Genomic DNA, 57,671 nt, shown 5'->3' with positions numbered 1-57,671 from the left:
GGAATAAACAGCGGGATGGAAAGCGGGCGGAAGAGTATCTGGAGCGGGCATTTAGCCTTGCACCACAAGATGCCCGACTGCTGTTTGAACGGGATCTGTTGGACAAGCTACGGGCGATGGATCCGCAAATGCGACTCAATCGGTTAGAACAGCATTTTACCGTTGCGTTACAACGGGACGATCTGACAGCAGAAATGTTGGGCTTGTATAACCAGCTTGGAAAATATTCACAGGCGGCGAAGATCCTCCAACAGCGTAAGTTCCATCCATGGGAAGGCGGAGAAGGTAAAGTCACCGGACAGTATATTTCTAATCTGCTACTGAACGCTTTCCAACATCTGGTACAGCAACAACCCGCTCAGGCCGTTGAGCTGCTGCAACAGGCGCTGCACTATCCAGAAAATCTCAGTGAAGGGCGACTCTCAGGACAAACGGATAACGATATCTGGTTCTGGATGGGGGTTGGTGCTCAACAACAGGGACAAAGCGCATTAGCCCGGAACTGCTTTATCAAGGCCAGCGCTGGCGACAGGGTGATTAATGTTCATCGTTACTACAACGATCAGCCGGTTGATTATCTGTTCTATCAGGGTGTTGCACTGCACTGCCTTGGCGATAATCAGGGTGCTTCAACCATGTTCAGCAGTATGGCGGACTGGGCTGATGAGATGGCGAAGCAAACCGTTGGTCGTGACTTCTTTGCGGTTTCACAACCGGACCTGCTGGCTCTGGATAGTGACCTACAGCAACAGCATCAGGAAAACTGTTTGTTTATTCGGGCGCTGGCCTATCTGGGACAGTCAGACCTACCGGCCTTTGAACAACAAATAGAACGTCTGCTGTCGTTAAATCCTGCTCATAGCCGCGCCCACCAATTCAGCGTGCTGTCCGGGATGCTGGCGGAGTTTGCCGGTTGTGTACCACAGGCGACGCATCCTGAGGAAAGCCAGCTAATCAGAACGTAACTCCGGCAATAAAACGGTTGGGCAATCGGTTATGACAACCCGATTACCCAACCGGAAATAGCGATAGCAGGCAATTAATCACGGCGAGGCAGAGAATGGATATGACGCTTTTTACACTGGCAAATGAGGCGCTGATAGTGAAGGTTTCTTCGATGGGAGGAGCGATTGAGGCGCTGTATGGCTGTCACTACGGGCGTCAGATCCCTTTACTGCGGCCGGGAGCGGCAACAGGTAACGCCGGGCAATCCAGCTGTTTTCCTCTGGTACCGTTCGGCAATCGGGTCACAGGCAATAGTTTTTCTTTTGAAGGTGAAACTTACACTCTGACACCGAATACCGAGTGGGATCCGCATTATCTGCACGGCGACGGTTGGTTAAACCCGTGGATATGTCGGGAACAAAGTGAAGAACGACTGGTGCTGGCGTATCAACACCGTTCAGAAATCTACAGCTATACGGTCTGTCAGTGTTTTGAACTACAGGGATCGTCACTGGTGGTTAGCCTGAGTGTTACCAATCAGGGGGAAGTGGCATTGCCTTTTGGATTGGGTTGGCATCCCTATTTTCCATTAACCGGGCAAACCACGCTACAGGCTAAGGCCGGGGGATACTGGCTGGAAGACCCGCAATGGCTTGCGGGTAAACATCAGACCCTATTGCCAGCAGAACTTGATTTTAATCAGCCAGCATTACTTCCACGTCGCTGGATAAATAACGGATTTTCCCAATGGGATGGGCGGGCACAGATTCATTGGCCGGAACATCGCTGGTCACTCACCATGACGACCGATCCTGCGACACCCTGTTATTTCGTTTTTGTATCCGCCCCCTGTTTTGATGAGGGATATCAGTTTGATTACTTCTGTGTTGAACCCATGAGTCATGCCGCGAATGCCCATAATCTGACACAGGGCGGAGGGCTTAAACGTCTGGCTCCGGGAGAGACATTACATCAAACCATGCGCTTAATCAGCCAGCCGGAGGTGTAACCCAACAGGCGTTGAACTTATGAAAACAGTTTTATCAATTAGCTGGTAGTGCACTGATTTTAAATATTTTATCGACAGCAATCGTAGGTGATATTTATTGCGGTACTGATAGCGTTTTGAAGCTTTATTAGTTTCCCCAGTCTGCTGTCCGATTTCCAATAATGAGAGGAAGAATATGGCAAGCGCAACAAATCAGTTGAATATGGGATATATATGGATGATGTGCCTGGTGGCAGCCTGTGGCGGTTTGCTGTTTGGCTATGACTGGGTAGTTATTGGCGGTGCGAAACCGTTCTATGAAGCTTACTTTTCTATTACCGATCCGGCTCAATCTGGCTGGGTGATGAGTTCCGCTCTGGTAGGCTGTGTGTTTGGCGCACTGATTTCCGGCTGGTGTGCCGATCGCTTAGGGCGCAAGCGTCCTTTGATTCTGGCGGCAATACTGTTTGCTGTTTCATCATGGGGAACCGCCATTGCAGGCAGCTTTGATGAGTTTGTTCTTTATCGCATTATGGGGGGCGTGGGAATTGGTCTGGCTTCTGCTTTGAGCCCGATGTATATCGCAGAAGTGAGCCCGGCAGATAAACGCGGGAAGTTCGTGGCGGTTAACCAGCTTACTATTGTGATTGGCGTACTGGCGGCTCAATTGGTTAATCTGATGATCGCTGAGCCGGTAGAGTCTTCCGCCACGGCTGCTGATTTATTACAAAGCTGGAATGGTCAAACCGGCTGGCGCTGGATGTTTGGCGCGGAATTGGTACCAGTGTTGGCTTTTCTGGTGCTGATGTTTTTTGTTCCTGAATCACCGCGCTGGCTGGCAAAAGCAGGTAAAGTTGAGAAGGCCAGAGGCGTGTTACAGCGCATTGGCAATCAACATTACGCGCAAACCACACTGGATGATATTCTTCGTACTCTGGGAAGTGATTCGCAGAAAGTACCGGTAAGTGAACTACTCAATCCTAAAGTTCGTCCCATCATTGTTATTGGTATTGTGCTGGCAATGTTCCAGCAATGGTGCGGCATCAACGTTATCTTTAACTATGCGCAGGAGATTTTTGCCTCCGCCGGATTTGATATTAACGATACCCTGAAATCTATCGTAGCAACCGGATTGATTAATCTGATCTTTACTATTCTGGCGCTGCCGCTGGTGGATAAATTAGGACGTCGTAAACTGATGCTGATTGGTTCGCTCGGGTTAACCATTATTTATGTACTGATTGCCGGTGCTTATGCCTTTGGCGTTCTGGGATTACCAGTTCTGCTGCTGGTGCTGGCAGCCATTGCAATTTATGCCCTGACGTTGGCCCCTGTGACCTGGGTATTACTGTCAGAGATTTTCCCTAACAGCATCCGCGGTATGGCTATGGCGGTAGGAACCTTTTCACTGTGGATTGCCTGCTTCTTACTTACCTATACTTTCCCGCTACTCAACGCCGGTCTGGGTGCTTCAGGCAGCTTCCTGCTGTACGGCGTCATCTGTATGGCTGGATTTGTGTTTATCCGCGCCCGCGTGCCGGAAACTAAAGGTGTAACCCTGGAAGCATTAGAAGATGTATTGAGTGGCGCTGGGCAAAGTACGAGTGGAAATACCGAGGATATGGTTGAGGTTAAGTAGCGTTTTGTTTGTTTTTATTCCCGTGGATATTCCGGCCGGAATATCCACGAAAGCTGATAATTTCATACACCGATATCTACCCGATGTATTTATGCCACAAACCCCAAAAACGCTTAAGAAGCCCCTGGCTTGCTACACCAGTTATTTGCCTGCTTAATCCCGCCATTCGGCGAGCTATAGCCCAAACAACCAAGCATAGAGTCAAAGATCTCTTTGTGGTTTAGCGTCACGCCTGTCCGATGTTTGGCTTTTAGCCTCTCGAACGCATCATGACGTTCCGGCTGTTTTAAAAAACTGTCTGAGGCCCAAACCATAATGGGCACGCGGAACTGTTCTGGCGGAGCCATTTCCCTTGGCGTGGCGTGGAAGTGCGCATTATTACTGATGGATTCACCGTGATCGGCGGCATAGAACACCAGCGCATTTTTATCCCGCATTTGATCAATCACATTATCAATAAAGGTATCAACATACAGCACGCTGTTATCAAAGGAGTTAATCAACTGCGCCTTGGTACATGAGCGGTCAATGCCCATACATTCAGGTGTATAGCGCGCAAAACTGGCTGGATAACGTTGAGAGTAGAGATAGTGAGAACCTTTAGTATGCAGTATCACTAAGTGTTTACCGTCAGGGTAGCGCTGTAGTGATTTCTGTAACTCATTGACCAACAGCATATCATCGACAGGTTTGCCATCGTTACGCTTCTCTGAGGCAATCGTTTCACGAAACTGGTAGTCGTTAACGTTGGTATCGTTATAGAACCACAGTTCGCTTTGCATGGCGAAAAGCTCAGAGGTAAATCCTAAAGACTTCATTACTGAAAAGACATTTTTCTCTTGTAATGTACGCTGGGCATTATCTTTAGTACCCCCTTCACGTACAAACATACAAAGCAGGGAGAGTTTAGTCGCAGTATCGCAAGACTTGCCTTTGAACATCAGGAGATTCTCTTCTTTCTCCATTTTTGGCGTAGTTTGTCGATAATAGCCCAGCATACCCATATGATCCCAGCGGGTGGTTTCCCCAATGATGAACACCACATAGGTGTTATCGATATCCGCGGGAGCTACATAGGTAAATTGTTTAGCAGGATCAAACAGGTCCTGAGTATTCTGACTGCCTTCTACTTTGGTATAGGCAAACAAACCAAGTGCCGCCAGCCAGTTAGAAGGAAGATAGGAGTGAGCGACTACGCCACCATAGCTTGGCAGGTCCGTATTAGACTGTATTTCTTCACTTTTCTGCTCATAACCTTGAAGGTGAAGCGGTAACCATACTAATACCGCAGCTATCAGCAGTATGGCTAATGGTTTTCTGCGCTGGCCTGGGGTTTTAAGCTGCTCCATCAGAGTATGACGTAAATTATTTTTCCAGATGAGCAACAACGGCAGAGCGCTAACCAATACCATCCATAAAATCAAATGCCAGCCGATAGACTCTTTATTCATATCCATATCGGTAGTGAGCACGGATATGACAACACCGTAGCCAATAACCACGTTGAAAAAGATCATGTAGTAGCTGGCCGCGACGGATATTAAGACAAACAGGGTGGCAGTTATGCGATAAAACAGTTTCCCCCCAAGGGATAGCAGACGCATAAGGAAAAAAGTAAAAAGAACAATAACCAGAATTTCGGTAGCGGCTTCGATGACTTTATCAAAACTTAAGCTGTGGCTAAAGCGGCGGTAAAATACGGAAAGGTTAAGAAAGATACCAATATAAATAGCTAATATTAAAGATATTTTTTGTTGTGATAACGCTTTGAGTCTGTTCATAAAGTTGATGTATCGGGTTGGCTCATCCGGTTTAGCTTTGTGATGGTCAGACAGTGTATATAAAAAATAGTGCAATTAATTTTTATTATTATTAATAACAATGTGTTGTAAGTTCACTAACAGGTCAATTTTTAGTAAATCAATCGAATTTATATAATTATTTCAGTCTGTTAACGTTAGGAAAATAACCAAATAAACCAATGGTCAATAATCGTTATTTTCCTGATTATCGTGCTTTTGAGGCGTGGAAGTGTTGTATTGTGGCAGCACAGGTGTTGTTACTAAATCAATTTATAACCAACAATAATTACTTTGGCGTATCCCAGGCCGAAAGATCAATGTCAGTCACTCTGTCCTGCACACGATAAATCTTCCATGCGCCATGCTCTAACCGCAGAGAAATATATAACGTCTGCTCCATGTCATTGGTCTTCCCTAAATGGATGTCCACTTCTGCGCTATTGCCATCAATGGATTCACGTAATACCTCGATCTCAGAGGCCCAATTATCACCATAATCCTGAGCACTGAGATAATAATCAGCATCTAATGGGTCTTCACTGTTATTAATTTTATTCAACAGGTTAAGGGTTTCCTGACTGATATATTGCTCGAAGGTCTTTTTATCTTCAGGTTCTGCTGATGGCAGGCGTTCAATATTGGTCATGTACCAGTGATAAAACGCAATAACTTGCTGTTGTGGTGTAGCCTGTTTTTCCATCGCTGATCCAACATCTTGCTCCGTTGCCAGTGTGTTTTGCCATAAGACAGGGGTTGTCAGCAGCAAGGCCAATAACAAAATTTTTCTTAGCATAATCATTTCAGCGTTGTACCTGATTGAATAGAGATAGTGGGGAATTTTAAGGGACGAAACGGTAGGAGAAAAGGGGCAATAAACAATATAAAAGCCGCCAATAAAAAAGGGGTGCTGGAGCACCCCAAAATCCTACAGAGAGGAGGTGGAACTTAGCGCGCTAACCAGCCGCCATCAACGGCGATGGTGTAGCCATTAATATAGTCAGAAGCAGGAGATGACAGGAATACCGCCGGGCCCATCAGGTCGTCAGGTAAGCCCCAACGGCCAGCCGGAATACGGTCCAGAATTTCTGCACTACGGCTTTCATCGGCACGTAACTGCTGAGTATTGTTGGTTGCCATATAGCCTGGAGCGATAGCATTAACGTTAATACCGTGTTTTGCCCACTCGTTAGCTAACAGACGGGTCACTCCCATCACTGCGCTTTTCGATGCAGTGTAAGAAGGAACGCGAATCCCTCCCTGATAAGAGAGCATCGATGCGATATTGATGATTTTACCGCCGTGGCCTTGCTTGATAAATTGACGAGCAACCGCCTGAGACATAAAGAATACGGTTTTGATGTTGAGGTTCATTACATCGTCCCAGTTCTTTTCGGTGAAATCGATAGCATCTTCACGGCGGATAATACCGGCGTTGTTGACCAGAATATCGATTTTACCGTACTCAGCCAGCGCTTTTTCCAGCAGGCTAGGGATACATTCAATGCTGCTCAGGTCTGCGGTCAGGCTTAAGAAACGACGGCCCAGCGCTTTCACTTTCTCGATAGTTTCGGTCGGTTCAGTGATGTTTACACCAACAATGTCACAGCCGGCTTGCGCCAGACCTAATGCCATACCCTGACCCAAACCGGTATCACAACCGGTCACCATCGCTACTTTACCTTTCAAATTGAAAGAATCTAAAATCATGACAAAATCTCCCTAGTGGGCCGCCCTTGGGTTGCCCATTTTGATATAAAAGCGGCCGGTATCACCGGCCGATAACAGATGAATGAATTAACGGATATCTTTGATCTTCACATGGTCCATATCATCGTAGGTTTGGTTTTCACCAATCATGCCCCAGATGAAGGTATAGTTTTTAGTACCCACGCCGGAGTGAATTGACCAGCTTGGTGAAAGGACGGCCTGTTCGTTGTGTACCAGAATATGACGGGTTTCTTGTGGTTGACCCATCATGTGGAAGACGGCATTTTCTTCGTCAATATTGAAGTAGAAATAGGCTTCCATACGGCGCTCATGAGTGTGAGTTGGCATGGTGTTCCATAAGCTACCTTCAGCCAGTTTGGTTAAGCCCATGCTTAACTGACAGGTTTCTACCACTTCAGGGATCAGGTATTTGTTAATGGTGCGCAGGTTGCTGGTTTCCGGGCTGCCTACAGTCATTGGAGTCACATCGGCACGGGTAATTAGCTTGGTTGGATAAGCCATATGGGCCGGTGCGCAGTTATAGTAGAACTTAGCTGGTTTAGCGGCATCAACGCTGTTGAAAATGACTTCTTTTGCGCCTTTACCAATATAGATAGCTTCTTCATTACCGACTTCATAACGGGTACCGTCAACGGTAATAACGCCTGCACCACCGATATTAATCGCACCAAACTCACGACGCTCAAGGAAGTAACTAACCCCTAATTGTTTACCCACTTCAGTACCGATAGTGACGCTCTTGCTGACCGGCATGATGCCACCGACGATGATGCGATCGATGTGGCTGTAAGTCATGGTGTATTGGTCCGCTTCAAAGATTTTTTCAATCAGGAATTCGCGGCGTAGTTCAGTGGTATCCAGTTTTTTAGCGTGATCGCTGTGAATACTTTGACGAACTTGCATATCAGAACCTCTTTAACAAAATGAATAACAAGGATTATTTATCTTATCTCCGCCATGCGGTAGGCTAATCCACTGTCTTTATCAGGAATCAATCCTGTTAGTGTAGCCGCCATTTAAAACCAATGGCGGCACCTGTCATGCTTATTGTGGTTGTGGAAGCTTATAAGCCTGGCGAGCCAGCAGTTTCCAGTCACCGGCTTTATCTTTTTTCCATACCTGCATGACGCCAATTTTCACTTCACCGGGCTTACCGCTGTCGTTGGTTTTGGCTTCAAAAATGTGTCGGACAATAGCCACATCACCCTCTACGTCGACCGTTTGGTCATTCAGGTTTAGCGTCACGAAGCTGGATTTGCCGGTAACAATCGCATCAACAAACTCGGCGTTGTTCTCAACCCGACCGCTGGAGTGACCGTAACTGAGGTTTGGTGCTCCCACTTTTTCCAGCTCGGCCTTTTTGGCACTTAACATCGCCTGACGCATAGTTTCGACTGCATTATTTACCGCTGTGACATCCGCATTTTGAGCAAAGCATGTACTGCTGATTAACAATGAGAACAGTGCTGCACCTAATATTTTTTTCATGTTTCTTATCCCGTATCCTTGATTAAATAACCCAGAGTTCAAAACAACGTAGATAGTGTGTAAACCTTAAGCTTTGTCGGTGACGCCAGCAGTTTCAGGTTCTTTCACTGCCGTTTTATGGCCCATACGTTTTGCCCACATGGCGGTAATAATTGGCACCAGAACTGAAGTGACGATAACCGAAGTCGCAACCAGTGCTGTTGCAGCAGGAGCAACTGGCTTGAATTGAGGCAGCATTTCTGCAATCAGTACCGGTGTGGCAACCGCAGCCCCTGCGGTACTTGAGGCCGCAACCCCCGCAGTTCCGTTACCTCCACCAATAAATTTATCGGCAATGATTAATGGGATACCGGTGACAATAATAACGCCTACACCTAACAGAATACCTAACAGACCGGTTTCCAGAATAACGCCCAGGTTGATGGTGTTACCCAGTGCGAAGGCGAAGAATGGAATCAGGGTATGTACCGCTTTGCTGAAGAACTCACGCAGTTCAGGGTCCAGGTTACCCAGTGCAAAACCGATCAGGAATGGCAGAACGGCACCAACGAAAGCCTGAGGTTCGAATGAGGCAATACCGGCAGTACCCAGAATGATCATGGTCATTAACGGACCGGATTCAACAGACATCAGTACGAATGCACCGGCTTCTTCTTTTGAACCGTATTGCTGCATGATAGAGGCATACAGGCCACCGTTAGTCATGTCCATCGCTGCAACTAATGCCAGAGTCGACATACCCGCGAAGAACCCAACTTCAACGCCGTGTTCAGGAATGATTTGTGATGCGATGGCGGCAACCACCCAGGCGGTAGCAATTTTAGTAATAACCAGCGTACCCGATTTACGTAATACCGTACCCGTTGCGCTCAACTGAATGGATGCACCCATACAGAAGAACCAAACCGCCAGAATTGGTACGGTACCGGTGATTAAACCGTTAGTGAATGAACCAAAATATTTACCCGCGCCAGGAGACAGAGTATGGCAAATAGCGCCTAAGAACAGAGGAACCAGCATCAATCCGCCAGGGATTTTGTCAATTGCCTGTTTGATTTTCATATTATTTCCACCTAGTCAGTAAGTTATTTTCAATAACGATAAGCGTGTGATTGATATCGTTGCTGAATAAACCAAAAAGTATCCTGTGACCACGCAATAACGACAGTATCAATTATTGTGTAGCTTGATGTTATTAATTTAAGTAGTTGCGACTGCTCTTTTAAGACAAGTTCAGAAAAATATCCCTGTTTTAGTCAGGGTTTATATCTGCCTGATTTATCTTTGCTATTAGTTAATAGATTCTGGTTAAGAGTAGTTGGCTCCTTATGGCGTTGTTGGTTCCAATAATTAAAAGTTAATGAAATTCTTTAACGGTTTCTGCGATATTTAATTTTCAAAATAAATCATATTATTGATAATTAATGATTTATTGTTTTTTTATTTGTTCTGGTTCCGTTTCGCAGCTCTGTTTTAGTTGGTGCAATCCTAGCTAATTATGATGGTGGTTAGCTGTGATCTGAGTCATACAAATTATATTTTGTTTGTAAATATGAAACATCGTTTCAAAATTATGATTACGCTATTTCAGTAAAATCAGCCTGCTGTGCCGGTGCTGTCTGTAATGTGGCTGTTTTGTTGTTTTATTTAGTGATTGATAAAAAATGGAAATTTATAAGTAGGATTTTTTTGAATTTAATTGACTTTAAAGCGTGGTGGTTATTGGAGATTTGGTGAATTTAATCAATCAGCGTCCGCGTATATTCCGACCGTAAATACGGTATTGCACATATCACCTATGTACTCGGCCGGAAGACCGTTACACCTGGCTGTGGAGTGCGCTAGGCCTGGCCGGGTTAGGGGCAGTTATGAAACACCTTGCGGTGTTTCACCCTTCGGGCCAGCGCTGATATTGGTCCGGCGAGCTCTGTAGCTGAGTACAGATTGTTTACCGACCGTTCCCGGTGCAGATATAAGCACCGTGTTATTACGGTCGGAATATACATTGTCACTAATTTATTCGGTTTGTCAGTACTACGAGCAGCATGGATGTTGCTCGTAGTACTTTCAGATTTTGTGGTTACAGCATTTTCCTAATGACATAATGCAAAATCCCGCCGTTTTGGTAATAGGTCAGTTCATTACCGGTATCAATACGGCAGCGGGTATTGATGATGTCATGGTGACCATCGGCATGTGTGATAACCACAGTGACGGTTTGCCCCGGTTGCAGGGTAGCTAAACCGGTAACGGTAATGGTTTCATCACCGGTTAAACCAAGCGATTTGCGAGTGACTCCCGGTGCGAACTCCAGCGGTAAAATACCCATACCAATCAGATTAGAACGGTGGATACGTTCAAACGATTCGGCAATCACTACGCGGACGCCCAGCAGCATCGGTCCTTTTGCTGCCCAGTCGCGACTGGAGCCAGAGCCATACTCTTTACCGACGATAACCGCCAGCGGTACCTTGTCTTGCTGGTAACGCATTGCGGCATCATAAATGGGCAGGGTCTCTTTAGTTGGAACATAACGGGTAAAGCCACCTTCAACACCAGGCACCATTTCGTTACGAATACGGATATTGGCAAAGGTACCGCGCATCATCACTTCGTGATTACCCCTGCGCGAGCCATAAGAGTTAAAATCTTTAGCTTCGATACCATGATTGTTGAGATAGATTCCCGCCGGACTATTGGCCTTAATATTGCCGGCCGGAGAAATATGGTCTGTGGTGACGGAATCCCCCAGCAGTGCCAGAATACGGGCATCATGAATATCCTGTACCGCTTCTGGTTGAGCCTGCATGGTAGTAAAGAAAGGAGGATGGCGGATATAGGTGGAATCTTCCTGCCAGTGATAGGTTTGTGATGCTTCAATTTTGATGGATTGCCACTCTTCGTCACCATCAAATACTTCCGCATACTCTTTGCGGTACATGGCTGCGGTAACGCCTTCAACCGCCTGAGCGATTTCATGAGAAGAAGGCCAAATATCTTTCAGATAAACGGGATTTCCCTGCTTATCATGCCCCAGCGGATCCTGAGATAAATCAATGTTCATATTCCCCGCCAGCGCATAAGCGACGACCAGCGGAGGTGAGGCCAGCCAGTTCGTTTTTACCAGTGGATGAATCCGGCCTTCAAAGTTACGGTTACCGGAGAGTACGGCTCCAACGGTTAAGTCCCCTTGTTTGATAGCCTCTTCAATTGGTGCCAGCAACGGACCGGAGTTACCAATGCAGGTGGTACAACCATAGCCAACCAGGTTGAATCCCAGAGTTTCCAGGTAGGGGGTTAACCCGGCGGCATTCAAATAGTCAGTAACCACTTTAGAACCAGGTGCCAGTGAAGATTTAACACATGGCTGACGCTGTAAGCCTTTCTCCACGGCTTTTTTAGCCAGAAGCCCGGCTGCCAGCATCACACCGGGGTTGGATGTGTTAGTACAGGATGTGATAGCGGCGATAGCTACCGCTCCCTGTTTCAGAGCAAAGTGCTTATTCTCTTCCAGAGTGACAGGCACCTGCTCGACACGGGGTGTCCGCGCGGTAGTGTCCAGTTGAGTGTAGGCTTCAAAAGCCTGTTTAACATTGCCCAATGTGACACGGTCCTGAGGGCGTTTAGGACCCGCCAGACTGGCTTCTACCGTGGATAAATCCAGCGACAGGGTGCTGGTAAATATGGGTTCATCACCGGGATAACGCCATAGTCCCTGCGCTTTACAGTAGGCTTCAACCAGTGCAATTTGCTGTTCCGCGCGGCCAGACAAGCGCATATAACGCAGCGTCTCTTCATCAACCGGGAAGAAACCGCAGGTCGCACCAAATTCCGGTGACATATTCCCGATGGTGGCACGATCCGCCAGCGTCAGACGAGCCAGACCATCGCCGTAGAACTCAACAAATTTGCCCACTACACCATGCTGGCGCAGCATTTGGGTTACGGTCAATACCAGGTCGGTAGCGGTAATGCCCTCCCGTAGTTGTCCGGTCATTTTGAAACCAACCACATCGGGGATTAGCATTGAAACTGGCTGGCCCAGCATGGCGGCTTCAGCTTCAATACCGCCAACGCCCCAGCCCAGAATGCCCAGTCCGTTAATCATGGTGGTATGGGAGTCAGTACCTACCAACGTATCCGGATAGACCATCAGTTTGTCATCCTGCTGTTCCTGCCAGACGGTTTGCCCTAAATACTCGAGGTTGACCTGATGACAAATTCCGGTTCCCGGTGGTACCACACGGAATCGACTGAAGGCTTTTTGTCCCCAACGCAGGAAGGCATATCGCTCGTGGTTGCGCTGCATTTCCAGCATCACGTTGGTGGTAAAAGCTTGTGCATTAGCGTAATCATCCACGGTGACCGAGTGGTCAATGACCAGGTCGGCGGGCGAGAGAGGATTGACTTTACTGGCATCTCCTCCAAGCCGGTGAACGGCTTCCCGCATGGCGGCCAGATCGACAATGGCCGGAACGCCGGTAAAATCCTGCATTAATACTCGCGCCGGACGATAGGCGATTTCACGATCCGCATGACCGCTTTCCAGCCACTTAACCAGTTCAGCCAGATCGGCTTCCTGTACCGTGTCGCCGTCGATAAAGCGCAGCAGATTTTCTAATAAAACTTTAAGAGATTTAGGCAGGCGTTCGATATTGCCTAGCTGAGTGGCGGCTTTTGACAGGCTGTAATAGTGATATTTCTGTTGGCCGACCGTTAGGGTGTCAAGGCTCTGTTGACGTAGATCAGATGACATAGCTCCTCCATTAATGACCGATATTGCTGGCATCTGCCAGTCGTTATTTTTGAAGTGCTGCTTGGTTGTATTAAAGATAACACAAATATTTCACAACATTTGGTTAACATTTGTAAAGATCGGTGGGGCTATTAATGGGATAGGCGAAGAGAGTGAGCCACGGTAATCAGGAACAATATTGAGTGCCGGTGGTAATGAAAGGTGAGGCGCCGGGTTGGGCCCGACGCATGTTTAATGGGGCAATGACAGGTGAGTGTTTACTTACCATCTCCCAGCATAATCGCCAGCCGTTGTCCTGACGGGGTGGCTTCCAGCATGATTTTTGCCACTATGGTTAGGGGAACGGAAAGTAGCATTCCCACAGGCCCTAATAGCCAGCCCCAAAATATTAACGAGAGGAAAACCACTAAGGTAGATAAGCCCAGTCCTCGCCCCATAACGCGTGGCTCAATGACATTACCAATCAGAATATTCACTACGATAAAACAGGCGGTCACTACCAGCGCATCGGATAGCCCACTAAACAGCAGGGTTTGTAACACCGGTGGAACGGCTGCAATCACGGAACCAATATTAGGAATATAGTTCAGCAAAAAGCCCAGCACGCCCCAAAGCATGGCGTATTTAACATTAAGCACGGAGAGGAATAACCAAATGACCAGCCCGGTTGCAAGGCTGATGGCGGTCTTGATGGTCATATAACGGCTGATGCTATCCAGAGCGGCCTGAATTCCCAACATTCCCTGCTGTGGATTATTCAGCGCTTTCCCCAGTTTGCCGGGAAGGGTTTGAACTTCCAGCAGCATAAAGACCACGGTCATTAACAGTAAAAAGATATTGGTCATCATGCCGGAAAAACCGGACAGCATACGGGTAATAAAACCTACCAGCGCACTGGGATCGAAATACTGCATCAGCTCTTCATTAGATATATGAATGTTTACCTGCGCGGTGTAGGCCTGAAAAGTACGTAAGTGTTCGCTAATTGGCGCACGATATTGAGGCAAGGTACGGGTAAATTCATTCAGCGAAGAGCCCAACAGGCTGGCGGTCATAAACATGCCTATCACAATGGCAACAATAATGATTAATACCGAAAGTACGGACGGTATACGCCAGCGAGCCATTATTCGTACCAGAGGGTAGAGAACAATGGACAGGAAAAGTGCCAGCAAAAAGGGAACCACGATCTGGGAGGCTGCCTTGATACCGGATAGAATAATTACCACTGAGGCCAGCATTAGCAGGGTACGTAAACCCATCGCGGATAAATCAGTTTTCAATCCAGTTTCTCTTCTGTAATAGGCAAATCGAAGGGCATTATGACATAAACCAGACAATCACGCCTGTTTGATACTTTTGCTGCTTTATTGATGGTTATCGCCGGTTTTTATCGTAAATTGTTAGCATGATAAGTTATTTAGTTTCCTGGTATCAGGTTTGCCTACTGCTGTTAGTGGGATTTCCTCAATCAACTCAATACTGACCGGCATTTGGTAGCGGGCAACGCGTGGTTTTAGCCACTGAATTAACGCCTGAGTATCAATCTCTCCGTCAGATTGGCTAACGACAAATGCTTTTAACCGCTGACCAAACTCCTTATCTTCAATACCCATTACTACGCACTCCCTGACCAACGGGTTTTCAGCCAGAACTTTTTCCAGCTCAATGGGATAGATATTCTCACCTCCAGAAACAATCATGTCATCGCTCCGGCCGCTGAGGAAGTAGTAGCCATTGGTGTCGCGAAAGGCTAAATCACCGGTTGTGACCAAATCATCCGTTTGTTGAGCTGCCCAGCTACATTGAACCTGCAATAAGCCAACGGTGTTATCACCGGTGATCAACTGACCCGTGGAGACATCGCGCAGACAGAGCGTTAAGCCATCAATAGGTAATCCAATGGTGTCCGTTGCACTGGCCAGATCGTCTGGCGTAGCGATGGTACAGACCCCCGCTTCTGACGTGCCGTACAGGTTAAAGAGCCGTTTACCCAGTAGCGTTTGCGTTTCGCTCACCAGCGTTGGCGGCAGAGCCGCTCCGCCAGAAATAATACAGTGCAACGATGTTAAGCGTGTTGGATAGCGATGTAGCATACGGCTTAGCATCAACGGAACCAGCGTGACCACTTCTATCTGTTGCTGATTTATCAGCTCTGCCGCTTGTTGTGCTTCAAAACGGCGAGTCAGATAGATAGTGGAACCGAGTAGGGTGGCAATACAGAGTGTTGCCAGACCAAAGCCATGGTAAATCGGCGTAGCGATATATAAAGAGCGGTACTGATGTAGTTTTAACTTATCCAATAGCGCCATCAATGGATTAATAAAGGCAAACAGTGAGGGCTTGCGCACCGCTGATTTAAATTCACCGCTGGTGCCGCCGGTCAGTACCACAATTTTTCCCGGACCATAAGTGATTTTGCCCATCGGTCTGACGGACATTTGGCTATAGGACTCAATGGATGGCGCTGAATGATGGCTGACGGGTAAGCATTGCCCATGATAGCCCGCCTGTTGAATGACAGGAAACAGTTCAGGGTCGTGAATAATTAAATGAAACTGACGCCGATGAATCAATGCGGCTAACTGCTGAGAGCTGATTTCGCTGTTAATTAAACAAATATCTGCACCGGTAGCGGAGCTGGCAAACAGTGTTTTAAGCAGAGAAGCATGATTACGACAAATAATCGCCACCTGCCGACCCGACGCAACCTGATGTTGTGTCATCAGTAAACCGGCTACCGCCCGGGACTGTTGGTACAGCTGTTGATAGCTTAACGATTGATTTTCATCCTGAACCGCTCTGCGTTCGGGGTAACGTTGGGCGCTATAGCCTGATAGCGCCATCAAACTAATACCGTTAGTTCTGATTGAGGCTATCAGCGCGGATATACCTTTAAACGATAATAAACCGGTATTACGCAGTAATTTAAACTTATTCATCAGATTTACGCTTTAAATAGTAACGACAGCAGCCAGCCCATAGCTGATGGAAGGTCACTGAGGCCAGTTGAGCCAACAGACTCCACCAGGGGCGAATACAGGATTTGCGAGTGAGCAGAGTCCGGCAGATAATTTCTACCGCTTGCTCAACTGACAGTGCAGGCACCGGTTTATCAGCATAAACCGGTGCGATCATGCGGGTGTTAACCAGCGGAAAATAAATGGAAGAGACCGCTATCTTTGCCAGTTTCAATTCCGGTTCCGCACAGCGTAGCCACTGATCAAATGCGGTTTTTGAGGCCTGATAAGCGGCCCAGTAAGGGGTTGGTGCCAGTAGCACATTCAGGGCTGATACATTGACAATTTGCCCCCGAGTTTTCTTCAGCAGAGGGATCAAACCGAGGCAAAGCTGAACCGGAGCAAGATAATTCAGGCGGATAGTGCGTTGAAAATCATGTAGCCTGTCCAGTGAATCCATCAGTGGACGGCAGATAGATTTCCCCGCATTGTTAATAAAAATATCGATATCGCCCAACTGTTGTAATTGATTGAGCAGTTCGGAGCATTGTTCTTCATTGGTCAGATCGCAGGCAAAAATATGACAGTCAACGGATTTGGATGCCAACCGTTGCTGAATTTGCTGTAGCTTTTCTGCGGTGCGGGCAACCAGAATTAACCGAATCTGACAGTCCGCCAGCATCTCTGCCACTGCTTCACCGATGCCATAGCTGGCACCGGTAATCAAAATAGTTTTGTTTTGCAGATAGCGATTTAACGCGGCTTTATCCGGTTGACGGTAAGGGAAGAGCAGGTATTTGGTAAGTGTTGCGGTAAGCGTATTCATGCATCCAGTTCCATAGCGTTCCCTGACAATCATCCAATAGGCTGACAGAAATAACACGATGAAACGATTTTCTCAATCCGGGTGAGGCGATGAATAAAAGCATGCCGATAAAGCCAGAGTGGGTATAATGGGGTTACTTCAACTGAAAAAATAGTAATTTATGATTTTTCAATTGCTTACTGTGGGCTGACTGAGATGAATGACACACACTCGACGCTGATTAAACAACTCTGTGAGCGTATTGCAGAGCCAGATAATACACCGCTATACCTGAAGTTTGCAGAAACGGTCAAAATGGCTGTGCGTACTGGCGTATTACCGCCGGGCAATATTTTACCGGGAGAACGTGACTTAAGCCAGTTAACCGGGGTGTCGCGAATTACCGTACGCAAAGCCATGGAGATGCTGGATGAGCAGGGGGTGGTTATCCGTTCCCGCGGATTCGGTACCCAAATCAACGATAAGTTTGAATACTCATTAAAAGAAGCCAAAGGTTTCTCTCAGCAGGTAGAACTGCGGGGAAAAAAACCAAATACTCTGTGGGTTAACAAGAGCATTGTGAATTGTTCTGATGAAGTAGCCGAACAGCTGAAAATTCCGGTTAACAGTCAGGTATTTATGCTTAAGCGAATTCGTTATGTGGATGATGACCCGGTTTCTATTGAAGAGTCCTATGTTCCGGTCGAGTTGATAAAAAATGCCGATGATATCGGTATGTCGCTGTATGACTACTTCCGCAGTCAGAACATTATTCCTCAGCGAACCAAAAGCAAAGTCAGTGCCCGTATGCCGGACGTTGAGTTTCAGTCACATATTAAGCTGGATGGTGCGGTACCGGTGTTGGTGATTAAGCAGGTGGTGTTTGATCATTTGAATCGACTGATTGAGTATAGTGTTAATTTGTGTCGTAGTGATATGTATGTTTTTGTTTCGGAAGAGTAATTCTTAGTACTGAGAAGGTTTCGTCCACCAATAGTGTTGTGTTTGAATTGGCGGCGGTGCATGTGGCCGAGTCAAGGGGGCTGGCGAGCCTCCTTAACAATCCCGCGCTTTCGCACACGAATTCAGGTCGCTTAGGCGACTTCCCTCCGCCTTCGTTCGGGCTTACGCACCGGCATGGATTCGTTCCAGACGAAGCCATGCCTCGCCCAACATCCCTGTTGGGCGTTCTCCCTCTCTCAGTTGTCGGCTGAATTCCAGTGCTCTTTGGGAAGGGCAAGGTCCAATAACCAAAGAACGAGGGCTGAAGGTCAAAGATTTAAGTGTATTGTCTAAGATATTCCGATAACTCAGCTACCGATGGCGCGCAGTCGCCGCCGCGGTGGCTGACGACGTAGGAGGCGACGGCGTTTCCCAGGGTTACCGCATCAGCCAGTGGCCAGCCGGAGGAGAGGGCGGCGAGGACGCCGCCGGCGTGGCTGTCACCGGCGCCGATGGTGTCGACCACCTGAGCAGGGAACGGTTTGACCCAGCCTTTTTGTTTACCGTCGTGATAACAGGCGCCTTCTTTATCTACCCGAATAATCAGTGGGCAGCCGTAGCGGCTGTACCAATCATCTGCCAGCGTTTCGGCACTCAGAGCAGAGGTATGACCGGATATTCTGGCGTCCATTAGCTCGGCTTCCTGACGGTTGAGAGAGACCATTGGCTTGAGGGCCATCAAACGAGCTAATTGCTGTTCTGATATATCTTCAATACGTGGGCCAAAATCGATAAACAGCTGAGTGCTGCTTTCTAATGACTCCAGCCAGTCAATCAGGACTTCACCGGTGGCAGAGGCTAACTGGTAGCCAGAGAGATAGATCAGGGTATCCGGTTGCAGTTTAAGACTTCTCAGGGTCTCGCTGTCCCATTGGTTTTCCACACCGCTGACAGAAAGGAAGGTACGTTCACCGTCGGGTTCGACTAATGCCAGGCACCAGCCGTTATCGCCTTTGTCGGTTTCCAGTGCGGAAACGATACCTTTTTCCTTCAGGGTTTTACGGATAATATCGGCCCAGATGCCTTGCCCCATCGGCAATGCATTAAGGGAAGATAGCCCTAATCGATGCAATGTGATGGCAATATTCAGCGCACAACCACCTACATTAACTCCCTGCTGGTGCAGCTCAATATCACTGCCTCGATGGGGCAGTGAATAAGCATCGGCAATCACATCAATCACCGCGGCACCAATCACGCAAATGGGGCGTTGATTAATTAACGATGGAAGTTGTTTTTTTAGCTCAGCGGCGTTCATAAGCGGCCTCTCTTTGATGACGAAGCTGGACAAAAGTCTGGCTGTAGCGGGTGAAATCCAGCTGATTGACCCGATCCAACTGCTGTTTTAACTGCGGGTCAATGCGTTCAATTCCGTGTAAAGCACCGCAAATGGCGGTTGCCATCGCGCCAATAGTATCGGTATCACCACCGAGGTTGGCGCACAGAATAGCACAGCGGTTAGGGTCGGTTTGTGCCAGTTCGACCATAGCGATGGCCGCAGGTACGGATTCAATGGTGCTGGTGCCGGCACCCACCAAATGGTAAATCTGCTCCATGCCTTGTTCAACGCCTTCGGCCCGTCTGGCGGTGTGCAGCGCCAGCTCGATTCTGGCTGCCATCGAAGCGCTAAAGGTGGTGATATGCTTTTCCTGTGCCGCTTTGGCGACCGCAGGAAGCTGATCGCAAATTTGTGACCAACAGACACCATCGATAGCTTTAGAAATTGCCCAGGCAACCGCTACTGCACCGGCAATTGCGACGTCAGATTTATGGGTTGGGCTGGAGGCTTTTGCCACATCGGCAATAAAATCATCCAGCGAGTGGGTTGGCAGCAGGCAGCCAAGTGGAGAAACTCGCATGGCAGCACCGTTAGTGACGCCATTATTTTCTAACTGCTCAATGGGGGTGCCTTGCTTAATAGCATTAAGGGCAATTTTGGAGGTTGGTCCTAATACGTTCTTATTAAAGGCATCGAACGCTTCTGCCCAGCTCATAATATTACGGCCAATAATCGCAGGTTCAATTTCCCCTTTGCACTCAATAATGGCATCTGCCAGCGCCAGTGCCATAGACGTATCATCGGTGAATTCGGCGGTATTGAAATAGCAGGCGGCGTTATTTTCAGCCGGTCCCGGTAAAAAGCGATCTATCCAGCCAAAATAGGATTTGACCCGAGAACGAGGCCACAACTCCGAGGGCATCCCCATCGCGTCGCCCAAAGCCTGGCCATAGAAGGCTCCTAAAATGCGGTTCTCTTTATTCATCATAAACCCTTAATATTGACTTTATTGCTGTACCGCGGAATTCACTGGTTGAACACCGCGGCGGATTACATGTAATTATTATGCTTCGGCTGATTTAGCGTCTTGTGGCGTGACGTCAATGGTTTTGATTTCGCCGTCAGACTCTCTGAAGAACAGCATAAACAGGATGGTAATCACCACGATCATGATGGCGCCAAAGCCCCACATGCCTGCCCAGTTGAATGTTTGACCGTTAACCGGCTCGGAATAGGCAAACATTTTTTCCATCATTTGACCGCCTAAACGGTAACCTAACAGGCTACCAAAGCCCTGACAGCAGAGAGTAATCAGCCCTTGTGCTGCGGTGCGCATATGTACCGGTGCTTTTTTATCAACATAGATATAAGCGGTAACATAATAGAAGTCGTAGCTAACGCCGTGCAGCAGAATGCCGAGGAAGAGCAGGCCATAAGTAAAGATATGGTCGGCACCACCATAAACGAAGAAGCCATAACGAATAGCCGCTGTCACTAAGCCAAGCAACAACACCTTTTTGATGCCGAAACGCTTGGTAAAGAATGGCAGCGCCAGCATAAAGAAGATTTCAGAAAACTGACCCAGCGTCATCCAACCGGTCGCATTTTTCATGCCCACTTCTGTCAGGTAGCCATTGGCAAAGATATAGTAGAAGGCCAGCGGCATAGCGAACAGGAATGAACAGAAGAAGAACACCAGGAAGTTGCGATCTTTTAACAGAACGATGGCATCCAGCCCCAGCATCACTTTCACACTCATCTTACCGGTACTCTTCGGCGGCGTGTTTGGCAACATCAGGGCAAACACCCCCAGCAGTGCGGAGCTGGCGGCGGTAATCAATAAAGGAATATTACTGGCGGAGATATCACCATAGCCCAGCATTCCCGGTAAGAAACCACACACCAGACCAGAGGCGATCCAGCCGATAGTTCCCATGACCCGAATGCGCGGGAACTGACGTTCCACATCATCTACGTTAGAGAATGCAATACTGTTGGTCAGTGCAATGGTTGGCATATAGGTTAATGAATAGGCCAACAGCAGCGGGAAGAAGGTATTGAACTGAGTTTGCTGTGCTGCCAGCCACATCAGGATGGCGCCAGCAAACATTAGTACTGCCAGTACTTTTTGAGCGGCAAAGAAGCGGTCCGTAATGGAGCCCACCAAAATAGGGGAGAGAATGGCGGCAATTGCCGTACAGGCGTAAGACCAGCCAATTTCTGTTGGGGTAAAGCCGCTTGAATTCAGGAAAAGCCACAAAGGTACAAACCAGGCTCCCCATATAAACCATTCAATGAACATCATGAATGAGAGTTTTGCTATTGTTTTATTCATGTTTCAGTCCTTTCATGATACTGCGTAGGGTAGGTAATGCTTACCATGACAATACCACTTGATAATGCCTTTACAATACCTTTGTGCGAAAACCTTGAAGCAGTTAACATTGTTGGCGGCCGCATCGCGGCCACTACTCCTTTATTCGTAATAAATTCTTTTGATATCAATAGCAACAGTACGACGGGCTATTATCACGAAAGAGCTGTTTTAATTTTTGTTAAATAACAATATGTATTTTAAAGATTTTTTTAGATTAAAAGGTATGAATAGAGACGAAGACACAGGATCGCCCATAGGTTAATCACAGAATTGTGCAACCGCTGCCAGTACTGAATCGATTATTTAAAATGCATCGGTAACATCTCATGCTGAAAAAGTGCTTTTATATCCAAATATTACGCGTCGAATTGATATTTTGGTGAGATAATCGTTTTTTGTTACAACTTGCTACTTTCAATTTATTCCTGCATCATCGACCATCTTAAATCGAAATCTGATTATTTTGTGAACTAGTTTTGGAGTTTTTATGCCTTCACTTGCTTTAAAAATAATAGGTTCGGCGTTTTTCTTTTTGAGTGTGAGTTCATCGGTCGGTTGGGCATCAACAGGGACAATGAAACATCAAGAGTATTCTCTCAATGATAAGCTTGACAGCCTACCTGACTTGCGAAAATACCCTTCCGGCACTCAACGAAAAAAAGCATTTCTTAATGCCGTTGTACCTATTATTGATCAACAAAACAGTCAAATTCGCCAGGAACGCGAGTGGCTATTAAAAAAGCGTTCATCCCAGAGCTGGAGCTCACAGGACATCGTGCGGTTACAGCAAATCTGTAGTCGTTATCGTATGGAATGCACTTCAAATCCAAAGAAGGTGAAGTGGGATGAGCTGTTAAAACGCGTTGATGTTCTGCCGACTCATTTAGTGGTTGCTCAGGCAGCAACAGAGTCAGGTTGGGGAACCTCTAAGCTGGCGCAAACCAATAAGAATCTGTTTGGTATGCGCTGCGGTAGTAAAAATTGTAATAGTAAAGGCGGAATAAAAGGGTATTCATCCTACAACTCTGTAGATGATTCAGTTACCGCTTATTTACTGAATATGAATACCCACGCGGCTTATAATAAACTGCGTGATTCACGGGCCGCGCTGAGAAGCCAGGGCGATACCGTGACGGCGGAGCACTTAGTGAATAAACTGGGGCGCTACTCTGAACGAGGTACGTCGTATAACCAGTTTTTACGTAAGATGCTGGATCATAATGAAGAGTTGATTCAGCAGGTGAGAACTGCGTCGAGTCTTGATACTGCGGGTTAGTTGGTGGTTAGAGATGTAAAAAACCGAACAGGTAGCTGTTCGGTTTTTTTTATGGGGTAAAAGGATAAATGGCGCTGATGCTGATGCTGATGCTGTTTGGTTCGGTGTAGGTTTCGCCGCTTTATGTACTGTGTTTATCTCGGCAGTGGAGCTTGCGTCGAGCAGAGGGGCGTTGGGGCGAACGCCCCTCTGCACTCCCCGCGCCTGCGCAGCCGACTGTTGACCGCCGCGTTGCGGCGGCAACCTCAGTCAGCCCAGAGGCTTAACGCACCGGCATAGAGCCGCTCCCGGCGTCGCTATGCCTCTCGCCGCATCCATGCGGCTCGTGCTGCCTCTGGTCTTCCTTCGGCAACATTCGGATGCTTTAACCTGAAGGGCAAAGGGCAAAGGGCAAAGGGCAAAGGGCAAAGGGCAAAGGGCAAAGGGCAAAGGGCAAAGGGCAAAGGGCAAAGGGCAAAGGGCAAAGGGCTAAATATAAGAATAAATGCCGGAATGAATCATCTGACTGGCAGTTAACATTGCTAATTGTCGGGAGAGGCCGCCGTTGGGGTCGACTTGGCGTAAGCCAACGAAGTGCCCCTAGGGGGACTAGGCCCGACACACTCTAGACTTAAGTACAAACTGTCTTCCGGCCGAGCACATTTGTGATATGAGCAATATCGCTTTTACGGCCGGAATATCCACTGCAGCCAAAAAAAACCTAAAACAACATCCTAGAACGCCTTCTTATGCCCCAATCTCGACAACAAATCCGTAATACATAACACCAACGTCGAGCGGATAGCTTGCTGGTATCGCTGAAGCTGCATATCCACCAGTTTGTCATCAATCACTTCTTCCGGCAGGTTTAGCACCGGAGGTGGGGGGAGGGTGATACCGTGTAGCATATGCAGTGGCCCCAGCACTTCATCATCGGTAAAGCTGAGATTATCCTGAATATTGATCAACTCATTATTCAACGCCAGCAGTAGCTCGACATCTTCATACTCATCCCGGGTGATAACTCCAAGCGCATAAATCAGCTTCAGACGCACCGGAAGCGCGGCTAAAGGGCCTGAGCCCTCCAGCAGCGGTTCAACAGCATACTTCACGGCATAGTCATCTTTGCGGAATACCTGCAGGATCAGCAGATCGACGGCATCGGCTAGCAGGCTGACCGCAGCCTCAATAAAGCCTTTTACCGTTAATCTGGCATTCAGACGTTCCAGAATGCGATTTTCAAATACCTGAGTTTCTTCCATTGTTGCCATAGTTTACTTTGCCAGCTAAAGCTTTTTACCTGAATAACAGACATTGCTGCCTGATGTGGTTACATAAAGGTGCATAATCTCATGATACAGGCATCTGCTAAGCCTGATGTTGCATGGTGTTATACACATTTGTTATTTGTGCCACAACCTTCGGTTGATCCTGAAGGTTACAAACATCTCGCAGGGTTTGTTCAATTCCCTTCGATGCCAACATGGCTGCCAGTTCCTGCGCCTGCGGATCTTGCTCACTGCGATAGCTCAGCGCAGCAGCAATACCAATCAGTAAATTTTGGTTAGGTAAGCCGTATTCCAGCGTACCACGAAGCGGTTTAATTAACCGATCCCCCTCACTTAGCTTACGCAATGGTTGGCGGCCGACTCGTTCAACGTCATCATGCAAATAAGGGTTCTCAAAACGGCTAAGGATCTTATCAATATAGGCCGCATGTTGCTCGGGATCGAATGCGTAACGGCGGATCAACACGGCACCGCTCTCTTCCATGGCTGCTTTTACGACCTGACGAATGTCCGGATTGAGAATAGCATCACGAATAGTTTTGCATCCGGCCTGCTGGCCTAAATAGGCGGTAATGGCATGCCCGGTATTGAGCGTAAACAGCTTACGCTCTATATAGGCCATCAAATTCGCCGTAGGTTCCATACCTTCAATATGTGGCAGGTCTCCCTTAAACTGAGTGCTGTCTACAATCCATTCACTGAAAGTTTCCACTGTAACATCCAACGGATCGTTTGCCGCTTCGCCGGGAGGAACAATACGGTCTACGGCGGAATCAACAAAACCAATATATTGTTCCATCCATTCCCGCATCTCTTGCGGAATCTGCAACATGACATGCTGCTTAAGCTGACTGGTGCCGCGCACCATATTCTCGCAGGCAATGATGTTTAGCGGCTGGTGATTGCCCTGTTGATAACGAACGATGAGCCCTTGGGCCAGAGTACCGGCAATTTTTTCCAGTACCTGTGGGCCAACGGCGGTGGTGGTGATATCTGCCTGAGCTATTTGACGAATCGCATCCGGACTGGCGCTATGAATCGCGCTGATACGGCTGACTTTTTCTATTCTGGCATCTTTACCAACCACATTAACCTGATAACTTTGCTGGTGCGCCAGTTGGTCAACCAGCGGCTGATTTACGTCGGCAAATGTGAGTTCGGCCTGAGCATCGGCTAATAGTTTACCGATAAACCCGCGCCCGATATTACCTGCACCAAAGTGGACTGCTTTCATAAGCTTAACCTTAATAATCTGTGTTCAAATCTAAACCGTAAAAAGAACAGGGGCCGGGGGACCAGCCCCTAATAACAAAGTATCTGCAGCTAAATTGATGGCTGCGGCAGTAGATACTTTGCAATATGTACCATTACGCGGCTTGCTCACCGGCCAGCAGGTCTAAAACTTCCTGCACGCTGGTGGTTTGTGCCAAACGTTCAATAATGCCGTCTTCATCCAGTGCATTGGTTAAACGGGTAATAACCTGAATGTGCTGGTTATTGCGCGCAGCAATGCCAATGACCAGATGAGCGATCTCTTCCGGTGTGTCACCAAAACAGACGCCCTGTGGATATTGGCAAATCACTACGCCAGTACGCAGTACGCGATCTTTGGCTTCTACGGTGCCGTGCGGAACGGCGATGGATTCTCCAAGATAGGTTGAGGTTAACGCTTCACGGGCCAGCATCGCATCGACATAGTCGGGCTCTACATAGCCACCATCAACCAGCATCTGACCGGCAAAGCGAATCGCCTGCTCTTTATTGTCAGCCTGCAGATTGAGGAAGATGTTATTAGCACCCAGCTCAAACAGATTTTCTTCCTGATTGGCGGGGTCGAAATGTTCATCGTTGGCGGCGACAATAGTTTGAGTAATGAGTTTGCTGTCGTTAGCTGCCTGAGGATGTTTGGCCGCCAGCAGGCGCGCCGTTAAGTCGTTGTAGAGCTGACTGTCGAGAAAGTTTTTCAGTGAGATATGTATGGCATGCGGCGCATGATCCATTGCCCGACGAGTGAGATCCTGATGGGTGATTACCATATCCACACCTTCCGGCAGACTGTTAATCGCACAGTTGGCAACGGCAATGTGGTTGAGTCCGGCATCTTTTACTTTTTTACGTAATACCCCAGCCCCCATTGCGCTGGAGCCCATACCGGCATCGCAGGCAACCATAATAGTGCGCACATAGCTTAAGTCTTTTGCCATATCGCCTTTATGCATTGCCGGTTGTGCGGCTCCGCCTTGTGCTTTATTGCCTTTGGACTGTTGCTTCATGCCTTGCATGCGGCGAGTGGCGTCTGCCAGACCGTTGTTCTCTTCTTCACCGGCAGGTACGCGTTTAAGCATCACTGCTGAAATCAGGAATGAAACAATGCCGGAAGCCAGAATAGACAGAACTACCCCGATTAACGATGACTTTGGTGTCATCAGCAAGACGGCAAAAATAGAGCCGGGAGAGGCCGGAGAAACCAGTCCTGCGTTAAATAGCGTTAGGGTAAACACGCCTGTCATTCCGCCTAAAATCACCGCAATGATCAAACGCGGATTCATTAATACGTAAGGGAAGTAAATCTCATGAATACCACCAAAAAAGTGGATGATTACTGCCCCCGGAGCGGACTGTTTTGCACTGCCTTTACCAAAGAACATATAGGTTAACAGCACACCAAGGCCAGGGCCTGGGTTGGCTTCAATCAGGAAGAAAATGGATTTACCGGTTTCGGTTGCCTGCTGAATGCCAAGCGGAGAGAAGATCCCGTGATTGATAGCATTATTCAGGAACAGGATTTTTGCTGGTTCAACAAAAATAGAGGTTAATGGCAGCAGGTTGTTTTGCACCATAATGTTAACCCCGGCGGCCAGCAGCTTAGACAGGGACTCAACCAGCGGTCCGATAGCCATAAAGGCCAGAATAGCCAATAACATACCAATAATACCGGCAGAGAAGTTATTCACTAACATCTCAAAACCACTTTTGATTTTACCATCAACCCAGCGGTCAAAACGGCGGATGGCATAACCACCCAACGGCCCCACAATCATGGCACCCATAAACATCGGCATATCGGCACCGATTACCACACCCATGGTGGTGATTGCGCCCACTACACCACCCCGTTCGTCGCCAATCAGGCGCCCACCGGTGTAGCCAATTAACAACGGCAGTAAGTAGGTAATCATCGGGCCAACCAGCTTGGCTAAGGTTTCATTTGGTAGCCAGCCGGTAGGAATAAACAGTGCGGTAATCAGCCCCCAGGCAATGAATGCGCCGATATTGGGCATCACCATGTTGCTGAGGAAGCGGCCAAAATTCTGTACCTTGACCTTTATATTTGGTGATAACATAAAACACCCCTCGAGGTACGCGCAGATGGTGGTGCGCGTAGTAGTAGTCGGGACGGCTTCGCCAAAAACCGTCAATCATTTTCAATGCAGGCCGACTCTATCACGACATTTTTATCTCGCGTACCCCGGGCGGACTTTGTGATCATGATCACCATCCACCCCCCTTGCTTTATGTTTATACGTGACATTGATCACGAAAACTGACTGTAAGAAAGCGACAATGTTAAAAAAACGCCTATCTCAGACATTTTTATGTGAACTAAATCACTATTTAGCTGGTGGGGTTTGTTTATTAAATGTGACATTACTCACAAAGTATTTTTCATTTCCTAACTTACCAAGCGATAACGCTGTTTTTGAAACTCTCAGCTTTGATGGTTGATGAATATTTCTGTAACTTAATTACAATTTATTGGTTTTTGGCGGTTTTTTCAGTAATGCCGCATGGCGATTGGCTTTTTCAGAATCTTTCTTTTATAGTACCCACGCACATGGTGCACATGGTGCACATGGTGCGTTATTACTTTTATTATCACTGTTTCCCAGAGGCCTGCATGTTGGAGATTGCGTTAAACCACTGATATTGATCCCGAATTGAATCGGGCGATATCACACATCCCTTGAATGATGAATATTCTGCGCCGCAAACAGCGGACGCGTAGAGGATTGAGTGTGGTTTTTAACGAGGTTTTCAATATGATGCTTTTCATCCGGAACGTACCGTTCCTGCGTCATCCTGCATTTAGTTATCGACTCTGCTATCACGATTTATCTGTGGTATGGGTTCTCTGCTGCCTGTTGGTTTGTGCCGTCCATTCATCATTTATCCGTTTTATTAATATTGTTAAAAAGGAAAATGACCAATGACGTCATCAATTAACCTGTTATTTCAAGATTCATTTTTACGCCAAAATATGATGGGACCTAATGCTTTGCTCATCGCTCAAGAACTGACGCGGGATCTGCCTTTGAAAAAGGGGATGCGTATTCTGGACCTGGGCTGTGGTGCAGGAATCACGTCGTTATTTCTGGCCCACCATTTTGATGCCACTATTTATGCGGTGGATTTATGGATTAGCTCTACCGATAACTGGCAGCGATTCAAACAGTTCGGCATGGAAGATCGCATTATTCCGCTCAATCTTGATGCCCATGAATTACCGTTTGCTGAAGGCTATTTTGATGCCGTGATCAGTATTGATGCTTACCAGTACTTTGGCCATAAGCCCGGCTATCTGGAAACTCATCTTGCTCCGCTGGTAAAACCCGGTGGTTTAATTGCCGTGGCTGTTCCCGGGTTACAGCGTCCTTTAGTCAATGGGCAACCGCCAGAAGAGATGCTTCCATGGTGGCAAGAGGGAATGTATTTTTTCACCAGTGATTGGTGGAAGACCCTGTGGGAAGGCTCTGGTGCGGTATCGGTTGAAACTTGCCGTGAAATGGACTGTTGTAAACAGGCCTGGGATGAATGGTTACTGTGTGACAGTAATCCTTATGCAGTAAAAGACAGGGATATGATGGCCTTTGAAAACGGGCAGTATTTCAATCTGGTTCAAATAGTCGGAAAGGTTAACTGACCGATAATTGAGTGAAACAGTGGCCTGACGATTGTCAGGCCACTAATTAAAAAGCTATCTGATAACAGTTTCTTCAATAATTTAATTAATATGTGTTTGTTTAATTAATAATGTTATTTATAACTGTTGATATTGTTGTCATTTTTTTCTTTTATGACCTTTTTTTAGATGAGTGAATCTCATTGACTCCTTTATTTAAAAGGATTTTGATTAGCTTTGTAAAAATCTTTAAATATCAATATTCAAATTTAATATTGACTGTTTTTTGTCCTTAAAGCGTGGTTATTGTTAATTTTGTTTGTTAGCATACCCACCAATGGAGCTGTATTAATAGAGGGAACGACGTCAATATGAAAACCACATTATCTACCTTAAGCATATTAATTCTTTTGGCGTTCTGCCAGACAGCCTCTGCATTGAGTACCACTATCTCTGATGGTGAAACATCCTCCATTCACGCCGGTGGCTATTTATCTGACATCACTCTGGTTAACGGTGGGGGAGAATTGCGCCTGATGGCTAATGGAGTCAGCGCACCAACTTATGCCGAATATGTTGAGCTAAACGGTGATGATGCACTGATGAGGATAACGGCAAATAGCGCAGATACGGATACGGTAGAGATTGGTACGCTGCGGGGCACAGGTAATGTTGTTTTTAATAGCGTAATGAATGGCACAACAGAGAGTGCGACATACTCCCGTTTAAATATCGATACTCTGTCAGGCTGTATAACCTTCGATTTTAATACTGACATTCAGCATGGGCGTAGTGATTATTTGACGATTCGGCAGGGTAGCGGTCGGCATCTGATTAGAGTGGCGGATTCTGGCGCAGAGATCGCCAACCCCGGCGAAAAATCACTGGATTTGATTACCGATCAAAGCGGTGGCAGCAGCTTTAATTTAACCGATATTAATGGCGTCAATATTAATGCGGTAGATGGTGGTACCTATATCTATTCCTTATATAACCGCCCTGAAGCCAGCGGAGAAGTTTGGTATCTTGGCGCGATTGATCTGCGACCTGATTCCCCGAGCCTTAGTCCTGCTACGGATGCGGTACTCGCTATGGCGGCAGCACCTCAACTGATATTTAATAACGAGCTACAGAATCTGCGCTTTAGAAAAGGCTCCCTGTTGCAAAATGAAGGCAATGCCGGAGTCTGGGTTAGAACTACCGGCGGGAAAAGCAACATTTCCGCTGATAATGCGCACTTTAAGCTGGAACAGGCGGGTATTGAGCTGGGGGCCGATCGCATGATGGATTACGAGAGCGGTAAAGCATTCTGGGGTGCTTTCACCAGCTACAGTAATTCGGATGTGAAGCACGCTCGCGGTGGCGTCAGCAATATAGACAGTTATAGTGCGGGGCTTTACGGCACTTACTTCGATCAAAGCGGTTGGTATCTTGATGGCATATTGAAATACAGCCATTTCAGCAATGATTTACAGGCCATATCTACCAATGGGGCGGGTATCAAAGGCGATTACAGCCAGAATGCGCTGGGCGGATCGCTGGAAGTTGGCTATAACACGTCGGTTGTGGCTGATATCTGGATTGAACCCTACGTCCGTTTAGCCTATGTGCAGGTTGGCGGAGAAAACATTACGTTAAATAATGACATGAAAGCCAAAATTAACCATCAGGATTCTCTGACCAGCGAATTGGGCTTTAGCCTGGGCAAAAGTTTCAGAGTAGGGGAGAGCAGCATGGTAACCCCCTATATTAAAGCGGCCTGGGTGCATGAATATATTGATAACAACAGCAGCGTCATTAACCAGCGTAATAAGTTCACTACCGATTTATCTGGTGATATGGCTAAAGCAGGGCTTGGGGTAGATGCCAGACTGTCCCGACAGGTTACGCTGTTTGCTGAAGTTGATTATGCCAAAGGCAGTAAGGTCGAAGTGCCGATTCAGGGAAATTTAGGATTGCGCTATAGCTTCTGATGATTTACCGCAGGCCAGCCCGATGATGAAATGCTTTTTTTCTCATTTAGCCATTGGGCCTTTTGTTACGCTAATTTATGACTTAACCGCCGCCGTTCGACACAGCAAATAGCTCAAAATAATCCCTAATGCTCCCCAGGCCCCGGTTAACAACCAGACAGAACGCCAGCCCTGGGTGTAATCCACCAGCAAAGCGACAATAATCGGCCCGGCAAACTGACCAAAGCTTATCCATTGTTGCAACCAGCCAATGGTGACGGGGATATTTTGTGCCGATGGCGTGACTTTAACTGCCAGATTAAACAGGGTTGCCGGAGCTAACCCTCCGGCGGCAGAGAATAAAGTGATGGCGATAAATTGCGTCCAGGGAGAGCTGTTCAGCCCGAAGGCGACAAAAGCGGACACTATCATCGTAATGAATGCGATATTTAACAGCAGATTAGCGGATACCTTTTGCTGCAACAGTTTGCCCGCCAGTAAATTACCAACGATATTAACCCCGGCGGCAATAGCGGTGAACGTTCCCATTAACGCACCGGAAATTCCCGCTTCGCGGTAGATAATCGGTAAAAAACTAATGATCGCAACCCACTGGCTGGTATACATAGAAAAGGTTACGGCCACCAGCCAGGGTTCTTTCACCGTCAGAGTTTGTTTAATCGATAACCAGGCTTGATGCAGCTGATTATGCCCGGGAGTATGGCCTGAACCGTTCTCTTTAACCATGCGCCACACCAACAGCGCCATCATCAGGGTGATAATGCCTGAACCCGTCCATAGTGCCGACCAGTCAAAATAGTTAAGCATTGAAGCACCGGCAAAGAGCGCAAACACTGTAGCAGTTGGTATATAAGCACTCCAGAGCGCCACAAAGAAACTTAAACGGGCTTTAGGGGCTATATGTTTGATTAATGCCGGGGCAGACATGGTGACCATTAACAAAGCAAAACCTTCGATAATGCGAAAGACTAACAGTGTCGCTATGCCACTGGCGGTTGCTCCGGCAAAGGAGGCGGCGGATAAGACACAGAGCCCAATCAGGATACTTTGCTTTTGTCCGATACGTTGAACAAACAGACCAAACACCAACCCCAATAGCATTCCCGCCAGTTGAAACACCGAAATCAGCCACCCGGCCTGTGAGAGGCTAAGCTCCAGTGTTTCCTGTAAAACTGGCAGCGCCGGAGGTAACTTCCAGATATGCAATGCGGCACTGACACCCGCCAGAAAAACGATAAAGGCCTGGGTAGCGGAAGGAGTGACTTGTTGTTCCTGATGGCTGGCAGACACGTAACGCTCCTGAGTAATGATATCCATAACCCTGATAATAGTAGGGTGATGTAAAGTGTCGACCATAGCCTAAAAGCAAATAATTAATAACAATTAATTATCAAATTTGTTACATAAATCGTTTCAGGTACAGGATATTAATGACAGGTAATCAGACACAGGGATCAGTGTTTATACCGAGTGAAGTTATCAGGAGACAGGCAAGATGACTAATTTGATGCCATCGCAATAGACTGTTTGAGCAGGGCAATCAGTTCACGACCATCCCGGGTGGTAAATCTTGCGCAGGGCTCATCCCAGTTATTATCAGAAATGGTGTAGATAATAAATTCTCCCTGCTCATCAAAAGAGGGATACCAACCCACATCAACAATGTTGCCGTTACTGAACTCTATTTGCAGCAAATCTTCATCAAGCCGGTCAATTACAGCAGATAAAGATTGGTTTAAATTCAATGAGGCGATTTGATTATAGATACTGACGCTATTTTTTACTTTAACGCTGACGCCACACACCATTATATCTTTAGCCATGAAGTCCATCTCATTCTTATTAAAATCAATAAATTAGATTTAAAAACACGCCTTCATCATAACGGTTTTGTATTCAATAGTGAAACATTAATCTCAAAATTATTATAAAAATATTTACTAAATAATTATATTTAACTAACTAATTGTTATCTATGAAGTAAACATTAACAACGAATTGATAAGTAACATTTTAATTTTTCAGCATCAGAAAAATAGGATGGATTATTGATGGTGGTGATTTTTTATCCGCTTTGGATATAAAGCCATCAAACTTTAATGAAGAAAAAGTATCGGTACGAATTCTATTTTTTGGGGGGGAAATATGGTTATTCGCTGGTGGATAATATTTTTCAATCAAAGTGTTGCAGTGGTGGGTTTATCCGCATGTTTTTTACCTCCGCTAAACGGTTAAAATGGCTCTGTTTGTTATGAATCATTCTTAAATAGAGATAATTTAGGGAAATATTCTGGTTTTTGCTGATAAATAAAGCACGATGACATATTTTCAGTTGTGTGGTTTACAGTATGTCGAATTTACTGCTATAACTAGTATCTAGTGACCATTCATAAAGCTGCGCAATACTGACCGCGAATCAATGGATTGAGTGCCTTCAGCGACAGAACATCTCTGAACGATATATGCATTCCTGATTTCTTTTCCGGCTACGGAATGTGTGCGTGTTGGTCACTTTTGGAAACCTAATAAATAGATTTTTAGGCAAGTTTTTGCAAATACAATAATTCGATAACAGGTTACAAGTAAATGACAGCGTCTTCTCCCACAATAACTGGCCAGCCAAAAGCGCGACCGTTGAATAAGAATGATTATAAGACCTTAGGGTTATCCTCCCTTGGCGGCACCCTTGAGTTTTATGATTTCGTTATCTTTGTTTTCTTTACCGGAACATTAACCCATCTGTTTTTCCCTGGTGATAATGAATTTATTGCTCAGATGAAAACCCTGGGTATTTTTGCTGCCGGTTATCTGGCTCGTCCGCTCGGTGGGATTATTATGGCGCACTACGGTGATAAAATTGGCCGTAAGCGCATGTTCACCCTGAGTATTTTCCTGATGGCGTTGCCAACGCTGGTGATCGGTTTGCTGCCGACTTATGCCTCTATTGGCGTTATGGCACCGGTTCTTCTGCTATTAATGCGTATTCTACAGGGAGCAGCCATTGGCGGTGAAATGCCGGGAGCATGGGTATTTATTGCCGAACACACCCCCGAGCAGCGTTATGGTTTAGGGGTCGGAACCTTAACCTCCGGTATTACCGGCGGTATTCTGTTGGGCTCCATTGTGGCTATCTTTATTCAGCGCAGCTACAGCACGGCAGAAATTAATGAGTATGCATGGCGTATTCCATTCATTCTGGGCGGTGTATTTGGTTTTATCTCGGTTTACCTGCGTAAATTCCTGCAAGAAACGCCAATCTTTAAAGAGATGGCAGAGAAGCATGCGCTGGCGAAAGAGCTTCCGGTTAAAACGGTTATCAGAAGTCATAAACAAGCCTGTGGTATTACTGCGATTTTGACCTGGTCGCTGTCTACTGCAATTGTCGTCACCATTCTGATGACGCCTTCTGTGGTAGTCGAGAAGATGTATCAGGTGGACAGAACCATTTCGCTGGAAGCCAACTGTGTCGCTACCTTAATGTTAACGCTGGGATGTATTTTCTGGGGCTGGATTAGCGATAAGTTAGGTACACGTATCTGTATGGCGGCTTCGTGGGGCGGTCTGGCAATTACGGCCTACCATTTTTACAGTTCACTGCATCCGGAAATTGGCGCAGGGGAGCTGATGTTTAATTATGGTCTGATGGGGCTGTTTGTTGGTGCGATTGCCACTACGCCAATTGTTGGTGCCCGTGCATTCCCACCGGCTATTCGCTTCTCCGGTTTATCATTTGCCTACAATCTGGCTTACGCGGTATTTGGTGGTTTAACACCAATGATTACCGGTGCCTGGTTACAGCAAAGTGCGATGGCTCCTGCTTACTATGTAGGTATCGTATCTCTGTTAGCTGTTGCAGTTGCTTTCCTGCCGCTGGCATACAAAGGCTGGACAGCAAAAAAGCAGCCTGATGCAATTCCCGCTGCGCCGGTTATTGCTGATTAAGATGATATGAAAATGGAAAAACCGCCATTTCGCTGACGTCGTTCGGTTAGGCGAAATGGCCGGTTGAACCATCAGACAGGCGTATTATAAGAGCCCCCTCATAGATTGACGGGGCTTTTTTATGTCTGCTGAAAAAACAAAACGGCCCAAAGGAAGGGCCGTTTGAACCTTAAAAAACCGTATCCCGTCCACTTAAAACATCGTAAATGAACGGTGCCAGAATATGGCCGGCTTGAGCTGATAACTCAAATTAGAATTGGTATTTAATACCTAACATCGCAGAGGTATCGCTATAACCGTCATCACCAATCTGTTGAGCCGCGTTACCCCAAACGTTTAAGCGTTTAGATAACTGACCTTCAATGCCCAGTTTTAACTCACCAATGTTTTTGGTGCCGCGCATTTCATCCCGGGTATCTGCGATTTGAACGGCATAATTGTTGGTATTATGGATCCAGTTTGCTTCTACGAACGGCTGGAATTTACGGTCTTTGCCATCATCCCAGTGACTGTGGCCGTTGACGTAAGCTCTTAAACCAAGACGGGTCTGTAAATTACCTTTCGTCTTATCAGACACTTTGGTGCGTGCGCCAGTAACATCCGCTTGCTCATAGTGATCTTTCGCCTGCACGTCCATCCAAATCACCTGAGCTTTTGGTTGTAACCAGTAGCTGTCACGGTCGTTTTCGCCTAACTTGAAGCTATAGCCACTTTCAATCGATGCCGTAATACCACGTGATTTGTAGGTTTCGGTTGCACGCTCATCACCGGTGACTTCGTTATCAAACCAGTTATAGAGTACCCAGGTATCAACATAAGAACCGGTTTTATCTGCCTGATTTGCATACCAGGTCCCATAAAGGCCAGCGCTGTACCCGTCGACTTTACCGCGTGATTCACGATTAATGGCATGAGAGGTCGTATTGCTCTGATTGTTACCGTAACCTGCCATTGCACCTAAGTGCCAGCGATCCAAACCGTCTGAACTCCACTGTGCTAAATCGCCGCCAATTTGTGCCACATAGCGGTTACTTTGCGTTTTTAACTGCTCATTACTATTTTTAAAACGCGTGTGGCCACCAACGTGACGCATCCACATGCTGGTGACTTTTTGCTCGCCGGTTAATACATCGGTGTATTGTGTTTCACCTAAACGATCGTGCAAACGCGTCAGGAACATGGTATTTGCTGCATAATTATTGGCTAAATAACTGCCGAATTCAGGACGCAGAATTTGCTCATTATTTGAATCTTCAGGCTCTGGCGTGGGAGGTGAAACAGGAGGGGGCTCGATGGGGGAAACTGAACTGCTTAAATACCAGTTTTCATCCGCAGCGCCTTTTACGACTTGATAGTCATAAGCACCGGCAACAATGCGGTTTTGCTGAACGAATTCACCGATTGACTGGCCACCAACCTCAACGATCTTAATACCATTAATGGTTTGTCCGCCTGCGCCAGCAATATTATTGATAGCAACTTTGGTTGTGCCTGCTTCAATATCGCCCTGAACAATTAATTTATCAGTGGCTGAATCATCATTACCCAACACCGTATTCAGCACCAACACCGCGTCATTACCGGTATAGTTTCCTGTAACCACTAATTCTTTTGGTGTAAAGGTAGCAGTCACTGGCGTGTTATAAGACAGCGTAGCGCCATTCAGTGATAAATTAGATAGCACAGAATCACCCGCCATGTTCCAGACACTTTGTGCGCCATTGAGGGTGAGGTCAAGGGTACTTGCTGATGTATCGAGCGTGGTAATGCCATTAAAAGCTGAGTTATCCGCCATTGTGATATTAATCGCACCATCATTTTCTGAAAGCATGTTGCCATTAATCACATACCTGGCGCTATTACCGGTAATCACACTATCGGCACCGTTTGCCAGAAAAGCATAGCCAGCATCAACATTAATATCAGCGCCAGTCAGCGTAATGTCACTGCCGGAGTAAACCGTAGCGGCAGCAGAATTATCAGCACCACCACTTAACGTAATATATGCGGTATCTGCAAAATCAATACTACCGCCGTCAGACGCATACAAACCATATAATATGGCAGATGGGCTATTGGTAATATTGGTAATGGTAACTGCTTTTTGGGCAGTAATTTTAGAACCCGTTCTGTAAGCATTAATTGCTGTAGTACGGTCGCCCCCATTTAACAAATTCACCGTGGTGGTGCCATTTAACGCAATCTCGCCGCCATTAACGCTTGATGAACCGCCAATCCATCCCTCAGCTGAAATAGCACGAATATAGTTTGCACCATTCGAGTTTATTTCAACAAGGAAATCGTCCTGAGCTTCAACTTTGGAACCCGTTAAATAGGCAAGTAATCCTCTGGAACCAATACCTGCATCATTTAATGTAATAGTTGTATTTTCATTGAGTCTCGCGGTCAAACTACCGGAGCCACCGTGAATATCGACGCCAATAATTCTCATCTGATCATTACCATTAATGGTAAATGATGAATTTGCAGCAAACTCAGCAGATACAACAGCTGCCGTTGCTGCAGGGGAGCCACTCTTTAATTTAACAGCACTCACATCAGAAGCGGTTACGCCATTTTCAATATTAGCAACAATATTGGTTTTTCCAAAAATAACATTGCTATTAAATACTTGAATTACGCCAACCTCTCCCAACGCATTTGTTGTTAATTTGTAATCGATTTTTATGTCATCGGAATAGTTAAATGACTGGTCCTGATACAGGTTTATTCCCCAGGTATTCTCAATATTAACTTCACCATCATGGGCTGTTAATGTTGCTTGATCGGTGACAGTTGTTGTGGCAGGCGCTGCGTGAGCAGCATTACTTAAGATAAGACCAATACTAAAGGCGAGCAGAGTCCTTTTCATAACGTATCCTTACTATTAATTACGAAGCGTTATTAAATAAATGAATGGTATTTTTAATAAAATAAATAACAACTCATTTAAGTTTATTATTAAAATCGCCGGCATAATAATTTATAATGGTTTTCAAAACTAGATAATCTTAATTTGTAATGATTTTGATCAATAAATAAAATACTATAGCAACACTTTAGTGGTTATTTGTATGATGAAAATAAGATATACTACCGGTATTATTAATAAGTTAATCAATAATGGATGTGATAAATAATTTATTGAAACTGCCATCGGTTAACGGTGGTTACTCAAAAGGTCGCCGGATTCGGTAACAAAATAGCTCGCCATCTATTGAATCATGCAATCCGCTGATGCGATGACATTGGTGGTATGGATAATCGTACGGATAGCTGAAAAACCGATTGAGGTTTATTGGGTACGGTGCTTTTGGCCGAAACTGGCTATAGCCGCCTTTAGTTTGGTGGCTATCAATTTGTCGTCTTTCCACGATACCTGTTCGTACCCAATGGATGATGTAGAGCGGGATATGTACTTGAGATTCGATGCTGTTTACTGAGTTCGGGAAGTTCTTTAGCCTGTCGACACGGGCAATAATACAATCTGAATGACAAGCTTTAAAAATAAAACCCCGTCCACTCAGGCAATATTAAGTGAACGGGGTTATCTGAATAGAGGCTTTTTTAGCGGCAAAACCTCTGTAATCTTATGTTCAGCCAACCATCAACGAATACTGTTATAAGTATCGATAGCACTGTTAAAGTCTTTCACCAGATTATTAGCATAAGAGCCTGGTTTCTTTCTGGCATCACGATAGGTACCAACAAACTTAACCAGTCGGTCGTTAACGCGGGAGTAGCCGGAGTCAACTTTTTTACCTTCTTCTTTTGCTTTGTTGTATTCAGCAGTTTGCAGCTCTAATTTCTCTTCCAGCTCTGCCAGATACTTGTTTGCCTGCTCAATTTTAGCCTTATCTTTATAATCTTTAAGGCTGGAGAATTGCCCTACGATAGAACGGGCCAGTTCCAGAGATTCTTCGGTGTACAGCTCCAGCAAACGACCTTCTTGTTTATAGTTTTCGATACGCTTTTGTTTCATCTCTTCGCTGGCAACGCGAATTTCCGCTTCCAGCGCTTTGTATTGAGCATTCACCTGATTAAATGCAGGCGTGAAGACTTCCATCAGCTCTTTACCTTTAGCACCGTTGTCATCTTCATACTTTTTCATTTTGTTGTATTTTTCTAACTCTTCCCATACCGGAAGCAGCTTATCAATAGAGGCGACAATGGCTTCAGCTTTAGAGTCGATATTGTCAATATTCACTTCAGTCACTTTCAGCGCTTTTTTCAGGTTATTGCTTAAGCTGCTGTAAGGACGAGAGCTGAAATAGAGCCAGGATTCGATAACCCGATAATCTTTTTTATCAATACCGGCTTTTACTTTTTTCTCTTTGTCAGGCCAGGAAGAGGTGCCATCAAGAACGCCACCACCATAAGCATTAGTGGCTTTTACGTAATAAGAGACTTTTTCAGACAGCTTATAAGCCGCTTTTTCATCGCTGATGGCTGGTTTTTTTGCTTCTGAATTATTGGCTTCAGGCGCAGCAGATTTTCTGGCAGACGCTGAGTTTTGAGTGGTTGGCGCGGTGGGGGACGCTTTAGGTGCCTCTGGCTTGTCATCACAACCTGCCAGTAATGCCGCGTTAATAACTAAAGTGCCGAGCAGTAATGCTTTACCTACTTTTTTCATCATATTCCCTTATATAATACCAATGTAAAACCATTCAGTAATGAATTATTTGACATTATCCATTTAAATCAATGTGTTTTATGGTAATTATTTTGGGAGGTTAAGTAAATGCTGAATTTTATTACTTTTCAGGATTTAGTGTATGCCATGAATGTTACTTGTTGATTTTACTATGATATAAATCCGGCCGGATATATTTACCTCATAGTTAACAATATGGTTTAACGGTTATGCGGGTTGATAATACTTTTTTGTTAATACTATCAATGTTGTTATTACTTTATATTTACCATCAGCTCTAAAATATTATTAATTTACGTTAAATTGAATACTGTTAAATCGGGCGCTATTGGTGGCGGTATACAGCACCGTATGCTGAATATTACGATGACCGAGATAGTCCTGTATTAAACGTGTATCCTTTCCTGCATCAGCTAAAGAGAAACCACAGGCATGACGTAACATATGGGGATGCGCTTTAATATCCAGCTTTGCCGCAATGCCATACTTCTTGATTAATTCATAAAACTGTTGGCGGGATAATGGGTTACCATGCTGGGATAAAAACAGCCACTGGGTATCACTATTCAGCCATGTTTTTCGGCTTTTCAGCCATTGGCTGATGGCTTCCTGTTCGCATTTCTGTAAAGGATGGGTGGTTGATAAACCTCTTTTCAGGCGAGAAATGAAAATGTGTTCGCCTTGAATATCGGTAATTTTCAAATGACATAACTCGCTGGCACGTAGTCCATGAAAATAACACATCATAATTAAACAGCGATCGCGATGATAATTTGTACCCCTAGGAACGGCATTAATCATAGCTTCTACTTCATTAGCACTAAGATATTTTCTCTGTGACATTTTTCACTCTCATAAAGGTTTTTAATGTGAACCGGGAACGTGTTGCAATCTACAGGGGTAACCGGGCTAAGGATATCCTCGATGGTGAAAACTCACTTTCTGAAAATAAGAAAGCGTTTTTGAAACAATCAACTATGCTTCAACTATATGCATTTGGTTGAGGTGAAATATGCAATCAACGTTGGATCTCAACCTTGCTCGCATCCTTTGTGAGATTATTGATACCGGTTCAGTGTCTGCGGCGGCGGGAAGTCTAAAGACCAACATATCGACAATAAGTACCGGACTAAATAAGTTGCGTAAGCATCATAATAATATATTGTTATTCAGACAGGGGAATGGGATGCAGCCAACTGCACTGGCCCTGGAGTTGTACAAATATTATCGTCCAGCGCTAAGCCTTTTTGATGAGGCTGATAAATTCCAGAACAGCATATTACAACTTACATCACCATCAAAATTGCGTATTGTCACCCTACCATTGTTAGATTTACTTCTGTCGGACAAATTTTTTGATGATCCTGAATTTTGTGAGAGGAGTAGCTGGGATATATTTTCAATGCCCCGAGGTCCCTCTACGCGAATAGAACATTTACGCCGAAAACAGGTTGATATTGATATTGGAATGGTTCTACCAAAAGATGGCTCGCTGCTGAGTTACCAACTTTTTCATACTGGCTGGGCGATAGTATGTAAAATGATCACCCTCGAATTAAACAACGAATAACTGAAGAGCAATATAAACAAGAATCACAATTGGGTTTAATTTCACCGGATGAAAAATTTGGTAAAGAAATATCCAATATTCAACATATAGATGATCCCCTTTTTATTAAACGCTTCCGCTCTTCCTCTATGATTACTATACTTCTTCAGGTCTCAACCAGAGAGCTGGTTACTGTGATTCCTTCTACATTAGTGTCTTGGGCTTGTAAACGGTTCAATTTGCGAACCGTAGAATATGATTTCTTTATCAACGATACCACTACTCTTTATGCCTATCTTCATCATTCAGAGAAAAATAATGCGATGTTGAACAAGATAATTCATTTTTTATCTAACTTAGACTGATATAAGCGCACATCTCTTCGCTACAGAAATATCGTTCGCCTTTACCAATCAACAGATATACTCAAGAAGTACGGAATACAATTATGCCTGTAATAAGGCATGATTTTTACTTGATAAGAATAAGGATATTTACGCGCTCATATTGTTATTTTTTGAAGAGGTCTCTATGACAAACCGCAAATATCTTACCGCCAGTGAGATTGAACGTCTGTTGGACGTATCCCGGCAGGGTTCTAATCCGGAAAGGGATTATTGTTTAATCCGAATGTGTTTTATCCATGGATGTCGGGTTAGTGAAATTAACAGTTGGCTGCTGTCAGATATCGATCTGACACATAATCGAATATTTATCCGTCGATTAAAGAATGGACTTTCTACTATTCATCCCTTATATGAGCTTGAACGTGATGCACTAACGGCTTGGTTAAATGTTCGTGCCCGGCACCGGCATACCGCTAAAGAGTGGCTTTTTTTATCGCAAAAAGGCAATCGTCTATCGCGCCAGCGGATTTATGATATTTTGCGTGACTGTGGCCGCCGTGCAGGTTTAGATGTGAATGCTCATCCCCATATGCTGCGTCACGCCTGTGGCTATGCATTGGCGGATAAAGGAATGGATACGCGTTTGATCCAGGACTATCTTGGCCATCGTAATATTCAGCATACGGTGCTTTATACCGCAACCAATGCTCAGCGATTTTTGCGGGCCTGGTAAGTAATTTAACAGGAGAAATGCTAACTCAGAAGGTGTGTAAGAGTTTGTAACGCTATGGACAAATTGTTCCAAACTGTCGGCTATACTAATTACTAATATTTTTCTTGTCAATCTCCGCTATTTCACTGAATTCAAAAAATCATTTATCAATTTAAAATCAACCTACTACGAATATTTCAGCGAATCATCCTTTCTGTTTACCTGCTAAATACTTTCATTTTTTAACAAAAACAAAATATCAGAACACATTTTTGTTAAAAACAAAATTGAAATAAAAAACCATCCTTTCGATAAAAAACAGTCAAAAAATAAAGTAAATACTAACTCATCAGATAAATTCAGAGCTAAACACTTAACTGGTCAAATTGGAACATAATGAACAGTTTGTTGTTCACTTATTAACCAGATAACCCAAGGAATGTATGCATATAAATGCATATAAATCAAATAGATGTGTGCATCTTAATATAAAGGAAGAGTTAAATGAAAAAAATCTGATTGTTGCTGCCCTGATCGCTACTGCTTCTCTGTCTGCTGTTTCTGCATTTGCTGCTGATGGTAAAATCAACTTTGTTGGTGCCATTACAGCAGACCCTTGCACAGTGGTTAACGATATAAGCAACCCGCTGACTGTTACTCTGGGTACAGTAGCCAACACAGCGTTCAAAAACGCAGGTGATGTTGCAGCACCAACCAAATTTACGATTGCTCTGAAAAACTGCCCGGCCACCGTCACTTCTGCAAAAGTGAAGTTTGATGGTACTGCGGACAGCAACGTGAATACCATTCTGGCCCTGACTCAGGAAACCGGTGTGGCAACTAACGTAGGCATTCAGTTGACTGATAGCAAGAATGTTGTAGTTCCATTACATACCGCTTCTTCGGCTTACTCACTGGCTACCGGTGACAACAATCTTGACTTCGTTGCTCGTTACTATGCAACTGCTGCGACTGTAACAGCGGGTCCAGCTAACTCTACCAGTAACTTCACTATCGTTTACAACTAATCAGTTGTGACTTTCCGTTCCTGAAAGGAACGGAAAGTTCTTTCTAACAGGCCAGCTTTGGCTGGCCTGCCTTTTTTGGAGTATTGAGTTTTTATGAATATCTGGTTTAAAGCCTTTTTTATTCCGCTGTTGTTGAGCGGCACTCTGGCCTAGGCGGCTGAAACTGGCGGTGTTACCGTTGGTGGGACCCGTCTGATTTATAACGGTGGCAAAAAGGAGGCTTCACTCAGCGTCAGCAATACGGATACCAACCCTTATCTCATCCAGTCCTGGGCGGAGACCCAAAGTGGTGGCGCTGAGAAAGCTCCCTTTATTGTGACCCCGCCGCTGTTTCGCCTGGAGGGAAATCAGCAGAACGTGCTGCGTATTGTGCGTACCGGTGGCGATTTGGCGGAAGATCGAGAGTCTCTTTACTGGCTTAACGTTAAGTCTATTCCGGCCGGTAGTAAAAATGGGGCGGCTAATACTCTGCAAATCGCAGTTAAAACCCGTATTAAGCTGATTTATCGCCCGCAGGATTTAAAAGGCGTTCCTGAAGATGTCACCAGTAAGCTGACCTGGAGCCAACAGGGTAACCATCTGACCGTCAACAACCCGACGCCGTTCTACATGAACTTTAATCAGGTGAAAGTGGGGGGGCGTGAAGTGAAAGATGTGACCTACGTCGCGCCTATGAGCCAGGCCACCTTTACTGCACCGGCAGGCGCATCTGGCTCCGTGACCTGGAAAATTATTTCCGACTACGGCGGCGTGGGTGATGAGCACTCACCAGGACGTTAATAAATATAACCCCATCAGGGATAAGGGAAGTAGTAAAGCTTTCCACAGGCAACGGAGCAATTAAGGATGAAGAATACTAAAAGTGGCAGTACCAGGCTGCGTTTAAGCAAAATAGCCTGTTTTATCGCTGCCCAACTGGTATTGCCAGCAGGAACAATGATAGATGCTCAGGCACAGGATTACTTCAACCCTGCCCTGTTGGAGCTGGGTACGCAGGGGCAAAAGGCCGTTGACCTGTCAGCATTTGAAAATAAGGGGGGGCAGATACCGGGTACCTATCTGGTGGATGTCTACCTCAATAATGAAAAGATGGAGACGCGTAACGTTGAATTTCGCATGATTAAAAATGCGCAGGGCAACGAGAGTCTACAACCCTGTATTCCGGTTGATGATTTGGATAACTGGGGTGTATTAATTAAAAAATATCCTGAGATTGGCGTTGCTGGCAGTACCTGTGGCGATCTGACGGCTATCCCTCAGGCCAGCAGCGATTTTCGCTTTGAGCGTCAACAATTATTGTTAAGTTTACCTCAGTCAGCGGTGAACAACTCTGCCCGGGGCTGGGTTGATCCAAAACAGTGGGATCAGGGTATCCCGGCAATTCTGCTTAACTATAGCGTAAGCGGTGCCAATAATTATGCCAAAGACGGCAACGGTTCAGACAGCAATAGCCAGTACGTTAACCTGCGTCCGGGTATCAACATTGCGGGATGGCGGCTGCGTAACTATACCACCTGGAGTCGCTCGGCCAGCGATGATGCTAATAGTGAAACTCAAGATAAGTGGGATACAGTTTATACCTATGCCCAGCATGATATTACGGCCCTTCAAAGCCAGTTGACCGCCGGTGACAGCGCTTCATCGTCAGATGTGTTTGACAGCATTCCATTCCGTGGTCTGCAACTGGCCTCGGACGACGATATGTTACCCGATAGCCTGAAGGGATATGCCCCTATTGTGCGCGGTATTGCCCGCACCAATGCTCAGGTCACCATTCGTCAGAATGGCTATGAGATCTATCAGACTTATGTATCACCGGGCAGCTTTGAAATTACCGATATGTACCCAACCGGCGGTTCTGGCGACCTGTATGTAACGATTAAAGAGTCTGATGGCAGCGAGCAGCAACTGGTAATTCCCTATGCTTCATTACCAGTGCTACAACGGGAAGGCCGTCTGAAGTACAGCATTACCAGCGGAGTGTATCGCTCCTATGATTCAAGCATCGAGAAAACTCCGCTGACTGAAGCCACTGCCATGTATGGTTTGCCGGCGGGATTTACCCTTTACGGTGGCGGTCAGTTCAGTAGTAAGTATCAGTCGGTTGCGGTGGGTGTAGGTAAAAACCTGGGAGATTTTGGTGCTGTATCGGTGGATGTCACTCAAGCCTGGTCGACCCAGAAAAGCCAGGCGTGGTCACACAGAAATGATCAACCGTGGTCGGGTTTAAATCAGGATCACAAGACCCGTGAAAGCGGTCAGTCATGGCGAGTACGCTACAGTAAAAACTTTGTCGAGACTGGCACTAACTTCGCTATTGCCGGTTACCGCTACGCCACAGATGGGTATTGGAGTATGCAGGAAGTACTGGATACTTATACCAATGGTAATAGTTATCGGATGCAGGAACGTCGACGTAACCGTGCTGAATTGACCATGACTCAGGATTTATGGCAAGGGGCGGGAAACGTTGCACTGAATGCAGTACGTGAGGACTACTGGAATACTGAACAAAAGATGGAATCTTATGGTGCCAGCTATAACAACTCTTGGAACGGCATCAGTTATGGCCTCAGTTATACCTATAACCGTAATTCTAATGTCAATTATGGGCCGGATAATAGTAACGGAAAACGTATCTACGATAACGATCAGCTGTTTTCTTTTAATGTCAGCATCCCGCTGAATTTGTTTGATAACAAACATCCGACCTATGTCAACTATATGCTTAACACCAGCAAAAACGGTAATACCACTAATAGCGTCAGCGTGGGCGGTACGTTGCTGGAAGATAACAACCTGAGCTGGAGTGTGCAGGAAGGATATGGTTCACAAGGGCAGGGTAACAGTGGCAACGTCAATGCCGATTGGCGGGCCACCTATGGCGAAATTAACGCTGGCTATTCTTATGACGATAACAGTCAGCGTCTGAACTACGGTTTACAGGGCGGCATTATTGCGCATGGGGATGGTGTTACTTTGAGTCAGCCGTTCGGTGAAACAGTGGCATTGATTGTTGCACCCGATGCACAAGGAATAAATGTACAGGGTCAAACCGGGGTGAAAACGGATTTCCGTGGTTATACCGTGGTGCCATACGTTAGTCCTTATAGAAAGAGTAATGTGACACTGAACACTGAAACCTTTGGTGATGATATGGAAGTTGCCATAACGACGCAAACCGTGGTGCCAACCCGGGGGGCGGTAGTAAAAGCCAATTATCAGACTAGCGTGGGTAAACGAGTGTTAATGACATTGCTAAAAGCTAATGGGCAACCAGTACCATTTGGGGCAATCGTGGCGGATTTGGCTGCTAAAGATACTCAAAGTTTTATCGTAGGAGATGCGGGGCAGGTTTATTTGACGGGACTCGGTCAAAGTGGACAGCTCAAAGTGCAGTGGGGCAATAGCCCGAATGAGCAGTGCAAAGTTGTTTATATCCTGCCACAGGTTGATAAAAGTATTGTGAATATGGATGAGAAATGCCAGTAAACATTCATGTTGTTTGTACATTATAGAATTATTTTAAGGTATGAAAATGAGTACGCAATTTGTGATTAAGAAAGGCCACAATTGGCCGATGATGTTGTGTATACGCACTTTATTATTATTTTGTTTATCCATGGTGATGATGGAGAACGCATATGCATTGAAGTGTGTGAATGCAGGTGATCAATCATTTAAGTTTACTGAAAATATAGGTAGTGTGGTCGTTCCTGTTACCGCTGCAGATGGGACGTTAATATGGCGTTCAGAAAATAGAACAATGGCTATTCAATGCTGGAAGGACTATGGAACCGGTGGGGGGGAAGGTAGTAAGGCTGAACCTGTTTATGTCTATTTTAATCCAGCAGGTACTTCTTTAGGTCAGGGTATTCAAGTAGGGATGAATTTTGGTGGCGTTAATGTTCCTGACATTATGTCAGCTTCCAGAATCACAGTACCTGGAGTTATTGTTCCAGCTTGTTCGAATAGCGAATCAGTTTGTAAAGCAAATTATTCAGTGAGATTTACAGTTAGTTATTATGTTTATATCAATAAAAAAGGAGTACCGAGTGGTAGCAACTATTCGGGGCCTAATACATTAGATGTTTTCCAATTGGATGGCGCTGGTGGCTTAAATATGACACCAAACTCCAACTTTCGTTATGCGACAACCAATATGCAAGGTATTCGCTTTGCTTCATGCGAGGCAAATCTATCGGTTACACCTAATCAGGTAGATTTTGGCTCAGTTGTTGCAGTGCCTAATTCAACGGGAACTATGGCTGCAGAAAAGGAGTTCACAGTTAATGTACTCAAGAGTTGTAACGATCCGTTTAAGTTAACCGCAACATATAGTTCACCATCAAATAAACTTGATAATAATACATTAAGTGTTCTGGAGGGGGTTGGGATAAAAATAAAGAATCTGATGACAGGAAATTATATCCAATATTCCGATGTTGAAAACTTCGCCGACTTAACAAACACAAATAATGTATCTGTTCCTTTCTCTGCACAAATGTTTTGGATGAATAATACACCAGCACTTGGAAATGTAAACACCGCATTAACCATAACTGTGTATTACAACTAAGAACCTGAGCGTCTCTAAATTAATATATAAGGAAATAACTAATGTATATCTATAAAAATAGAATTTTAAATACAACTACTATTGTAACAACGTTTCTGTTGTTTTCTTTGGGCATAAATGCGGCTCCTGTAACCGTTAATATTACAGGTAAAGTTATTGCGGCCGCTTGTACTATTGATAACAGTGGTTCTTACGATGTGATTATGCCTGATGTGACTGCGGCAACCCTTAGTGGAGCCAACACATATGGTGGTTGGAAAGAGTTTGAAGTGACTCTGAGTAATTGTCCTGCCGGTACCACTTCAGTGACTGCTAAATTTAGCGGTACGGCGGATGGTAACGATGCTAACAAGTATGCCAATACCACCGGTACAGGTTATGCCACCAACGTATCGGTTCAGGTACAAAACCGTTCATGCACCGTTGATGATAAAGGTAATAACAGCACCATGACGGTTAATGTTGATGCCAGTAAAAAAGCCACTTTTGATCTGCAGGCGCGTCCATACAGCACCCCGGGTAACGCCACCGTAGGTAATATCAAAACTGTCGCAATGATGGATTTCACCTATAACTGATACCTCAGTTAACTGGCGGGAGAGCCATTATGTTAAAACGCATTTTTCTTCTCAATATGCTGCTTTCTGTCCTTGCTTTTTCGTCGGGGCAGGAGGTACATGCCGCCGATGTTAATATTAGCGGTAAGGTCATAGCGGCTGCGTGTACCGTTAGTCCGATTCTTATTGCGGGTCAGGAAGTGAGCCTTGGCAACATGGGAAGATCTTTGTTTCAGAATGCCAATGATACCGGCACTTGGATAAGTTTTAGCCTGGATCTGACCAACTGCCCGGCAGGCACAACTAAAAGTACGGTCACCTTTAATGGTACGCCGGATAGTACTGATAACACGCTGTTTGCCAATACCGAACCTGCGGGCAGCGCCGCCAGTCACATGGCGAAAGATGCCGATCGGAGTGTGGTTTTATCTAATAACAGCACCATGACGGTCAATGTTGACGCGGGTACGGTGACCTTTCCATTAGCCGCCCGGTTATACACGCCTTTGGGTGCGGCAGAACCCGGACAAGTTTCCAGCAGCGTGTTGGTTAACTTCACTTATCAGTAAGTGTTTATTACCCGCCGGTGGAAATAAGTGATTCTCCGCCAGCGGGTAGATCAACATTTAACAGGAATACAATCATGTCGTTGAATAAAAAAAATATGAAAAGCTTAGAGACTTCCCCTCAAACCATTCTGGTGCTGGAACCTTGCGATATCGCCTGGTTTGGTATCCAACATCTGGCTCAGATGTCAGTAAAAAAACATATAACTTTGGTTCGTATTAGTGATACAGCCACACTTGCTGATGCCGTGAGTCAATATCAGGCCGATACCCTACTGCTGACAAATATTGGTCGCGGTACGGATACTCTGGCTTTATTGCAACAGATGACCGCTATCGCGGGATATGACAAAAAAATTCATATCACGGCCTATTTATGTAACACCGTATCTTATCTGAAGGACTTGCTATTGGGATTCGGTGTTAATGCTGTATTCAGTATGCCGGCCGATCCAGAAGAGTTTCTCCACAGCATTATGCTGCGTAAAGAGAAACAGAAGGTTTCATTATTAAGCCCTCAGGAACGTTATATTGCACAGGCATTGCTGGCCGGACTCAGTGTGGGAGATGTTGCTCAATTATCCGGCAGAGATGTACGTACTATCAGCACCCAAAAGAAATCGGTGATGAATAAATTGCATATGGTTAATCCCGGTGAATTACAGGTGCTGGGGGGACGAATGATGGCCAGAGAGATACTGATATAATGGAAAGCATTGCACCAGTTGTAAAAAAGGGCATTGTGATGCACGCCTGCCCATTAGTTCGCAATGGACTACTGCATTTTCTCAGTACTCACCTGCCTGAGGTAATCTTTCAGGCGGTAGAATCTTTCAGCGTTATGGCCCGTATCCCCGGATTAGTTGAGGCGGATCTGGTGGTGAGCGATATTCGGGATAATGAAAAGGAGGCTGTTGATGGTGTGAACTGGCTATTGTGGTTGCAGTCGATACGCAGCGATAAGCCAATGTTAGTTATTACCGATTTATTATCTGATGAGCAGATGATTAAGTTATGCCAACAGCCTTTGATATCCCTGTTAGCGTTGCAAACGCCGGAAGCAGAGATGCGCCAGCAAATAAGTCGTGCGCTATCCGGAGAGCTGATAATTAGCTCAACACTGTATATGCCATCGACAGTAGCGAGCATTGACCCGGATGTAGACTCGCTTACCGATGCTGAACAGCGGGTACTAAAGCTAATGTATCAAGGGTATAGCATTGTGCAGATCGCCGAACAGTTATGTCGCAGTGCCAAAACGGTCAGTACCCATAAATATCATCTGATGCGTAAACTGGGGGCCAGAAATGAAGTTGAATTATTTGCCAGAATGGAGGTAATACATTAAAGCGCGGGACTTTCTCGCAGTCTGAAGCTAAAAACACCATCAGCGAGGCACTGATGGGGTGTTTGCATAAAAAGTGAATAAACAGAGAAAAATAATAAGACTTAAATGTCAGTTGTAGTGCTTAAGGTCATTTACTTAACAAGTGACCCAAGGGATGTCACATTTTTGCCAGACTTGTTTCTGCTTGAAATATCTTGTCATTTTTATATGTGTCTGAGTTACAAAAAAGGCGTTTTAAAATCTGCTTAACTGAATAGACTGGTTTAACTTTTTCCACTTTTCAGTTTGAGACAGAAATATAAATTCAAATCATACAATTATGACGCAAATTATACCTACCGCACTCTACAGCCTGTTCCGTTCCTCCGTTGGAGGGGTTATCTGCATTTTTATGCTGTTTCTCTCGTTTAATGCCCATGCGGCTAATCATCATAAAGTGAGTAAAAAAGCACCGCTGGCAGCCCAGGTGATGATTAAAAAAAGCACCAAACGAAAACGCGTGACATTAAATGGTGCCAATAAGGCTTATCAACAGTCTGATGAACAACAAGAAATTCTGGCGGGTAGCAATCCATTCCGTCAGCGCAATGTTGATGAGTTACGCATTACTGAAGGTATGCACCCGCAAATCTCGACGGTGCAGAAAAACACCATGGTGACCGCCAAACGCGAAGTGATTGCTAACTTAATGAAACAGCTGGGTAAGCCTTATCGTTATGGTGGCATGTCGCCCCGAACTGGATTTGATTGCAGTGGTTTGGTTAACTATGCGTATCGGGAGCATCTGAAATCAGCGTTGCCAAGAACTGCCAATAATATGTTTCATATGTCTGACGAGCAGGCAATTAAAGTTGAAAAACAACAGTTACACAGCGGTGATTTAGTCTTCTTCCGAACCCATAGCCGCAGAAGTGGTTATGCGGACCATGTCGGTGTTTATCTGGGGGATGGTGAATTTATACAGGCACCACGTACCGGCAAAGATATTCAGATTAGTCGATTAGATGACGATTACTGGCAGGATCACTATATAGGAGCCCGTCGGGTGTTGTTACCTACAGCAGTACGCTAATCCTAAGCCTCGCGGGTGCCTGGCACCACGAGGTTGGCTAATTTTTTGTAAAAATGTCACTGATTGAGCTGAAGTTTAGAACTTCTGGGGTAATGACGTTATTCCGATTAATTTGCCGTTTTCCATCTGGATATAGCCGCCTTTTCTTAATTCAGACAACACCAGCATCACATAGCTACGTGATAATCCGGACCGCTTAATAATGTAAGAGGCTACCGTGACGGTGGATTTTACGTCATCACTAGTTTGATTTAAATCCAGCAGCAGCAGACGAATAAACGCATAATTATTAGGGGCAATGGTTTCTTCATACATATGAAAAAATTTGGTCATGTTATTAGCGAGTATATAGTTTACTGACTGGTATAAATTCTGCTCGGTAATTATTCTTTGGGCTTCTTCTGTGGTCAGGGTATATATGGTGCTGGTTTTGCTGGGCTTAATATAAAAATAGATAGGATTAGTATAATGATTAGTCAGGCCGAAGATGGCTTGCCCTTCGTAATAAGCCAGCAGACGCTCCCCCTGTTTCATATAAATAGAAAAAAAACCTTCCTGAACACAGTGAACATCATTAGTTGTCAGATACTTATTTCCTTTTGGAATGGTCATCTTTTTGATTTTATCGCTCTTAATAAAAGCGTCCATCACCAGCTGAAGATGCTTTATATAATCGGGGAATATATCTGGCATTATTTTGTACCTAAACAAGGACCTTTATTAACTATAGGTCAAAAATAGAACTGAGGATCACTAACTTATATTGCATATCTGTTGTAAAACATTGGTTAATTGAAAGTGAGTTTAGAATCGTTCCGGCAATGATGTTATCGAAATCAATTTACCATTTTCCATGTGGATATAGTCACCTTTTCTTAATTCTGACAGCACCAGCATCACGTAGCTGCGTGACAACCAGGATCGTTTAATAATATAAGAAGCTACGGTTACCGAGGTTTTTATCTCGTCGCTGGACTGGTCTAATTCTATTAGTAACAGGCGAATAAACGCATAATTATTAGGGTTAATGGTTTTTGCAAACACACGATAATATTCGGCCGCATTATTAGCCAATATATAGTTTACCGATTCGTACAAATTTTCCTCAGCAATAACACTTTTAGCATCGTCTACCGTCAAAGCATCGACGCTGATGGTTTCACCAGGCTTAATGTAAAAATAGGGAGGGGGGCATAAAAGTTAGTCAGACCGAGAACCGCTGGTCCTTCATAAAAGGTCAACAGGCGCTCTTCGTTCATGTAGATACCAAAAAAGCCCTTCTGTATGCAGTAGATATCATCAGTCATGGGATATGCCTTACCCTTCTTAATGGTAAGTTTTTGGCTTTTACCACTGCGGAGAAAGGCTTCCATCAGCCATTGGCGATGTGTATCGCAGTCGGAGGAGATATCGGTCATTATTTTGCACCTGAGCGGATGGTTATATTAACTATAAGATAAAGATAATAAAGGAAGATAGCTAAGGTATGTTTAATTTTTTATTTGAATACCCACCAGCAAACTAAGCATTTAGAACCTATCCGGCAATGACGTTATTGAAGTCAGTTTGCCATCATCCATCTGAATATAGCCACCTTTTCTTAATTCTGACAGTACCAGCATCACATAGCTGCGTGACAATCCTGAACGTTTAATAATATAGGACGCCACGGTTACAGATGCCTTTATTGCATCAGTAGACTGATTTAAATCCATCAGCATAAGGCGAATAAATGTATAGTTATTCGGGCTAATAACTTTTTCATATATCTGAAAAAAGGCGTTGGTATTATTTACCAATATGTAGCCCACTGACTGAGATAAATTTTCTGCTTTGATAATTTTCCGGGCTTCTTCGACTGATAAAGTAAACAGAGTACAGGTTTGTCCAGGTTTAATATTAAAAGAGATGAGTTCGGCGTAAAAATTAGTCAGACCTATAATGACTTGCCCTTCGTAACAACCGAGCAGGCGGTCCCCCTGATTGATATAGAGAGAAAAAATGCCCTGTTTAATACAACAAATTTCATCAGACAGATTGTATGTACTACCTTTTGGCACAGTAATTTTTTTAATCTTATCGCTTTGGGTAAATGCATCCATCAATCGCTGACGATGTATTTCATAGTCGGGAAACTTGTCTGTCATTATTTTTATCCCTGAAGGGGGTTTTACTAACTATAGAGTAAAAAGATAATCAAGGGCTGCTAATGGGTAGCCAATGCTATTGGCAGTGCGCCAGCCAGTAAACTAAGCGTTTAGAATTTCTCCGGCAATGAAATTATCCTGGTCAATTTACCATCCTCCCTGTAGATATAGCTGCCTTTTCTTAATTCTGACAATACCAGCATGACGTAGCTGCGTGATGAGTCTGAACGTTTAATAATATAGGACGCTACTGTGACAGAAGTCTTTATCATATCGCCAGTCTGATTTAAATCCATCAACAGAGTACGAATAAGGGCCATATTATAAGCTAATACGTAATTAACTGATTCATTTAAGTTCTTTTCTTTGATAATTCTTGATGCCTCTGTTGCTGGCAAAGTATATATTGCACTGGTTTGACTGGGTTTAATATAAAAATCGGGGGTGGAGCATACAAATAGACTAAGCCAAAAATAATATTACTTTCAAAATAAGTGAGTAAACGATCGCCTCTGTTCATATATAGCGAATACTCCTTCCTGAAAACAGCAAATGTCATCGGTGATAAGGTGTTTTTTGTCCTTTCGAAGAATAACCTTTTGGAACTTGTCACTTTCGGCAAAAGCGTCCCGTAATATCTGAATATGCATTTTTAGCGTGGGTATCGTATTTAACATTATTTGTCGCCGAACCAGAATTTTTATTAAAAATAGAATAAAAATAAAGCATAAGGTGTAGCCGGAGTTGATCTTATGGAAAATGTGTTTTGGGTGTTAGCGGATTGATTCTGACATGAACAACACTTTTTAACTCTGGTCTTCACTTAGCCCTGATGGTTTACATGGAGTGTACAAACGAGGTGGTCGTTAATATTTGGGGCAAAGCACCCGTTGGCAAGGCAGGCGTTTAGAATCTTTCCGGCAATGAAGTGATTCCAGTCAGTTTGCCATTTTCCATATGTATATAGCTGCCTTTTCTTAATTCTGACAGCACCAGCATCACGTAGCTACGAGATAGACCTGAGCGTTTAATAATATAAGAGGCTACCGTTATGGATTCTTTTACTGCATCACTGCTCTGATCTAAATCGATAAGCAAGGCGCGAATAAAGGCATAGTTACTGGAAGTGATGGTTCTCTCATACATTTCAAAAATTAAAGCTACATTATGGGACTGTACACAAATAAATGATTCATATAGGTTTTCTGATTTTATAATGTGATGAGCTTCCTCCGTTGGTAACGTCAATATAGTGCTAATTTGATTAGCTTTCATATAGTGGTCAATCGTTGGGGTATAAAGATAAGCCAGACCAAAAATAGTTGGTCCTTCGGCATAGCTCAATAAACGGTCTTCACGATTCATATAGATAGAGAATATGCCCTGCTGAATACAGAAAACACGATCGGCGATAGGGTATTTCTCACCTTTCTTGATGGTAATCTCTTCAATTTTATCGCTTTTTGTTAAAGCTTCTAACAAAATTTGAATATGCATTTTGAATTCAGCTGATGGATTGTACATTTTCGATACCAGAATGGGGATTTAATTAACTATAGAATAAAAAATTGCGGTGGAAACAACGATTTCCCCATACGCATATTATTTTCAATCAGTTACATTATTTAGAAATTTTTTTGGCCGACCCTGTTCGCATAAATCTATTTTTCATTCAATGTATTGCTTTGTTTTTTATAATTTCATTGATTTTTATTTTTTATAAAAATTTCGCAATACATTGAACTGTGAGCTTTTATTATTTCTTTTCTAATCTATATTTATTATTAAGGCTTTTTTTAATTACAAAATATGTATTAATTCTAAGCAACGCATTGATTTTTATTGACTGTTTGTTTTTTACTACAGTGTAGTTATAGCTTATAAACAAAATTGAACGGATGTTAATTTTGTTTCTTTACATAGAGATACAAGGATTTTATCTGTTTTTTCGGGAATGTGTCGCCATCAGGCAGGTTCTTATCGGGATAAATCAAATGAACAAGAAAAACAACCTCAGAAGTTACTCCGGGCACCGGTTCAACTCTTTACATAAAGCGATAGTCCTTGCATTTCCTGCACTCTATTTAAGCATATCTATTCCGGTTCAGGCGGCAACAACGCTGACGGAAGGGCAAGATATCTATACCAATGGGTTAAATACCGGTGCGTATGATTTGTTACTTGGCGGCAATGTTAGCTGGAACACCATGTTTGCCATGAATAATGCCGCTAAAACGGTGATAACTATAGATGGCAATAACTACACAATAACCGCTAATGGCAGCAGTACTCAGCGCTTACTGGACATTACTCAAGTCAGTAACACTGTCTCTATCACCAATGCCATCATCACCTCTAAACCTTTCACCGGGCCACGTTACTCATTAATTCGGCTCTACCAGCTTAACGACAAAGTTGATATCAACTTTGAGGGCACTACGTTTTTGGATATTGGCCTGACGGATTACAACACTTATGCTTCCGCTGATTATGGCCCAATCTTATCTATCCGTGGCAGTACCGGCGGTGTGATGAATGTGGATGGCGGCACTGCCGGGGTGTTGTTTAAAGGAAACCATGGGTTGGCGGATCAGCCTGGCGTGGTAGGACTTTATTCAAACAATACCATCAACTTCACCGGCAAAGTGACCTTTGACAGCAACTGGACCGCTAACTATGGCGGTGCGGTAACGGTCTTTGATATTGCCGGTAGTAAGATGAATTTTGAGGGTGAAACCAATTTCGTTAATAACCACTCCTCGGTGTTCGGCGGTGCCATTGACTTCTGGGGGGCTTCGGCTGTTATGGCCTTTAATGGCCCGACAACGTTTACCGGTAACTATGTCTACGGCACCACCACAAACTCGTTTGATTATCCTGACCACGTTGACGATCAGCATACCCGTGGTGGAGCTATCAATATTGGCTATCTGAGCCCGGGAGCCACTGGTCTTAATCTGAACTTTAATAACGATACAACCTTTAAAGGTAACTTTGTTATTGATCCTAAAAATGGTTATAACGCACTGGGCGGTGCGGTTAGCGCCTATGGTAATGGCGGTAACTATAACTATTTTATGAATTTTAACGGTGCCACGACGTTTGACGGCAACTACGTTTATTCATTAACCGGCTCGGGATACGGTGGGGCGATTTACTATGATGCGGGGGCCGCTGCGACCTTAAATTTAGGGCCGGGCTCCAGCGTGATTAACAACTACGCTAAAACCCAGGGCGGTGGCATTTATCTGAAAACCGGGACGATTAACCTGAAAGCGAATGGAGGGGATATCCTCTTTCAGGGTAACCGTCAGGGGGCAAGCTTTGCCCTTATTGGCAGCGGGCCGCTGTATGCGCCGGTTGTCGGTTCAGGAAATCCCAACGCTATCTATTTGGGCGGTACCGGAAGTCTCAATCTGGATGCTTCCGCCGGTAATTTCATTCAGTTTTACGATCCTATCGCTTCTGTTTCTACCGCCACCATTACCGTTAATAAAACCGGCGAGGGTGAAGCGGTATTCCATGGTAACAGTAGCAACCCTGGCGATCCGCTGTATAACTCTGATATTCAGACCAATACAAACGTTAACGGTGGGGCCTTCTCATTCACCGATGGCGTGAGTTACGGTAACTCCGGGTTTGGTATCTTTGCGGTAAATAATGGCGGTACGGTTCAGGGAAGCAACAACAGTATCCTGCAGGCGAAAACCATCAATATTAATTCCGGTGGTACGGTTGCAGCAAACGGCGGGATCTTTAACCTGAATGCTGGCACGGGTGGGGTGGTATCAACCGCCGGACGGTTTGGCGGCTTTGGTACTATCGTTGCCCCAAGCATCTCTTTAAGTACCAGCGCCGCTAACGTCTCAACGGCGGATATCGCCGCAGGCAATACCTTAATTTTAGATAGTCTGTTAACCAATGCCGGTTCGTTCAGTAAAACCGGTGCTGGTACCTTAGTGCTCACTAAAACCAATACTTACA

Annotated in this window: 46 protein-coding genes and 1 pseudogene (2 of these 47 cut by a window edge); 20 read left to right on the top strand and 27 right to left on the bottom strand. The window is 45.1% G+C overall.

Going from position 1 to position 57,671, the window contains the following annotated elements:
• The 3 genes from EKN56_RS15380 to EKN56_RS15370 form a co-directional block, all read left to right on the top strand.
• Nucleotides 1-965 carry the end of a DUF5107 domain-containing protein gene (locus EKN56_RS15380; protein ID WP_130592597.1) on the top strand. Its footprint begins 2,365 nt before the window's first position, so only the last 965 of its 3,330 coding nucleotides appear in the window; its start codon lies beyond the left edge, outside the window; it ends in the stop codon at nt 963-965.
• Nucleotides 966-1,066: 101 nt separating this feature from the next.
• A complete protein-coding gene (locus EKN56_RS15375) occupies nt 1,067-1,954 on the top strand; it encodes an aldose 1-epimerase (protein ID WP_130592596.1) in 888 nt (295 codons plus the stop codon).
• A gap of 151 nt (nt 1,955-2,105) precedes the next feature.
• Nucleotides 2,106-3,572, top strand: a complete 1,467-nt coding sequence (locus EKN56_RS15370; protein WP_260676980.1) for a sugar porter family MFS transporter — start codon at nt 2,106-2,108, stop codon at nt 3,570-3,572.
• Nucleotides 3,573-3,685: 113 nt separating this feature from the next.
• Here the strand turns inward: EKN56_RS15370 and eptB are convergent, their stop codons facing one another.
• The 10 genes from eptB to EKN56_RS15320 form a co-directional block, all read right to left on the bottom strand.
• On the bottom strand, nt 3,686-5,353 hold the full coding sequence (eptB, locus tag EKN56_RS15365; protein ID WP_130592594.1) for a kdo(2)-lipid A phosphoethanolamine 7''-transferase: 1,668 nt from the start codon (nt 5,351-5,353) through the stop codon (nt 3,686-3,688).
• Between the two features lie 307 nt (nt 5,354-5,660).
• The gene (locus EKN56_RS15360) at nt 5,661-6,167 is read right to left on the bottom strand and encodes a DUF3828 domain-containing protein (protein ID WP_168189670.1); all 507 of its coding nucleotides are present in this window, start codon (nt 6,165-6,167) and stop codon (nt 5,661-5,663) included.
• A gap of 152 nt (nt 6,168-6,319) precedes the next feature.
• Nucleotides 6,320-7,081, bottom strand: coding sequence for a 2-dehydro-3-deoxy-D-gluconate 5-dehydrogenase KduD (gene kduD / locus EKN56_RS15355; RefSeq protein WP_130592592.1), 762 nt, complete (start codon nt 7,079-7,081; stop codon nt 6,320-6,322).
• A gap of 87 nt (nt 7,082-7,168) precedes the next feature.
• Nucleotides 7,169-8,005, bottom strand: coding sequence for a 5-dehydro-4-deoxy-D-glucuronate isomerase (gene kduI / locus EKN56_RS15350; protein ID WP_130592591.1), 837 nt, complete (start codon nt 8,003-8,005; stop codon nt 7,169-7,171).
• Nucleotides 8,006-8,146: 141 nt separating this feature from the next.
• Nucleotides 8,147-8,590, bottom strand: a complete 444-nt coding sequence (locus EKN56_RS15345; RefSeq protein ID WP_130592590.1) for a nuclear transport factor 2 family protein — start codon at nt 8,588-8,590, stop codon at nt 8,147-8,149.
• A gap of 66 nt (nt 8,591-8,656) precedes the next feature.
• On the bottom strand, nt 8,657-9,652 hold the full coding sequence (gene kdgT, locus EKN56_RS15340) for a 2-keto-3-deoxygluconate transporter (protein WP_130592589.1): 996 nt from the start codon (nt 9,650-9,652) through the stop codon (nt 8,657-8,659).
• Between the two features lie 1,018 nt (nt 9,653-10,670).
• Nucleotides 10,671-13,346 (bottom strand): aconitate hydratase AcnA, encoded by a 2,676-nt coding sequence (gene acnA, locus EKN56_RS15335; RefSeq protein WP_130592588.1) that lies wholly within the window; start codon nt 13,344-13,346, stop codon nt 10,671-10,673.
• Between the two features lie 257 nt (nt 13,347-13,603).
• Nucleotides 13,604-14,608 (bottom strand): AI-2E family transporter, encoded by a 1,005-nt coding sequence (locus tag EKN56_RS15330; RefSeq protein WP_130593730.1) that lies wholly within the window; start codon nt 14,606-14,608, stop codon nt 13,604-13,606.
• 141 nt (nt 14,609-14,749) lie between these two features.
• Nucleotides 14,750-16,288, bottom strand: a complete 1,539-nt coding sequence (locus EKN56_RS15325) for an AMP-binding protein (protein ID WP_130592587.1) — start codon at nt 16,286-16,288, stop codon at nt 14,750-14,752.
• A complete protein-coding gene (locus EKN56_RS15320; protein ID WP_130592586.1) occupies nt 16,281-17,132 on the bottom strand; it encodes an SDR family NAD(P)-dependent oxidoreductase in 852 nt (283 codons plus the stop codon). The genes EKN56_RS15325 and EKN56_RS15320 overlap by 8 nt, the downstream gene beginning before the upstream one ends.
• A 195-nt stretch (nt 17,133-17,327) precedes the next feature.
• Here EKN56_RS15320 and EKN56_RS15315 point away from each other — a divergent pair, with 195 nt between their 5' ends.
• Nucleotides 17,328-18,074 (top strand): GntR family transcriptional regulator, encoded by a 747-nt coding sequence (locus EKN56_RS15315; RefSeq protein WP_130592585.1) that lies wholly within the window; start codon nt 17,328-17,330, stop codon nt 18,072-18,074.
• 316 nt (nt 18,075-18,390) lie between these two features.
• Here the strand turns inward: EKN56_RS15315 and EKN56_RS15310 are convergent, their stop codons facing one another.
• From EKN56_RS15310 to EKN56_RS15300, 3 genes are all read right to left on the bottom strand, one after another.
• Nucleotides 18,391-19,371 (bottom strand): PfkB family carbohydrate kinase, encoded by a 981-nt coding sequence (locus tag EKN56_RS15310; protein ID WP_130592584.1) that lies wholly within the window; start codon nt 19,369-19,371, stop codon nt 18,391-18,393.
• Nucleotides 19,358-20,380 carry an ADP-ribosylglycohydrolase family protein gene (locus EKN56_RS15305; RefSeq protein WP_246019845.1) on the bottom strand — a complete coding sequence of 341 codons (1,023 nt, stop codon included), beginning with the start codon at nt 20,378-20,380 and terminating at the stop codon, nt 19,358-19,360. The genes EKN56_RS15310 and EKN56_RS15305 overlap by 14 nt, the downstream gene beginning before the upstream one ends.
• A gap of 75 nt (nt 20,381-20,455) precedes the next feature.
• The gene (locus EKN56_RS15300) at nt 20,456-21,727 is read right to left on the bottom strand and encodes a nucleoside permease (protein ID WP_130592583.1); all 1,272 of its coding nucleotides are present in this window, start codon (nt 21,725-21,727) and stop codon (nt 20,456-20,458) included.
• 616 nt (nt 21,728-22,343) lie between these two features.
• Between EKN56_RS15300 and EKN56_RS15295 the strand changes: the two genes are divergently transcribed.
• Entirely contained in the window at nt 22,344-23,045 is a 702-nt protein-coding gene (locus EKN56_RS15295; RefSeq protein ID WP_246019843.1) for a protein bax, read from the top strand.
• Between the two features lie 713 nt (nt 23,046-23,758).
• Here the strand turns inward: EKN56_RS15295 and EKN56_RS15290 are convergent.
• From EKN56_RS15290 to EKN56_RS15280, 3 genes are all read right to left on the bottom strand, one after another.
• Nucleotides 23,759-24,295: an MltR family transcriptional regulator gene (locus EKN56_RS15290; RefSeq protein ID WP_130592581.1), complete on the bottom strand. Its 537-nt coding sequence runs from the start codon at nt 24,293-24,295 to the stop codon at nt 23,759-23,761.
• A gap of 97 nt (nt 24,296-24,392) precedes the next feature.
• Nucleotides 24,393-25,547 (bottom strand): mannitol-1-phosphate 5-dehydrogenase, encoded by a 1,155-nt coding sequence (locus EKN56_RS15285; RefSeq protein ID WP_130592580.1) that lies wholly within the window; start codon nt 25,545-25,547, stop codon nt 24,393-24,395.
• Nucleotides 25,548-25,680: 133 nt separating this feature from the next.
• Complete coding sequence (locus tag EKN56_RS15280; protein WP_130592579.1) at nt 25,681-27,657, bottom strand: PTS mannitol transporter subunit IICBA; 1,977 nt, start codon at nt 27,655-27,657, stop codon at nt 25,681-25,683.
• An 863-nt stretch (nt 27,658-28,520) separates the two neighbouring features.
• Here EKN56_RS15280 and EKN56_RS15275 point away from each other — a divergent pair.
• Nucleotides 28,521-29,234 (top strand): SAM-dependent methyltransferase, encoded by a 714-nt coding sequence (locus tag EKN56_RS15275; RefSeq protein WP_130592578.1) that lies wholly within the window; start codon nt 28,521-28,523, stop codon nt 29,232-29,234.
• Between the two features lie 350 nt (nt 29,235-29,584).
• On the top strand, nt 29,585-31,186 hold the full coding sequence (locus EKN56_RS15270; RefSeq protein ID WP_130592577.1) for an autotransporter outer membrane beta-barrel domain-containing protein: 1,602 nt from the start codon (nt 29,585-29,587) through the stop codon (nt 31,184-31,186).
• Nucleotides 31,187-31,261: 75 nt separating this feature from the next.
• Here EKN56_RS15270 and EKN56_RS15265 read toward each other — a convergent pair whose 3' ends face one another.
• Entirely contained in the window at nt 31,262-32,476 is a 1,215-nt protein-coding gene (locus tag EKN56_RS15265; protein ID WP_168189669.1) for an MFS transporter, read from the bottom strand.
• 209 nt (nt 32,477-32,685) lie between these two features.
• Nucleotides 32,686-33,009 (bottom strand): hypothetical protein, encoded by a 324-nt coding sequence (locus EKN56_RS15260; RefSeq protein WP_130592575.1) that lies wholly within the window; start codon nt 33,007-33,009, stop codon nt 32,686-32,688.
• Between the two features lie 763 nt (nt 33,010-33,772).
• On the opposite strand from EKN56_RS15260, the gene EKN56_RS15255 reads away from it, so the two are divergent.
• On the top strand, nt 33,773-35,128 hold the full coding sequence (locus tag EKN56_RS15255) for an MFS transporter (protein WP_130592574.1): 1,356 nt from the start codon (nt 33,773-33,775) through the stop codon (nt 35,126-35,128).
• Nucleotides 35,129-35,378: 250 nt separating this feature from the next.
• Here EKN56_RS15255 and EKN56_RS15250 read toward each other — a convergent pair whose 3' ends face one another.
• The 3 genes from EKN56_RS15250 to EKN56_RS15240 form a co-directional block, all read right to left on the bottom strand.
• On the bottom strand, nt 35,379-38,000 hold the full coding sequence (locus EKN56_RS15250; RefSeq protein ID WP_185955850.1) for an autotransporter outer membrane beta-barrel domain-containing protein: 2,622 nt from the start codon (nt 37,998-38,000) through the stop codon (nt 35,379-35,381).
• 735 nt (nt 38,001-38,735) lie between these two features.
• Nucleotides 38,736-39,764 (bottom strand): DUF3829 domain-containing protein, encoded by a 1,029-nt coding sequence (locus tag EKN56_RS15245; protein ID WP_130592573.1) that lies wholly within the window; start codon nt 39,762-39,764, stop codon nt 38,736-38,738.
• A gap of 306 nt (nt 39,765-40,070) precedes the next feature.
• Nucleotides 40,071-40,625 (bottom strand): tyrosine-type DNA invertase, encoded by a 555-nt coding sequence (locus EKN56_RS15240; protein ID WP_130592572.1) that lies wholly within the window; start codon nt 40,623-40,625, stop codon nt 40,071-40,073.
• Between the two features lie 169 nt (nt 40,626-40,794).
• On the opposite strand from EKN56_RS15240, the gene EKN56_RS15235 reads away from it, so the two are divergent.
• From EKN56_RS15235 to EKN56_RS21505, 11 genes and pseudogenes are all read left to right on the top strand, one after another.
• Complete coding sequence (locus EKN56_RS15235) at nt 40,795-41,352, top strand: LysR family transcriptional regulator (RefSeq protein WP_130592571.1); 558 nt, start codon at nt 40,795-40,797, stop codon at nt 41,350-41,352.
• Between the two features lie 510 nt (nt 41,353-41,862).
• Nucleotides 41,863-42,411 carry a tyrosine-type DNA invertase gene (locus EKN56_RS15230; protein WP_130592570.1) on the top strand — a complete coding sequence of 183 codons (549 nt, stop codon included), beginning with the start codon at nt 41,863-41,865 and terminating at the stop codon, nt 42,409-42,411.
• A 422-nt stretch (nt 42,412-42,833) separates the two neighbouring features.
• Nucleotides 42,834-43,418 (top strand): fimbrial protein, encoded by a 585-nt coding sequence (locus tag EKN56_RS15225; protein ID WP_130592569.1) that lies wholly within the window; start codon nt 42,834-42,836, stop codon nt 43,416-43,418.
• Between the two features lie 153 nt (nt 43,419-43,571).
• Nucleotides 43,572-44,198: pseudogene (locus tag EKN56_RS15220) on the top strand (fimbrial biogenesis chaperone); the annotation flags it as partial.
• Nucleotides 44,199-44,264: 66 nt separating this feature from the next.
• Nucleotides 44,265-46,910 carry a fimbria/pilus outer membrane usher protein gene (locus tag EKN56_RS15215; RefSeq protein WP_130592567.1) on the top strand — a complete coding sequence of 882 codons (2,646 nt, stop codon included), beginning with the start codon at nt 44,265-44,267 and terminating at the stop codon, nt 46,908-46,910.
• A gap of 46 nt (nt 46,911-46,956) precedes the next feature.
• On the top strand, nt 46,957-47,997 hold the full coding sequence (locus tag EKN56_RS15210; RefSeq protein WP_130592566.1) for a fimbrial protein: 1,041 nt from the start codon (nt 46,957-46,959) through the stop codon (nt 47,995-47,997).
• A gap of 41 nt (nt 47,998-48,038) precedes the next feature.
• A complete protein-coding gene (locus EKN56_RS15205) occupies nt 48,039-48,575 on the top strand; it encodes a fimbrial protein (protein ID WP_130592565.1) in 537 nt (178 codons plus the stop codon).
• A 29-nt stretch (nt 48,576-48,604) separates the two neighbouring features.
• On the top strand, nt 48,605-49,123 hold the full coding sequence (locus tag EKN56_RS15200; protein WP_130592564.1) for a fimbrial protein: 519 nt from the start codon (nt 48,605-48,607) through the stop codon (nt 49,121-49,123).
• A 74-nt stretch (nt 49,124-49,197) separates the two neighbouring features.
• Nucleotides 49,198-49,827 carry a helix-turn-helix transcriptional regulator gene (locus tag EKN56_RS15195; RefSeq protein ID WP_130592563.1) on the top strand — a complete coding sequence of 210 codons (630 nt, stop codon included), beginning with the start codon at nt 49,198-49,200 and terminating at the stop codon, nt 49,825-49,827.
• A complete protein-coding gene (locus EKN56_RS15190; RefSeq protein ID WP_130592562.1) occupies nt 49,827-50,468 on the top strand; it encodes a helix-turn-helix transcriptional regulator in 642 nt (213 codons plus the stop codon). Before EKN56_RS15195 ends, EKN56_RS15190 begins: the two co-directional genes overlap by 1 nt.
• A 319-nt stretch (nt 50,469-50,787) precedes the next feature.
• On the top strand, nt 50,788-51,540 hold the full coding sequence (locus EKN56_RS21505) for a C40 family peptidase (protein ID WP_130592561.1): 753 nt from the start codon (nt 50,788-50,790) through the stop codon (nt 51,538-51,540).
• A 75-nt stretch (nt 51,541-51,615) separates the two neighbouring features.
• Here EKN56_RS21505 and EKN56_RS15180 read toward each other — a convergent pair whose 3' ends face one another.
• The 6 genes from EKN56_RS15180 to EKN56_RS15155 form a co-directional block, all read right to left on the bottom strand.
• The gene (locus EKN56_RS15180) at nt 51,616-52,233 is read right to left on the bottom strand and encodes a helix-turn-helix domain-containing protein (RefSeq protein ID WP_130592560.1); all 618 of its coding nucleotides are present in this window, start codon (nt 52,231-52,233) and stop codon (nt 51,616-51,618) included.
• Between the two features lie 111 nt (nt 52,234-52,344).
• Complete coding sequence (locus tag EKN56_RS15175; protein WP_168189668.1) at nt 52,345-52,638, bottom strand: helix-turn-helix domain-containing protein; 294 nt, start codon at nt 52,636-52,638, stop codon at nt 52,345-52,347.
• A 38-nt stretch (nt 52,639-52,676) separates the two neighbouring features.
• Entirely contained in the window at nt 52,677-52,958 is a 282-nt protein-coding gene (locus EKN56_RS15170) for a hypothetical protein (protein WP_130592558.1), read from the bottom strand.
• 111 nt (nt 52,959-53,069) lie between these two features.
• Nucleotides 53,070-53,687 carry a helix-turn-helix domain-containing protein gene (locus EKN56_RS15165; protein WP_130592557.1) on the bottom strand — a complete coding sequence of 206 codons (618 nt, stop codon included), beginning with the start codon at nt 53,685-53,687 and terminating at the stop codon, nt 53,070-53,072.
• Between the two features lie 110 nt (nt 53,688-53,797).
• Nucleotides 53,798-54,007, bottom strand: coding sequence for a helix-turn-helix domain-containing protein (locus tag EKN56_RS21655; protein ID WP_407656558.1), 210 nt, complete (start codon nt 54,005-54,007; stop codon nt 53,798-53,800).
• Nucleotides 54,008-54,593: 586 nt separating this feature from the next.
• Nucleotides 54,594-55,211 carry a helix-turn-helix domain-containing protein gene (locus EKN56_RS15155; RefSeq protein WP_130592555.1) on the bottom strand — a complete coding sequence of 206 codons (618 nt, stop codon included), beginning with the start codon at nt 55,209-55,211 and terminating at the stop codon, nt 54,594-54,596.
• Between the two features lie 470 nt (nt 55,212-55,681).
• On the opposite strand from EKN56_RS15155, the gene EKN56_RS15150 reads away from it, so the two are divergent.
• Nucleotides 55,682-57,671, top strand: the 5' portion of a protein-coding gene (locus tag EKN56_RS15150) for an autotransporter-associated beta strand repeat-containing protein (RefSeq protein ID WP_168189667.1). The gene runs 3,359 nt beyond the window's last position; 1,990 of the gene's 5,349 nt are visible here — the first part of the coding sequence; it begins with the start codon at nt 55,682-55,684; its stop codon lies off the right edge, out of view.

Origin of the sequence: Limnobaculum zhutongyuii (assembly GCF_004295645.1) — a bacterium.
Classification (GTDB): Bacteria; Pseudomonadota; Gammaproteobacteria; order Enterobacterales; family Enterobacteriaceae; genus Limnobaculum; species Limnobaculum zhutongyuii.
This window is presented reverse-complemented; position numbering and strand designations above follow the sequence as displayed.

Coding starts and splice junctions, on each gene's coding strand:
- EKN56_RS15375 (WP_130592596.1), top strand. CDS start 1,067: ATGACGCTTTTTACACTGGCAAATGAGGCGCTGATAGTGAAGGTTTCT.
- eptB (WP_130592594.1), bottom strand. CDS start 5,353: ATGAACAGACTCAAAGCGTTATCACAACAAAAAATATCTTTAATATTA.
- EKN56_RS15360 (WP_168189670.1), bottom strand. CDS start 6,167: ATGCTAAGAAAAATTTTGTTATTGGCCTTGCTGCTGACAACCCCTGTC.
- kduD (WP_130592592.1), bottom strand. CDS start 7,081: ATGATTTTAGATTCTTTCAATTTGAAAGGTAAAGTAGCGATGGTGACC.
- kduI (WP_130592591.1), bottom strand. CDS start 8,005: ATGCAAGTTCGTCAAAGTATTCACAGCGATCACGCTAAAAAACTGGAT.
- EKN56_RS15345 (WP_130592590.1), bottom strand. CDS start 8,590: ATGAAAAAAATATTAGGTGCAGCACTGTTCTCATTGTTAATCAGCAGT.
- kdgT (WP_130592589.1), bottom strand. CDS start 9,652: ATGAAAATCAAACAGGCAATTGACAAAATCCCTGGCGGATTGATGCTG.
- acnA (WP_130592588.1), bottom strand. CDS start 13,346: ATGTCATCTGATCTACGTCAACAGAGCCTTGACACCCTAACGGTCGGC.
- EKN56_RS15330 (WP_130593730.1), bottom strand. CDS start 14,608: ATGGGTTTACGTACCCTGCTAATGCTGGCCTCAGTGGTAATTATTCTA.
- EKN56_RS15325 (WP_130592587.1), bottom strand. CDS start 16,288: ATGAATAAGTTTAAATTACTGCGTAATACCGGTTTATTATCGTTTAAA.
- EKN56_RS15320 (WP_130592586.1), bottom strand. CDS start 17,132: ATGAATACGCTTACCGCAACACTTACCAAATACCTGCTCTTCCCTTAC.
- EKN56_RS15315 (WP_130592585.1), top strand. CDS start 17,328: ATGAATGACACACACTCGACGCTGATTAAACAACTCTGTGAGCGTATT.
- EKN56_RS15310 (WP_130592584.1), bottom strand. CDS start 19,371: ATGAACGCCGCTGAGCTAAAAAAACAACTTCCATCGTTAATTAATCAA.
- EKN56_RS15305 (WP_246019845.1), bottom strand. CDS start 20,380: ATGATGAATAAAGAGAACCGCATTTTAGGAGCCTTCTATGGCCAGGCT.
- EKN56_RS15300 (WP_130592583.1), bottom strand. CDS start 21,727: ATGAATAAAACAATAGCAAAACTCTCATTCATGATGTTCATTGAATGG.
- EKN56_RS15295 (WP_246019843.1), top strand. CDS start 22,344: ATGAAACATCAAGAGTATTCTCTCAATGATAAGCTTGACAGCCTACCT.
- EKN56_RS15290 (WP_130592581.1), bottom strand. CDS start 24,295: ATGGCAACAATGGAAGAAACTCAGGTATTTGAAAATCGCATTCTGGAA.
- EKN56_RS15285 (WP_130592580.1), bottom strand. CDS start 25,547: ATGAAAGCAGTCCACTTTGGTGCAGGTAATATCGGGCGCGGGTTTATC.
- EKN56_RS15280 (WP_130592579.1), bottom strand. CDS start 27,657: ATGTTATCACCAAATATAAAGGTCAAGGTACAGAATTTTGGCCGCTTC.
- EKN56_RS15275 (WP_130592578.1), top strand. CDS start 28,521: ATGACGTCATCAATTAACCTGTTATTTCAAGATTCATTTTTACGCCAA.
- EKN56_RS15270 (WP_130592577.1), top strand. CDS start 29,585: ATGAAAACCACATTATCTACCTTAAGCATATTAATTCTTTTGGCGTTC.
- EKN56_RS15260 (WP_130592575.1), bottom strand. CDS start 33,009: ATGGCTAAAGATATAATGGTGTGTGGCGTCAGCGTTAAAGTAAAAAAT.
- EKN56_RS15255 (WP_130592574.1), top strand. CDS start 33,773: ATGACAGCGTCTTCTCCCACAATAACTGGCCAGCCAAAAGCGCGACCG.
- EKN56_RS15250 (WP_185955850.1), bottom strand. CDS start 38,000: ATGAAAAGGACTCTGCTCGCCTTTAGTATTGGTCTTATCTTAAGTAAT.
- EKN56_RS15245 (WP_130592573.1), bottom strand. CDS start 39,764: ATGATGAAAAAAGTAGGTAAAGCATTACTGCTCGGCACTTTAGTTATT.
- EKN56_RS15240 (WP_130592572.1), bottom strand. CDS start 40,625: ATGTCACAGAGAAAATATCTTAGTGCTAATGAAGTAGAAGCTATGATT.
- EKN56_RS15235 (WP_130592571.1), top strand. CDS start 40,795: ATGCAATCAACGTTGGATCTCAACCTTGCTCGCATCCTTTGTGAGATT.
- EKN56_RS15230 (WP_130592570.1), top strand. CDS start 41,863: ATGACAAACCGCAAATATCTTACCGCCAGTGAGATTGAACGTCTGTTG.
- EKN56_RS15225 (WP_130592569.1), top strand. CDS start 42,834: ATGCATATAAATGCATATAAATCAAATAGATGTGTGCATCTTAATATA.
- EKN56_RS15215 (WP_130592567.1), top strand. CDS start 44,265: ATGAAGAATACTAAAAGTGGCAGTACCAGGCTGCGTTTAAGCAAAATA.
- EKN56_RS15210 (WP_130592566.1), top strand. CDS start 46,957: ATGAGTACGCAATTTGTGATTAAGAAAGGCCACAATTGGCCGATGATG.
- EKN56_RS15205 (WP_130592565.1), top strand. CDS start 48,039: ATGTATATCTATAAAAATAGAATTTTAAATACAACTACTATTGTAACA.
- EKN56_RS15200 (WP_130592564.1), top strand. CDS start 48,605: ATGTTAAAACGCATTTTTCTTCTCAATATGCTGCTTTCTGTCCTTGCT.
- EKN56_RS15195 (WP_130592563.1), top strand. CDS start 49,198: ATGTCGTTGAATAAAAAAAATATGAAAAGCTTAGAGACTTCCCCTCAA.
- EKN56_RS15190 (WP_130592562.1), top strand. CDS start 49,827: ATGGAAAGCATTGCACCAGTTGTAAAAAAGGGCATTGTGATGCACGCC.
- EKN56_RS21505 (WP_130592561.1), top strand. CDS start 50,788: ATGACGCAAATTATACCTACCGCACTCTACAGCCTGTTCCGTTCCTCC.
- EKN56_RS15180 (WP_130592560.1), bottom strand. CDS start 52,233: ATGCCAGATATATTCCCCGATTATATAAAGCATCTTCAGCTGGTGATG.
- EKN56_RS15170 (WP_130592558.1), bottom strand. CDS start 52,958: ATGACCGATATCTCCTCCGACTGCGATACACATCGCCAATGGCTGATG.
- EKN56_RS15165 (WP_130592557.1), bottom strand. CDS start 53,687: ATGACAGACAAGTTTCCCGACTATGAAATACATCGTCAGCGATTGATG.
- EKN56_RS21655 (WP_407656558.1), bottom strand. CDS start 54,007: ATGGCCCTTATTCGTACTCTGTTGATGGATTTAAATCAGACTGGCGAT.
- EKN56_RS15155 (WP_130592555.1), bottom strand. CDS start 55,211: ATGTACAATCCATCAGCTGAATTCAAAATGCATATTCAAATTTTGTTA.